This is a genomic window from Martinezella lusitana (assembly GCF_014207095.1).
In the GTDB taxonomy this organism is placed as follows: Bacteria; Pseudomonadota; Alphaproteobacteria; order Rhizobiales; family Rhizobiaceae; genus Rhizobium; species Rhizobium lusitanum_B.
In genome coordinates, this window is record NZ_JACHBG010000008.1 from 165,931 (window position 1) to 221,478 (window position 55,548).

At 60.5% G+C, this 55,548-nt stretch carries 57 protein-coding genes and 2 tRNA genes (1 of these 59 only partly in view); 36 read left to right on the top strand and 23 right to left on the bottom strand.

Going from position 1 to position 55,548, the window contains the following annotated elements; genetic code table 11:
* The 3 genes from GGD46_RS18670 to GGD46_RS18680 all read left to right on the top strand — a co-directional run.
* Nucleotides 1–1,006 carry the 3' portion of a methyl-accepting chemotaxis protein gene (locus GGD46_RS18670; RefSeq protein WP_184706584.1) on the top strand. It extends 1,004 nt beyond the left edge of the window, so the window shows 1,006 of its 2,010 coding nt (coding positions 1,005–2,010); the start codon falls outside the window, past its left edge; its stop codon occupies nt 1,004–1,006.
* A 170-nt stretch (nt 1,007–1,176) separates the two neighbouring features.
* Complete coding sequence (locus GGD46_RS18675) at nt 1,177–2,697, top strand: sensor histidine kinase (RefSeq protein ID WP_184706586.1); 1,521 nt, start codon at nt 1,177–1,179, stop codon at nt 2,695–2,697.
* Nucleotides 2,698–2,822: 125 nt separating this feature from the next.
* Nucleotides 2,823–2,899 (top strand) — tRNA-Arg (locus GGD46_RS18680).
* 108 nt (nt 2,900–3,007) lie between these two features.
* Here GGD46_RS18680 and GGD46_RS18685 read toward each other — a convergent pair.
* From GGD46_RS18685 to GGD46_RS18695, 3 genes are all read right to left on the bottom strand, one after another.
* A complete protein-coding gene (locus tag GGD46_RS18685) occupies nt 3,008–3,349 on the bottom strand; it encodes a YciI family protein (protein ID WP_184706588.1) in 342 nt (113 codons plus the stop codon).
* 135 nt (nt 3,350–3,484) lie between these two features.
* On the bottom strand, nt 3,485–5,041 hold the full coding sequence (locus GGD46_RS18690; RefSeq protein WP_184706590.1) for an MDR family MFS transporter: 1,557 nt from the start codon (nt 5,039–5,041) through the stop codon (nt 3,485–3,487).
* The gene (locus GGD46_RS18695; RefSeq protein WP_184706592.1) at nt 5,038–5,487 is read right to left on the bottom strand and encodes a MarR family winged helix-turn-helix transcriptional regulator; all 450 of its coding nucleotides are present in this window, start codon (nt 5,485–5,487) and stop codon (nt 5,038–5,040) included. The genes GGD46_RS18690 and GGD46_RS18695 overlap by 4 nt, the downstream gene beginning before the upstream one ends.
* 138 nt (nt 5,488–5,625) lie before the next feature.
* Between GGD46_RS18695 and GGD46_RS18700 the strand changes: the two genes are divergently transcribed.
* Nucleotides 5,626–6,102, top strand: a complete 477-nt coding sequence (locus tag GGD46_RS18700; RefSeq protein ID WP_313206312.1) for a BA14K family protein — start codon at nt 5,626–5,628, stop codon at nt 6,100–6,102.
* A gap of 55 nt (nt 6,103–6,157) precedes the next feature.
* Here the strand turns inward: GGD46_RS18700 and GGD46_RS18705 are convergent, their stop codons facing one another.
* Complete coding sequence (locus tag GGD46_RS18705) at nt 6,158–6,955, bottom strand: SDR family NAD(P)-dependent oxidoreductase (protein WP_184706594.1); 798 nt, start codon at nt 6,953–6,955, stop codon at nt 6,158–6,160.
* Nucleotides 6,956–7,182: 227 nt separating this feature from the next.
* Between GGD46_RS18705 and GGD46_RS18710 the strand changes: the two genes are divergently transcribed.
* The 6 genes from GGD46_RS18710 (at nt 7,183) to GGD46_RS18735 (ending at nt 13,156) form a co-directional block, all read left to right on the top strand.
* Complete coding sequence (locus GGD46_RS18710; RefSeq protein ID WP_184706596.1) at nt 7,183–7,881, top strand: class I SAM-dependent methyltransferase; 699 nt, start codon at nt 7,183–7,185, stop codon at nt 7,879–7,881.
* 11 nt (nt 7,882–7,892) lie between these two features.
* Complete coding sequence (locus GGD46_RS18715; RefSeq protein ID WP_184706598.1) at nt 7,893–8,546, top strand: TetR/AcrR family transcriptional regulator; 654 nt, start codon at nt 7,893–7,895, stop codon at nt 8,544–8,546.
* A gap of 232 nt (nt 8,547–8,778) precedes the next feature.
* The gene (locus GGD46_RS18720) at nt 8,779–9,660 is read left to right on the top strand and encodes an aldo/keto reductase (protein ID WP_184706600.1); all 882 of its coding nucleotides are present in this window, start codon (nt 8,779–8,781) and stop codon (nt 9,658–9,660) included.
* 520 nt (nt 9,661–10,180) lie between these two features.
* On the top strand, nt 10,181–11,485 hold the full coding sequence (locus GGD46_RS18725) for an alpha/beta hydrolase (protein WP_246806378.1): 1,305 nt from the start codon (nt 10,181–10,183) through the stop codon (nt 11,483–11,485).
* A gap of 117 nt (nt 11,486–11,602) precedes the next feature.
* On the top strand, nt 11,603–12,007 hold the full coding sequence (locus tag GGD46_RS18730) for a hypothetical protein (RefSeq protein ID WP_184706602.1): 405 nt from the start codon (nt 11,603–11,605) through the stop codon (nt 12,005–12,007).
* 111 nt (nt 12,008–12,118) lie between these two features.
* Entirely contained in the window at nt 12,119–13,156 is a 1,038-nt protein-coding gene (locus GGD46_RS18735; protein ID WP_184706604.1) for a 4-hydroxyproline epimerase, read from the top strand.
* 208 nt (nt 13,157–13,364) lie between these two features.
* Here GGD46_RS18735 and GGD46_RS18740 read toward each other — a convergent pair whose 3' ends face one another.
* Nucleotides 13,365–13,799 (bottom strand): RbsD/FucU family protein, encoded by a 435-nt coding sequence (locus tag GGD46_RS18740; protein WP_184706606.1) that lies wholly within the window; start codon nt 13,797–13,799, stop codon nt 13,365–13,367.
* On the bottom strand, nt 13,783–15,030 hold the full coding sequence (locus GGD46_RS18745; protein WP_184706608.1) for an ROK family transcriptional regulator: 1,248 nt from the start codon (nt 15,028–15,030) through the stop codon (nt 13,783–13,785). Before GGD46_RS18745 ends, GGD46_RS18740 begins: the two co-directional genes overlap by 17 nt.
* 246 nt (nt 15,031–15,276) lie before the next feature.
* Here GGD46_RS18745 and GGD46_RS18750 point away from each other — a divergent pair, with 246 nt between their 5' ends.
* The 6 genes from GGD46_RS18750 to GGD46_RS18775 all read left to right on the top strand — a co-directional run bounded on the left by GGD46_RS18750 (nt 15,277) and on the right by GGD46_RS18775 (nt 21,485).
* A complete protein-coding gene (locus GGD46_RS18750) occupies nt 15,277–16,302 on the top strand; it encodes a sugar ABC transporter substrate-binding protein (RefSeq protein WP_184706610.1) in 1,026 nt (341 codons plus the stop codon).
* A gap of 172 nt (nt 16,303–16,474) precedes the next feature.
* Entirely contained in the window at nt 16,475–17,539 is a 1,065-nt protein-coding gene (locus GGD46_RS18755) for an ABC transporter permease (RefSeq protein ID WP_184706612.1), read from the top strand.
* Complete coding sequence (locus tag GGD46_RS18760) at nt 17,515–18,324, top strand: ATP-binding cassette domain-containing protein (protein WP_184706613.1); 810 nt, start codon at nt 17,515–17,517, stop codon at nt 18,322–18,324. Before GGD46_RS18755 ends, GGD46_RS18760 begins: the two co-directional genes overlap by 25 nt.
* The gene (locus tag GGD46_RS18765) at nt 18,321–18,953 is read left to right on the top strand and encodes a nucleoside triphosphate hydrolase (protein WP_184706615.1); all 633 of its coding nucleotides are present in this window, start codon (nt 18,321–18,323) and stop codon (nt 18,951–18,953) included. The genes GGD46_RS18760 and GGD46_RS18765 overlap by 4 nt, the downstream gene beginning before the upstream one ends.
* A 142-nt stretch (nt 18,954–19,095) precedes the next feature.
* Nucleotides 19,096–20,136 (top strand): dihydroorotase, encoded by a 1,041-nt coding sequence (gene pyrC / locus GGD46_RS18770; RefSeq protein WP_184706617.1) that lies wholly within the window; start codon nt 19,096–19,098, stop codon nt 20,134–20,136.
* Between the two features lie 197 nt (nt 20,137–20,333).
* Entirely contained in the window at nt 20,334–21,485 is a 1,152-nt protein-coding gene (locus tag GGD46_RS18775) for a GGDEF domain-containing protein (RefSeq protein ID WP_184706709.1), read from the top strand.
* 46 nt (nt 21,486–21,531) lie between these two features.
* Here the strand turns inward: GGD46_RS18775 and GGD46_RS18780 are convergent, their stop codons facing one another.
* Together GGD46_RS18780 and GGD46_RS18785 are read right to left on the bottom strand one after the other, a co-directional pair.
* The gene (locus GGD46_RS18780) at nt 21,532–22,011 is read right to left on the bottom strand and encodes a DUF1772 domain-containing protein (protein WP_184706619.1); all 480 of its coding nucleotides are present in this window, start codon (nt 22,009–22,011) and stop codon (nt 21,532–21,534) included.
* A complete protein-coding gene (locus GGD46_RS18785; protein ID WP_184706711.1) occupies nt 22,008–22,838 on the bottom strand; it encodes an NmrA family NAD(P)-binding protein in 831 nt (276 codons plus the stop codon). Before GGD46_RS18785 ends, GGD46_RS18780 begins: the two co-directional genes overlap by 4 nt.
* A gap of 105 nt (nt 22,839–22,943) precedes the next feature.
* Between GGD46_RS18785 and GGD46_RS18790 the strand changes: the two genes are divergently transcribed.
* The 3 genes from GGD46_RS18790 (at nt 22,944) to GGD46_RS18800 (ending at nt 25,412) form a co-directional block, all read left to right on the top strand.
* Nucleotides 22,944–23,594: a TetR family transcriptional regulator gene (locus GGD46_RS18790; RefSeq protein WP_184706621.1), complete on the top strand. Its 651-nt coding sequence runs from the start codon at nt 22,944–22,946 to the stop codon at nt 23,592–23,594.
* A gap of 115 nt (nt 23,595–23,709) precedes the next feature.
* Complete coding sequence (locus tag GGD46_RS18795; protein ID WP_184706622.1) at nt 23,710–24,408, top strand: orotate phosphoribosyltransferase; 699 nt, start codon at nt 23,710–23,712, stop codon at nt 24,406–24,408.
* A 77-nt stretch (nt 24,409–24,485) separates the two neighbouring features.
* The gene (locus GGD46_RS18800; RefSeq protein ID WP_184706624.1) at nt 24,486–25,412 is read left to right on the top strand and encodes a carbohydrate kinase family protein; all 927 of its coding nucleotides are present in this window, start codon (nt 24,486–24,488) and stop codon (nt 25,410–25,412) included.
* 79 nt (nt 25,413–25,491) lie between these two features.
* Here the strand turns inward: GGD46_RS18800 and pgi are convergent, their stop codons facing one another.
* On the bottom strand, nt 25,492–27,117 hold the full coding sequence (gene pgi, locus GGD46_RS18805) for a glucose-6-phosphate isomerase (protein ID WP_184706626.1): 1,626 nt from the start codon (nt 27,115–27,117) through the stop codon (nt 25,492–25,494).
* Nucleotides 27,118–27,291: 174 nt separating this feature from the next.
* A complete protein-coding gene (locus tag GGD46_RS18810; RefSeq protein WP_184706628.1) occupies nt 27,292–28,989 on the bottom strand; it encodes a long-chain fatty acid--CoA ligase in 1,698 nt (565 codons plus the stop codon).
* Between the two features lie 348 nt (nt 28,990–29,337).
* Here GGD46_RS18810 and GGD46_RS18815 point away from each other — a divergent pair, with 348 nt between their 5' ends.
* A complete protein-coding gene (locus GGD46_RS18815) occupies nt 29,338–29,730 on the top strand; it encodes a PRC-barrel domain-containing protein (protein ID WP_184706630.1) in 393 nt (130 codons plus the stop codon).
* 60 nt (nt 29,731–29,790) lie between these two features.
* On the opposite strand, the gene GGD46_RS18820 is transcribed toward GGD46_RS18815, so the two are convergent.
* Nucleotides 29,791–30,186 (bottom strand): VOC family protein, encoded by a 396-nt coding sequence (locus GGD46_RS18820; protein WP_184706632.1) that lies wholly within the window; start codon nt 30,184–30,186, stop codon nt 29,791–29,793.
* Between the two features lie 168 nt (nt 30,187–30,354).
* On the opposite strand from GGD46_RS18820, the gene GGD46_RS18825 reads away from it, so the two are divergent.
* The gene (locus GGD46_RS18825) at nt 30,355–30,738 is read left to right on the top strand and encodes a YciI family protein (protein WP_184706634.1); all 384 of its coding nucleotides are present in this window, start codon (nt 30,355–30,357) and stop codon (nt 30,736–30,738) included.
* Nucleotides 30,739–30,787: 49 nt separating this feature from the next.
* On the opposite strand, the gene GGD46_RS18830 is transcribed toward GGD46_RS18825, so the two are convergent.
* The 4 genes from GGD46_RS18830 to GGD46_RS18845 all read right to left on the bottom strand — a co-directional run bounded on the left by GGD46_RS18830 (nt 30,788) and on the right by GGD46_RS18845 (nt 34,676).
* Complete coding sequence (locus GGD46_RS18830) at nt 30,788–31,537, bottom strand: ABC transporter permease (RefSeq protein WP_184706636.1); 750 nt, start codon at nt 31,535–31,537, stop codon at nt 30,788–30,790.
* Entirely contained in the window at nt 31,534–32,481 is a 948-nt protein-coding gene (locus GGD46_RS18835) for an ABC transporter ATP-binding protein (RefSeq protein ID WP_184706638.1), read from the bottom strand. Before GGD46_RS18835 ends, GGD46_RS18830 begins: the two co-directional genes overlap by 4 nt.
* Nucleotides 32,478–33,644, bottom strand: coding sequence for an ABC transporter permease (locus GGD46_RS18840; protein ID WP_184706640.1), 1,167 nt, complete (start codon nt 33,642–33,644; stop codon nt 32,478–32,480). The genes GGD46_RS18835 and GGD46_RS18840 overlap by 4 nt, the downstream gene beginning before the upstream one ends.
* Before the next feature lie 123 nt (nt 33,645–33,767).
* Nucleotides 33,768–34,676, bottom strand: a complete 909-nt coding sequence (locus GGD46_RS18845) for an ABC transporter substrate-binding protein (protein ID WP_184706643.1) — start codon at nt 34,674–34,676, stop codon at nt 33,768–33,770.
* 171 nt (nt 34,677–34,847) lie between these two features.
* Between GGD46_RS18845 and GGD46_RS18850 the strand changes: the two genes are divergently transcribed.
* The 3 genes from GGD46_RS18850 (at nt 34,848) to GGD46_RS18860 (ending at nt 36,949) form a co-directional block, all read left to right on the top strand.
* On the top strand, nt 34,848–35,150 hold the full coding sequence (locus GGD46_RS18850) for a hypothetical protein (RefSeq protein WP_184706645.1): 303 nt from the start codon (nt 34,848–34,850) through the stop codon (nt 35,148–35,150).
* The gene (locus GGD46_RS18855; RefSeq protein WP_184706647.1) at nt 35,126–36,352 is read left to right on the top strand and encodes a LysR family transcriptional regulator; all 1,227 of its coding nucleotides are present in this window, start codon (nt 35,126–35,128) and stop codon (nt 36,350–36,352) included. The genes GGD46_RS18850 and GGD46_RS18855 overlap by 25 nt, the downstream gene beginning before the upstream one ends.
* Before the next feature lie 216 nt (nt 36,353–36,568).
* Nucleotides 36,569–36,949: a hypothetical protein gene (locus GGD46_RS18860; RefSeq protein WP_184706649.1), complete on the top strand. Its 381-nt coding sequence runs from the start codon at nt 36,569–36,571 to the stop codon at nt 36,947–36,949.
* Between the two features lie 82 nt (nt 36,950–37,031).
* Here GGD46_RS18860 and GGD46_RS18865 read toward each other — a convergent pair whose 3' ends face one another.
* The gene (locus GGD46_RS18865; RefSeq protein WP_184706651.1) at nt 37,032–37,331 is read right to left on the bottom strand and encodes a putative quinol monooxygenase; all 300 of its coding nucleotides are present in this window, start codon (nt 37,329–37,331) and stop codon (nt 37,032–37,034) included.
* Here GGD46_RS18865 and GGD46_RS18870 point away from each other — a divergent pair.
* Nucleotides 37,323–37,661, top strand: coding sequence for a hypothetical protein (locus GGD46_RS18870; protein WP_184706653.1), 339 nt, complete (start codon nt 37,323–37,325; stop codon nt 37,659–37,661). The genes GGD46_RS18865 and GGD46_RS18870 overlap by 9 nt on opposite strands.
* A 143-nt stretch (nt 37,662–37,804) precedes the next feature.
* On the opposite strand, the gene GGD46_RS18875 is transcribed toward GGD46_RS18870, so the two are convergent.
* The 4 genes from GGD46_RS18875 to GGD46_RS18890 form a co-directional block, all read right to left on the bottom strand.
* Nucleotides 37,805–38,086, bottom strand: a complete 282-nt coding sequence (locus GGD46_RS18875) for a hypothetical protein (protein WP_184706655.1) — start codon at nt 38,084–38,086, stop codon at nt 37,805–37,807.
* 86 nt (nt 38,087–38,172) lie between these two features.
* Nucleotides 38,173–38,496, bottom strand: a complete 324-nt coding sequence (locus GGD46_RS18880) for a GCG_CRPN prefix-to-repeats domain-containing protein (RefSeq protein ID WP_184706712.1) — start codon at nt 38,494–38,496, stop codon at nt 38,173–38,175.
* Nucleotides 38,497–38,837: 341 nt separating this feature from the next.
* Nucleotides 38,838–38,913: transfer RNA gene (locus tag GGD46_RS18885), tRNA-Thr, on the bottom strand.
* 137 nt (nt 38,914–39,050) lie between these two features.
* The gene (locus tag GGD46_RS18890) at nt 39,051–40,010 is read right to left on the bottom strand and encodes an NAD(P)H-dependent flavin oxidoreductase (RefSeq protein ID WP_184706657.1); all 960 of its coding nucleotides are present in this window, start codon (nt 40,008–40,010) and stop codon (nt 39,051–39,053) included.
* Between the two features lie 313 nt (nt 40,011–40,323).
* On the opposite strand from GGD46_RS18890, the gene GGD46_RS18895 reads away from it, so the two are divergent.
* On the top strand, nt 40,324–41,574 hold the full coding sequence (locus GGD46_RS18895) for a hypothetical protein (RefSeq protein ID WP_184706659.1): 1,251 nt from the start codon (nt 40,324–40,326) through the stop codon (nt 41,572–41,574).
* A 68-nt stretch (nt 41,575–41,642) separates the two neighbouring features.
* Here GGD46_RS18895 and ppk2 read toward each other — a convergent pair whose 3' ends face one another.
* On the bottom strand, nt 41,643–42,524 hold the full coding sequence (gene ppk2, locus GGD46_RS18900) for a polyphosphate kinase 2 (protein ID WP_184706661.1): 882 nt from the start codon (nt 42,522–42,524) through the stop codon (nt 41,643–41,645).
* A 277-nt stretch (nt 42,525–42,801) separates the two neighbouring features.
* Here ppk2 and phoR point away from each other — a divergent pair, with 277 nt between their 5' ends.
* The 7 genes from phoR to phoB all read left to right on the top strand — a co-directional run bounded on the left by phoR (nt 42,802) and on the right by phoB (nt 50,427).
* On the top strand, nt 42,802–44,022 hold the full coding sequence (gene phoR / locus GGD46_RS18905) for a phosphate regulon sensor histidine kinase PhoR (RefSeq protein ID WP_246806379.1): 1,221 nt from the start codon (nt 42,802–42,804) through the stop codon (nt 44,020–44,022).
* A 185-nt stretch (nt 44,023–44,207) separates the two neighbouring features.
* The gene (locus GGD46_RS18910) at nt 44,208–45,242 is read left to right on the top strand and encodes a substrate-binding domain-containing protein (protein WP_184706665.1); all 1,035 of its coding nucleotides are present in this window, start codon (nt 44,208–44,210) and stop codon (nt 45,240–45,242) included.
* A 62-nt stretch (nt 45,243–45,304) separates the two neighbouring features.
* A complete protein-coding gene (gene pstC / locus GGD46_RS18915) occupies nt 45,305–46,786 on the top strand; it encodes a phosphate ABC transporter permease subunit PstC (protein ID WP_184706667.1) in 1,482 nt (493 codons plus the stop codon).
* Entirely contained in the window at nt 46,783–48,117 is a 1,335-nt protein-coding gene (pstA, locus tag GGD46_RS18920; protein WP_184706669.1) for a phosphate ABC transporter permease PstA, read from the top strand. Before pstC ends, pstA begins: the two co-directional genes overlap by 4 nt.
* Nucleotides 48,118–48,131: 14 nt before the next feature.
* Entirely contained in the window at nt 48,132–48,947 is an 816-nt protein-coding gene (pstB, locus tag GGD46_RS18925) for a phosphate ABC transporter ATP-binding protein PstB (protein ID WP_184706671.1), read from the top strand.
* Between the two features lie 51 nt (nt 48,948–48,998).
* Entirely contained in the window at nt 48,999–49,712 is a 714-nt protein-coding gene (gene phoU / locus GGD46_RS18930) for a phosphate signaling complex protein PhoU (protein ID WP_184706673.1), read from the top strand.
* A 31-nt stretch (nt 49,713–49,743) separates the two neighbouring features.
* Nucleotides 49,744–50,427, top strand: a complete 684-nt coding sequence (gene phoB / locus GGD46_RS18935) for a phosphate regulon transcriptional regulator PhoB (RefSeq protein WP_004128368.1) — start codon at nt 49,744–49,746, stop codon at nt 50,425–50,427.
* A gap of 92 nt (nt 50,428–50,519) precedes the next feature.
* Here the strand turns inward: phoB and GGD46_RS18940 are convergent, their stop codons facing one another.
* The gene (locus GGD46_RS18940; RefSeq protein WP_184706675.1) at nt 50,520–51,044 is read right to left on the bottom strand and encodes a GcrA family cell cycle regulator; all 525 of its coding nucleotides are present in this window, start codon (nt 51,042–51,044) and stop codon (nt 50,520–50,522) included.
* A gap of 425 nt (nt 51,045–51,469) precedes the next feature.
* On the opposite strand from GGD46_RS18940, the gene GGD46_RS18945 reads away from it, so the two are divergent.
* The 3 genes from GGD46_RS18945 to GGD46_RS18955 all read left to right on the top strand — a co-directional run bounded on the left by GGD46_RS18945 (nt 51,470) and on the right by GGD46_RS18955 (nt 54,793).
* Entirely contained in the window at nt 51,470–52,669 is a 1,200-nt protein-coding gene (locus GGD46_RS18945; RefSeq protein ID WP_184706677.1) for an aspartate aminotransferase family protein, read from the top strand.
* Nucleotides 52,670–52,838: 169 nt separating this feature from the next.
* Complete coding sequence (gene argF / locus GGD46_RS18950; protein ID WP_184706679.1) at nt 52,839–53,756, top strand: ornithine carbamoyltransferase; 918 nt, start codon at nt 52,839–52,841, stop codon at nt 53,754–53,756.
* Nucleotides 53,757–53,803: 47 nt separating this feature from the next.
* The gene (locus GGD46_RS18955; protein WP_184706681.1) at nt 53,804–54,793 is read left to right on the top strand and encodes an Hsp33 family molecular chaperone; all 990 of its coding nucleotides are present in this window, start codon (nt 53,804–53,806) and stop codon (nt 54,791–54,793) included.
* Nucleotides 54,794–54,875: 82 nt separating this feature from the next.
* On the opposite strand, the gene apaG is transcribed toward GGD46_RS18955, so the two are convergent.
* Complete coding sequence (gene apaG, locus GGD46_RS18960) at nt 54,876–55,268, bottom strand: Co2+/Mg2+ efflux protein ApaG (protein WP_092843006.1); 393 nt, start codon at nt 55,266–55,268, stop codon at nt 54,876–54,878.
* Nucleotides 55,269–55,548: the final 280 nt, after the last annotated feature.

The following is a 55,548-nucleotide window of genomic DNA, read 5'->3' on the forward strand; positions in this document are numbered from 1 at the left end:
CGATCTGACCCAATCGATGAAGGGTGAATTCCAGGGCGCCTTTGCGGAGCTGCAGCAGAACGTCAATGCGACGCTTGCTACGTTGAAGAGCACGATGCGCGAAGTGCGCGAGACCACCGGCTCGATCAACTCCAACACCAACGAGCTGCGTCACGCCAGCGACGACCTCTCCAAGCGCACCGAACAGCAAGCGGCAGCGCTTGAGGAAACCTCGACCGCGCTCGATCAGATCACTTCCGTCGTTCAGAATTCGACCGAGCGGGCACGCGAGGCGAGCGTCATGGTGGGCGAGGCTAAGGACGATGCCGCCCGTTCCGGCACGGTCGTTCGCAACGCGATCGACGCCATGGGCCGCATCGAGCAGGCATCCGGCGAAATCAGCCAGATCATCGGCGTCATCGACGACATCGCCTTCCAGACCAATCTGCTGGCGCTCAACGCTGGTGTTGAGGCTGCGCGCGCCGGCGAGGCGGGCAAGGGCTTTGCCGTCGTCGCTCAGGAAGTGCGCGAGCTTGCCCAACGCTCTGCCACGGCCGCCAAGGATATCAAGGCGCTGATCGGCAAATCCGGTGGCGAGGTGCAGGCCGGCGTCAAGCTGGTGCAGGCGACCGGCGAGGCGCTCTCGACCATCGAGGCGCGCGTGCTGAAGATCAACGATCACATTCACTCCATCGCGACGGCTGCACGCGAGCAGGCGACCGGCCTGTCGGAAGTCAACAATGCCGTGAACCAGATGGACGAAGTCACGCAGCGCAATGCCGCCATGGTCGAAGAGACCTCTGCTGCGACCCATCGCCTGGCAGGCGAGGCTGATGGCCTCGTACGGCTGGTCTCCCGCTTCAAGGTCGATGGAGGCAATGTTGCAGCTCCGATGGCGGCCCGCGCCGAAACGCATCGTCCGGCACCATCGCCGGCGCGCCGGATGATCGACAAGGTCGCAACGGCCTTCGGCGGCGGCGCTGGCCGCGCCACGGCCGCCGCCGCGCAGAATTGGGAAGAATTCTGATCTCGTTGCGATAGATGAGAGACGCGGTTGCGCCGGGCGCAGCCGCACTTGCCGTTGGCGCTATAGGGTCCCTCGATCGCGACTCGATTGGAAAAAAACCCACAATCGCCTATTATGCCATTTCGACAAGTCGCCATCAGGTCGCTTTGCGGCGAAGCGGGACATTTGAAATGGACAGTGAGCAGGGCGGAAACGTCGCAAGGGAGGGCAAGGCCGACAAGGTCGGTCTAGCCAGGCTTTGCAGGCCGACCGGCATCTTTGGCGGCCTCTCGGGCAAGCTCCTCATTCTCACGGTCGTTTTCATGTCTTTGGCCGAGGTGCTCATCTTCGTGCCCTCCGTCGCCAATATGCGGCTGCGCTGGTTGGAAGACCGGCTGAGCACGGCTGCTGCTGCTGCCATCGCCATCGACGGCCTGCAGACCGCAGAATTGCCGCGCGCGCTGCAGAAGGAAACATTGATGGCCACCGGCACGCGGGCCATCGTTCTGCGCAAGGACGGCACCTCGCGTCTGCTGGCGACAGCGGAAATGCCGGCCTCGGTCGACGACATGTACGATCTGAGCGATGTATCGCAGCTGACGGCCATCAAGGATGCGCTTCACACGCTCATCTTCGGTGGTAACCGCATCATTCGCGTCTTCGGACCCGTTGGCGGCGATGCCGGCACCGGCATCGAAGTGGTGCTGAAGGACACGCGCCTGCGCAACGCCATGCTTGCCTATTCGCGCAGCGTCTTCCTCGTTTCCATCCTGATTTCGCTCTTCACCGCTACGCTGATCTTCTTTGCGATCAACCGCATCATGATCCGCCCCATCCGCCGTCTCACTGACAGCATGCAGGCCTATTCCGACGACCCCGAAGATCCCGGCCGTATCCTCGTGCCCGATCGGGGACGCGATGAGCTCGCGGTGGCCGGCCGCCATCTCGCCGCCATGCAGACGCAGCTGCAGAAAACGCTGAAGCAGCAGAAGAACCTCGCCGCCCTCGGCCTCGCCGTTTCGAAGATCAATCACGACATGCGCAATATCCTCTCAGCCGCACAGCTGATGTCGGACAGGCTTGTCGATGTCGACGACCCTATGGTGAAGCGATTCGCACCCAAGCTGCTGCGCACCATCGATCGCGCCGTCGGCTATACGACAGAGGTGCTGTCCTACGGCCAGACGTCCGAATCGGCGCCGCGCCGGCGCAAGCTTCACCTCGTGGAGCTGATTGCCGAGGTTCGGGACATTCTGGCGATCGACCCGGAAAGCGGCGTCGAGTTCCTCGAGCAGCTCAACTCCGATCTTGAAGTCGATGCCGATAGCGAACAGCTGTTCCGCGTCATCCATAATCTCTGCCGCAACGCCCATCAGGCGCTGATTGCCTTCAGCGATGCGGAAGCGGGGAGCGTCAAGCGCATCACTGTGTCGGCGCATCGGATAGGAAGCGTCGTCAGCATCACCGTCGACGACACCGGCCCGGGCATGCCGCAGAAGGCGCGAGAGAATCTTTTCACCGCATTTCGCGGTTCCGCTCGTTCCGGAGGCACCGGCCTTGGCCTAGCAATCGCCCGCGAGCTGGTTCTTGCCCATGGCGGCACCATTGCGTTGGTGGAAAAACCTGTGGCGGGAACGCAATTCCGCATCGAGATTCCCGACCGCCCGGTATCTCTCGACGATTACCGCAGCAAAAGCTTGCAAGAAAACTGATTTTTTTCAAACACTTGTCACTATCTTGAACGAAAATCGCGATCTTTTTCACAAATCCGCTTGCATTCCCTCAAGGGACCCTTTAGAGAACCGCCCACACCGAACGGTTTCTTCCGTTTCGGCACGCACCCGTAGCTCAGCTGGATAGAGCACCAGACTACGAATCTGGGGGTCAGGAGTTCGAATCTCTTCGGGTGCGCCATTTTTTCTTTTAAATTTGTGATGATGGTGAACGTTAGGCGTGGTTGCGCATAACGAGCAGCGAGCCATGGTTAGGCAGGCGTGCTATTGGCGCGACCTTCCTCGGCAATCAGTGAAACTGGCGGACTTCTACCGGCGCGCGGCAGGCAGCTGCGGCCTTGCGTCCCCAGGCCAGAGCTTCGTCCTTGTCAGCGCATTCCAGCACCCAGAAGCCGCCCACATGTTCCTTGGTCTTGAGATACGGTCCATTCGTCACCAGCACATCGCCATTGGGCTGAGGGCATAGCGACGTCGCGGCGCTTGCCGGGTGCATGCCACCGACGAAAATCCTGATGCCGGCAGCCTTCATCTCGTCATTGAGTCTGTCGATATCGCTGTGCATCGCTTCGTCCTCCATCACGGATGGATTGTAATCGTCCGGATGGTGGATTGAGACCAGATACTGGGTCATGACGTCTCCTATCGAGGTTTCCGAGCAGGCCGATTGCCGGCCTTCACCATATGACGAATGCCGGAGCCGTGATCCGACAAGCTGTCGGTCAGATTTTCACGCGCGGGCAAAAGCTATACCGCCACGGGAGTCGGTTCAGCTGGGTCGCGGTGCGTCTTGCCGATGATCCGTCGCCAACGGCAATTCCGGCAGGAAGAGCAGCACAATCAGCGCCAGCGCCACAATCGCCGTTCCCGTCGCGAAGGTCATAGCAATGGCGTGGCGGTAAAGTGCGATAGCGGCGGCATGCGCCTCCGGAGAGGCGGTGGCGAGCTCCCTCATGCCGGCTTCGGTGAGTGACGACATATGCACGCCATCCAGCAGTCCGCCGGCGTTCTGGACGCGATAGGCCAGGATGGCTCCCGAGCCGGTAACGCCGATGAGGCCGCCAAGCGAGCGAAAGAAAGCCAGTGTCGCCGTGCCGACGCCGCGATGCGAAAACGGCAGCGCGTTCTGCACCGCAATCGTCATTGTGGGCATAACGAGCCCAAGCCCCAGACCGAGAGCGAAGACGGCGGGCTCGATGATCCAGAAACCCTGGCTGCTGGCGGCGGCCCAGGAAAGGATCGCGAAGGCAACCGTCGCAAGGCTGAGGCCGCAGATCTGTGCGGGCTTGTATCGCCCGAAACGATGCAGCAGTACGCGGCCGTTGACCATCGAGGAGATAACGACGCCGATCATCAGCGGCCCTGTCAGCAGGCCGGAATGCGAAGCGCTGACGCCCATGACCATCTGGAAGAACAACGGAAAGAACAGGCTTGCGCCGAGCATGCCCATGAAGGTCAGCGCGAGCACGATGCAGGCGACGATGAACAACCGGTTGCGGAAGAGATCCGGCGGCAGCACCGGTTCGGGTTCGCGCCGGACATGAAGGATGAAGAGGCCGCAAAGCACCAGCGCGACGGCGAACAGTCCGAAAATCTCCGGCGAATTCCAGGCCCATTCATTGCCACCGAGTGCCAGCACCAGCAGGAAGCTCGTCGTGCAACCCGTCAGCAGCGCGGCGCCGAGATAATCGATGCGGCGGCTCCGAGACTGGTGCGGCCGCTTGAGCGCGCGGCCGATCATGACGAGGGCGACGGCGCCAATCGGCAGGTTGACGTAGAAGATCCAGTGCCAGGACAGAAGATCGGTGATGATGCCGCCGGCGATCGGGCCGACAACGCTACAGACCGCGAAGACGGCCGCAATCGAGCCCTGGTTGCGCCCGCGTCTGGCGGGCGGCACGATATCGCCGATGATGATCTGCGCAAGCGGCATCAATCCGCCTGCGCCAATGCCCTGGATCGCCCGGAAGATGATCAGCTGCATCAGCGTCTGCGCCATGCCGCTGAGGACGGAGCCGAGCAGAAAGATCAGGATCGCCGTATAGATCATCGGCTTGCGGCCGTATTGGTCGCTGAGCTTGCCGTAGAGCGGCATGGTGCTGGTGGAGGCGAGCACATAGGCGCTGACGACCCAGGAGAGATGGGTGAGGCCGCCAAGGTCGCTGACGATGCGGGGCAGGGCGGTCGCGACGATGCTCTGGTCTATAGCGCCGAGGCCAAGCACGATCATCAGGCCGAGAATGACCGCGCGGATCTCGCGGCGGTCGGGTGGATCTCCCGCTGCGGGCGTCGCCGGCGGCGCTGCTTGCAGACGCTCTCCGCTCATTGGCCGATCTCCTCAAGCGGTGCGATCGCTGCCCGAATGGCAGCGCGCTGGTCGGCTGACAGTTTGACCAGTTCGGATGCGAGCCAGTCCGTTCGTCTTTGCTTCAGACTTTTTATGAGCTCCTGACCCTTCTCGGTTGCGATCAGGCCGTTGCGCCGGCGATCGCTGGGGTCGGGCGCCGAGCGTATGATGAGACCGTCACGCTCCATCGCCTTCACATGCCCTGATATTGTCGGGCCGCGCAGCTTTTCCATCCGGGCAAGTTCGGCAACACCGATGCCCGGCTGTCGCATGACGGCAACGAGCAGCAAGGCATGCAGCGGCGACAAGCCTGGATCGTCGCTTTCGCGGCGCAATTGCCGGTAAAGGCGGTGCAGGGCAGGGCGCAGTGCTTCGGCAAGCGCATGGGCTTCTTCCAGCCCGCGATGGTGGTCAGTGTCGATCATGGGCTTCTTGCCTCAATTAATAGGTAGGCTTCCTATCTATATTCCTGCTATGCATACTTGCACAAGCGATAATATTATGAAACATTTTCAATCATTACGCGCCGTTCAACAGTAGTACGACTCGAGAGGAGAAGAGCTGTGAAACGACTTCTGACAACGGTAACTGTGACCGCATTGAGCGCCTTGCTGGCGATATCGTCTTTCGATCCGGCCGTTGCGGGACCGATCCAGCCGATGGTCCAACCGCTGGTTGCGCAAGGCGGCGGTCAGCCTGCTGGTGTCATCGATGTGCAGTATCGCCATCAAAACAGGCATCTTCGGCCACACCATCGCCCCCATTATCGTCCGCACCACCGCCCGCATCATCGGCCGGGCTACTGGCACGGCTATCGCGGCTATAATCATGCCCGGCCCGGCTATCGCCGTTACAATGACGGCTGGTGGTATCCGATGGCTGCCTTTACTGCAGGTGCAATCATTGGCGGGGCGGTTGCGCAGCCGCCGCGCGGCAGTGCGCATGTTCGCTGGTGCGCCAGCCGCTACAAGACCTATCGCGCTTCCGACAACACCTATCAGCCGACCAACGGTCCTCGCCGCCAGTGCGTGAGCCCGTAAGCTGCGTCTGAACTGAGTGCGTGGCCCTCTTCGTATTCGCGGCGGGGGCCTTGTTTTATGCCGCCGAGGGTAGCGGCAGCTTCAATCCGGTCAACTGTTCCGAGATATCCCAAAGTCTGCGCCAAACGACCTGGTCGCGAGCGTGTGGGGCAATCCATGCCTGGATCGGCGGCCCCTTCAGCTCGTAGAAGCCCTTCGGCCCATACATGACGCCGCCTTCCGCCTGCGGCGAGGTGGCAGCAAAGAGCGTCGGCAGTGCGCCTGCCGCGGCTGATTGCGAGAAGAGAGGCCCCACCAATTGTCCGAAGCGCTCGAGAAGCCCGGGGCGGTTGCGGCCCATGCGCGGTCCTGCGCTCTGCAGGCCGGTGACGGCATAGCCAGGATGGGCGGCAGTGCTTTTCAATCTCCAGCCCTCGGCGCTCGCGATGCGGTCGAGTTCCAGACCGAACAGCAGCCGCATCGTCCAGGCGAAATGGCCGACATAATTTGCCCCCATCTGCATCTCGAAGCCGTCTTCGGTCTCGTGCCGATCAGGAATTGCCATGACGCCGGCATTGTTGATCAGGAGGTCGATGCGCGGCACGGCGGCGGCGATGCGCCCAGCCGTGCGTGCGACGGAATCGAGGCTGGCGAGATCGAGAGGCTCAAACGCAATGTCTGCATTGAGTGTTGCGGCCCGGATAGACGCCATCGCTTCGGCTCCCTTTCTTTCGTTGCGCGAGGCGATGATCACCTTCGCGCCTGCCCCGGCCAGGGCCTTGGCTGCCTCATAGCCGATGCCGCTATTGGCTCCGGTAATGACGGCTATTCGACCTGTCTGCGGCGGAATGTCTTTCACTGTCCAATCTGGCATGGCGAACTCCTGTCGAGAGATTTGGCATCGCCCATTGTAGTTGGTAATTTATTGCACTAAATGCAAGTTTGTAATTAGTGAAAATATGCAATGGAAAAATCACGCGGTAGCCCTTGCATATCAACGCTTTTCGGCCGCCTAATGGCGTGGCACGCCTTTGAAATGCCACGCTGCTCGGTCCTCATCGCATACTCATTCGAATCGCAGCCGGAGATTGGATTCGCGGAATGACCACAAAGACATCATGTGCCGATTTCGTGCGGTTTTTCCGCTCCTGGGTCAGCGATCCCATGCGGGTCGCGGCAGTTGCGCCTTCGGGCGAACGGCTGGCGAAGCTGATGACGCAGGAGATCGATCCGTTGGGCGGTCCCGTGCTCGAACTTGGCCCCGGCACGGGTGTTTTCACCCACGCCTTGCTCGCCCGCGGTATTCCGGAAAATGCCCTTACGCTGGTCGAGTTCGGCGAGGAGTTTGCGGTTCGTTTGCGCGGCCGCTTTCCGGAGGCGCGGGTCGTGCGGATGGACGCGGCGCAGCTCGGCGATTGCGGCCTCTTCGATGACGCCCCTTTCGGCGCCGTCGTCAGTGGCTTGCCGCTCTTGTCCATGCCGCCTTCGAAGGTTGCGGCCATTGTCGGCGGTGCCTTCGAATCGATGAAGCCGGGCGGGGCCTTCTATCAGTTCACTTATGGTCCTCGCTGTCCTATTCCGCGGACGATTCTGGAAAGTCTCGGCTTGAAGGGCACCCGCATCGGCGGCACCGTTCGCAACATTCCGCCCGCCGGCGTCTACAGGATATCGCGGCAGAATCCGATGGAGCTCTCGATTAGCGGCTCCAAATATCGTAGCACCGAGGGGAATGTCGGCGTCGGGGCATTTGCGCAGGAAGCCGGCAAGGCCGATACGGGACGGCCCGAAGCCAATGCATAGCGGGGAAACGAATGGCGGATCTGCCTGGCAGCGATAGCGCGGTGAGGGAAGGCCGGCGCGAACGGAAGCGCCGCCAGACCCGCGAGCGCATCGAAACCACGGCATTGAAACTCTTCCTCGCACGCGGCTTTGACGGCACCACCATCGAAGATATCACCGAGGCCGCTGACGTCTCCAAGCGCAGCTTCTTCGACTATTTCCCGAGCAAGGAAGATGTCGTCGCCGCCTGGCAGGATGGCTTTTCGGACGCATTGATCGCAGCCGTCGCTGCCCAACCGGCAGAGGCGTCGCTCGCTGAAGTCATCGAGGCGGCCATCAATGCGGCTCTGCACGCCGCCATTTCCGATCCGCAGCACCTTGCCATTGCGGTCTTGATCCACAACACGCCGGCGCTTCGTGCGCGCGATCAGCTGAAATATTCAAAGCTTGAGAGAAAGCTCGTGGATGCTCTGCAAGCCCGCAGTCGCGGTGGTGACGAGGAGCGGTTTCGGTTGAGCGTGCTTGCCGCTGCCGTCGTCAGCATGCTTCGCATCGGCGGCGAGCGTTGGAATGGCGGGCGGCAAGAGATTTCGCTGGAGCGGTTCGCGCCTGAGATGTTTCGCGAACTTTGGACCACGCTTGCCGATCTTGGCGTACTGGCACGGCAGCATCTGCCCGCCGATTGATCCCCGGAAAAGCCTCTGATCGACCGCTCGTTGCGGCTGCATCGATGGAGGCATGCCGAAAAGATCAGGTCATCAAGCGGCCGTGCATTGCATATGCCGGATAGCAGACCCATCTAGTCTGTGGTCGCGACCTCAATCCCCCCTTCGCGAACAGCTCGATTTTCTCGACAAATCCCGGCCGCTTCGACGCCGGGAACTCCATCTATATTCAGATCAGTAAAGGGACAGAACCATGTCAGATTTCGACGCAGCCAAGTCCGGTCAATTCAAGATCGGCGGCGACCTTCCCGTCCATCGTCTCGGCTTCGGCGCCATGCGCATCACCGGTGCCGGCATATGGGGGGAGCCGGACGATCATGACGAAGCCGTCCGAACCCTGAAGCGCCTGCCGCAGCTCGGCATCAACTTCATCGACACGGCCGATTCCTATGGTCCGGACGTTTCCGAGCGCCTGATCAAGGAAGCGCTTCACCCCTATGGCAAGGATCTCGTCGTCGCCACCAAAGGTGGCCTGACGCGAACCGGTCCGAATGTCTGGGTGCCGTTGGGTCGTCCTGAATATCTTATCCAGCAGGCGCATAAGAGCTTGCGCAATCTCGGTGTCGACCGGATCGACCTCTGGCAGCTTCATCGTATCGATTCCAAGGTGCCTGCCGCCGAGCAGTTCGATGCCGTGAAGTCACTGCTCGACGATGGCATCATCCGCCATGCGGGCTTGAGCGAAGTCTCCGTCGCCGAGATTGAGGCCGCTTCCAAGCACTTCAAGGTGGTCACCGTGCAGAACCGCTACAATCTGGTCGATCGCACCAGTGAAGATGTGCTCGACTACTGCGAAAAGCACGGCATCGGCTTCATTCCGTGGTTCCCGCTTGCTGCGGGCGATCTCGCCAAGGAAGGTTCGCTTCTCGACACCATTGCCAAGAGACATGGCGCCGCACCGAGCCAGATCGCACTTGCCTGGGTGCTGAAGCGCAGCCCGGTCATGCTCCCGATCCCCGGAACGGGCAAAGTCAAGCATCTCGAAGAAAACACGGCAGCCGTCAACATCGTGCTTTCGGATGAGGAGTTCGCGGCGTTGGATGCCGAAGGAAAGAAAGCCTTCAAGGCGGCGTAGAGCGCGTCGCTCCGGCAGACGGAGCTAAAGCAACAAACTGGAGGATGTGAATCTCCGATCTTCAGTCCGTAGCGGCTTTAAAATAGGCGACGGCAAGCCCGGCTTGCCGTTGCTATGCGGAATTTTCCGTATAGGTGGGTAAAAGCAATGCGTTGGGCGCAATGCTGCATTGCGAAAGATAGTCTGTTCACGACTCTCCGGGCGTTATATTTACCCCTTCGAAGGCAGCGCATCTCCTCCTCCCAGCGCGCCTTCATTGATTGGCAACACTCCTCCTCCCAGTTGCCAATCCGGATCAAAGAGCCTGACGCATCCTCCTCCCGCGTCGGGCTCTTTTTTTATCCAGCACCTCCCACTTTCTTCCTGTATCGCATGCTTTCCGTTCGGCCGTGGCGTTGCGCCTTTGCAATGCTGGTGCGAATTAGCATTGTTTCATCTGGCCCGGGATCGGTCTCTTTGCTTGCGCCACGGACGCTGATGCGTAGAGTGGCGCGGTAGTAAGGCGTTAAAGAAAGGTTGCATGATGCAGCGTATGGCGAGTTCGGGCCGACGGAGAAGAGCCTTTTTCCGAGCTGTCGCCATTGCCGTGACGCTGTCGCTGGCGGCCTGCGGCCGTCCCGTCGGGGTCATGCGGCCAGTCAGTGAAAACGTGCCCGGAACCTCGAAGGTCGATCTGCTGGTCGCTACAACACGCTTGCCGGACAAGGATCCGGCGATCCTGTTTTCGGGCGAACGCGGTCAGGGGCTGAAGATCGACGCCGTCAGCATCTCTATTCCGCCGGAAGCCAACCGTAAGGTCGGCCAGGTGCAATGGCCGAGCCGCTTGCCCGGCAACCCCTTGAAGAACTTTGTCACCCTTGCGGTCAAGCCGCTCGCGACCGAAGCGGACGGCCGCGGCTGGCTGCATGCGGAATTGCCGAAGAACAAGCGCGTGCTGATCTTCGTACATGGCTTCAACAATCGGTATGAGGATGCTGTCTACCGCTTTGCGCAGATCGTGCACGATTCCCACGCCGAGGTCGCACCAATCGTCTTCACATGGCCGTCGCGGGCGAGCATCTTCGACTACGCCTATGACAAGGAAAGTACGAACTATTCCCGTGACTCGCTCGAAGAGCTGCTCCGCCGGGTCGCCGCCGATCCCGCTGTCGGCGATATCACGGTCATGGCCCACTCGATGGGGAGTTGGCTCGCCGTCGAATCTATCCGCCAGATGGCGATCCGCAACGGCAGCGTTACGCCGAAGATCAAGAACGTTATCCTGGCTTCGCCCGATCTCGATGTCGACGTCTTCGGGCGGCAGTTCGCAGCGCTCGGTAAGGACAAGCCGCATTTCACCCTGTTCGTCTCGCGTGACGACCGGGCCCTTTCCCTGTCGCGTCGCATCTCCGGCAATGTCGACCGTCTCGGCCAGATCGATCCGGCGGCCGAGCCCTATCGCAGCGAGTTGGAGAAGCAGGGCATCACGGTGCTCGATCTCACCAAGCTCAAGACAGGCGATGGTCTGAACCACGGCAAGTTTGCCGAGAGCCCGGAAGTGGTGAAGCTCATCGGTGCCCGGCTGATTGCCGGCCAGACGATCACCGATTCCGATGTCGGCATCGGCGATGCCGTCGGTGCGGTTGCGCTTGGCGCCGCGCAGACCGTCGGCAGCGTTGCCGGCGCGGCCGTCAGCGCCCCGATCGCTATCTTCGATCCTCGCACGCGTGAGAATTACGGAGAGCAGTGGCGCCGTGTCGGTGCCTCGGCGGGCAATACGGTCGGCTCTCTCGGCGATAGCGTCGAAGCGACGGGCAACAATGTCGGCGAGACATTGCGGCAATAGAGTTCCGATCGCGCATCGGATTCGTTCTCCAAAAGCCGATAGCCAGTTCGCTCAAACTGATATATCACAGAGTCGCGCCATATCGGACATGGCGACACTTTGCGGGCGGGCTTCGGCATGGGCGAAAACAAGCGTACGGTTCTGATCGTCGGCAGCAATACCGCATCGGGCCGGCATCGCGTTGCCGCCGCGAGGAGTCGAGTATGTTGTGCAAAAATGCGGATCGGTCTTGCGACGTCCACGTGCGCAAAATCGAAGACCCGACGGGAGTTTGCATTGCCCGATCTGAATGAAAGCAAAAGAAAACCCCGCCTATCAAAAGGCGAGAAGATAAAGCGGCTTGTATATTTCTGCTTATTCTTTGCGGCGTGCTTCACTCTCGCTGCCTTCTTCGACACGCCGTGGATAACCAATGTTCTAGGCTGTTTGGTAGTTGGCGTCGGCGCTGGTGAGATTAACGGGATAAGTGTCCTGACGCTGCTTTCGCGCAATCGCGATGAAAACGATGAGAATGAACATTAGAATGAGAAGCAAGTCTCAGAGATAGCGACGCGCTTCAGACCCGCAACACAAGGCATTTGTCTTGCTGGTCGATGGCAACATTACGCGACAGGTTTGATTGGAGTAGATGAGATGAGATGGAAGCGCACGATCCAGTTGCTGGATGTCCATTGCGAAGGCGAAATCGGTAAGGTTGCCATCGGCGGCGTGCCGAAGATCCCCGGCAACACCATCGCCGAGCAGCTGCATTGGCTGAACACCGACCCGAAGGGTCAGGAACTGCGTCGCTTCCTCGTGCTGGAGCCACGCGGCGCGCCGATTGGCTCCGTCAACCTGCTGCTGCCGGCCAAGCATCCCGACGCCGATGCCGGTTTCATCATCCTGCAGCCCGACCAGGCGCATGCAAGCTCCGGCTCGAATTCCATCTGCGTGACTACGGCACTGCTCGAATCCGGTATCGTCGAGATGAAGGAGCCGGAAACGGTCGTCACGCTCGATACGGCAGCTGGCCTCGTTCGTGCCACGGCGACGTGCCGCGACGGCCGTTGCGAGAAGGTGCGGTTGACCATGGTGCCGTCCTTCGTTCATGAGCTCGATGTCGAGCTCGACACGCCGCAATGGGGCAGGATCAAGCTCGACCTTTGCTATGGCGGCATCTTCTATGGTCTGGTCGATGTCGGCCAGATTGGCCTGAAGATCGAAAAGGCCAATGCGGCTGCCCTCGTTCAGGCGGGCATGGTCATCAAGGATGCGATCAACCGGGCGATGACGGTGGTTCATCCGGAAATTCCGGCGATCTCGGGCGTTGCCTATGTGATGTTCCGCGACATCGATCCCGATGGCGCCATCCGCACCTGCACGACCATGTGGCCCGGCCGTGCAGACCGCTCACCCTGCGGCACCGGCAATTCCGCCAATCTGGCGACACTGCATGCCCGCGGCAAGGCCAAGGTCGGCGATGTCTTCAAGTCCCGCTCGATCATCGATTCCGAATTCGAGGTCGGCCTGCAGGCGGAGACCGAAGTTGCCGGCAAGGCGGCCATCATCCCAACGATCACCGGCCGCGGCTTCACCTTCGGTCTCAGTCAGGTGGCGCTTGATCCTTTCGACCCGATGGCGGAAGGCTTTGCCATGACGGATGTCTGGGGGCCTTCGGCAGGCGATATTTGAGGGGATAGGGCCATTGGCTCCTATCGTCTGGGGAGTTCTGCCCCTCACCCTAACCCTCTCCCCGCACGCGGGGAGAGGGGACTAACTCCGCATTCTCGCCTAAGCAATAGGCTGGAAAGAAGGCCGCAGGTGCGCCCATCCCCTTCGCCCCGCAAGCGGGGAGAAGGTGGCCGAAGGCCGGATGAGGGGCTTTTCGGTGCGGTCCCGTCTACACCTCCGGATAAATCACGCCCTTGCGCAGAATGATGTTGCCATAGAGCCGCGGCTCGCTGGTCTGGATCAGCGCATGCGCCTGCTTCACCCGCTCGTAGAATTCCGCCGGTAGCAGCGGCACGACCCGGATGTCGGGCACATGTCGGGCGCAACACTCGATCATCTCTGCGTGAACGGGATCGACCGCGTCGCGGTCCTGGCGGACCGTCGCCCGGAAAATTGCCTGCGGCACGAAGTCGTCGATCGGCAGCACGCTGAGTACCGCATCGAGCACACGGATCACGCCATGGCCGTCGAGGCGGATGAGGCGACGTGCGTGTTCAAGACCGGGATAATTGCCGTCCACGAGGGCGATTTCGTCGCCATGGCCCATGGCGCGCAGGGTCGCCAGCAAATCCGGGCTCAATAGCGGGTCAATGCCCTTCAGCATGCTCTATCTCCTTGAAAAGAACGTTCTGGTCGATCAGGTAGCGCGCGAAGATCGGCAGACTGGCGCCGCCGATGGCGCGGGCCTGTGGCCCCACAGCACCCTCGACAATTTCGGGCATGACGACACCCTGCAGATCGAGTTCGGCCGCCGCCTTGATGGTCGCCCGCACCACGCGCTCGCGCACCCAGTCGGGGAAACCGCCATCGATGACGGCAGCGCTGAAATCGATGACCGAGGCGGCCGCGACAATCGCCTGAGCCAGGGCCTTTGCCGTGTCCTGGATCCAGATTTCCAACGGCTCGCCGAAATCGACCCAATTATCCGCCGAGTACCACAGGGGGCGCGGATCGAAGCCGTGATCCCTCAACAGATTCTCCAGCACGAAGATCGAGGCAATCTCCAGAAGCTGGCGGTTCTCGCCGTTGCGGCCGCGCACGGGCAGGGGGCCGAGCGCCCCGGCCGTTCCCGTCCGACCGACAAAGATTGACGAATTGAGGACGATGCCGCCGCCGATAAACGAGCCGATGAAGAAATAAACGAAATCGGGGTAGTGCGAGCCGACGCCGAAGACGAGTTCTGCGCCGCAGGCGCTGGTGGCGTCGTTCTGCAGGAAGACAGGATGGGCAACGCGCGCGGCGATTTCGGCCCGCAGGTCAAATCCGCGCCAGACATCCATGGCTCCCGGCGGGGCGCCCACCTGCTCGGCCCAGTTCCATAGCTCGAACGGCGCTGCGACCCCCATGCCGGCGATCTTGCCGCGTTGCTCTTCGCTGAGCCTGCTCTCCAGCTCTTTGATGCCGGCAATGATGAAGGCGATGATGTCCTGCGGCAGCGGGTAGGGATAGGTCTGATGCAGCTGCATCCGGATGCCGCCGACGAAATCCATCAGCACCAGATCGGCGCTGCGCCGCCCGATCTTCACACCGAAAGAGAGAACGGCGTCGGGATTGAGCCGCATCGGAATGGATGGCTGGCCGACGCGTCCGCGCACCGGAGCATCGCGGGACAGCAGCCCATCCTTCTCCAGCGCCCGCATGATGACGGAGACCGTCTGCGCTGACAGCCCGCTGCGTCGAGCGATATCGGCCTTCGACAAGGCGCCGTGACGGCGCACGAGCGACAGCACGAGCCGCTCGTTATGGGCGCGCACGCCAAGCTGGTTCGCGCCCCCGCTGGGGTCGAGAATCGCTGGCGTTGTGGGTGTGTCCTCCGGGTCGTGCACGAGAGACATGGGCCTGCTCCTTCCATCATGGCCATGCCTGATATTTTTCCAGAATGCCATATCGAATTAATAATTCAATCCGATTTATTTATTGACAGCCGGAAATCTTTAGGCTCAGATATAGGGGTCGAGGATGCGAACATGGCCTTGGAGGAGGTCCAACGGAAACAATCTGACAGGCATTTCGCATCTCTACGCCGGGCTTCGGCCCGTGACTGCCGGGGGATCCGGCTTTTCAAACATCGGGAGGATTGAATGAAGAAATCTGTTATTTCCGCAGCGATCGCCGCTCTGGCGCTCGGCGTTGCCTTCGCAGCCCCTGCCAAGGCCGCCGGCGTATCCGCCTGCCTCATCACCAAGACCGATACCAATCCCTTCTTCGTCAAGATGAAGGAAGGCGCGACCGCCAAGGCCAAGGAACTCGGCGTGACGCTGAAGTCCTATGCCGGCAAGATCGATGGCGACAGCGAAAGCCAGGTTGCGGCGATCGAGAGCTGCATTGCTGACGGTGCCAAGGGCATCCTGATCACTGCATCCGACACCAAGGGCATCGTTCCCTCGGTCAAGAAGGCGCGCGACGCCGGCCTGCTGGTCATCGCGCTCGACACACCGCTGGAGCCGGCCAATGCGGCTGACGCGACCTTCGCAACCGACAACCTGCTCGCCGGTAAGCTCGTCGGCCAGTGGGCCAAGGAAACGCTGGGCGACAAGGTCAAGGACGCCAAGGTCGGCTTCCTGGATCTGACGCCGTCACAGCCGTCCGTCGACGTTCTGCGCGACCAGGGCTTCATGATCGGCTTCGGCATCGACCCGAAGGATCCGAACAAGATCGGTGACGAAACCGATAAGCGCATCGTCGGCCATGACGTCACCAACGGCAATGAAGAAGGCGGCCGCAAGGCCATGGAAAACCTTCTGCAGAAGGACTCCGGCATCAACGTCATCCACACGATCAACGAACCGGCAGCAAGCGGCGCCTATCAGGCTCTGAAGGCCGTCGGCCTCGAAAAGCAGGTGCTCATCGTCTCCATCGACGGTGGTTGCCCGGGTGTAAAGTCGGTCAAGGATGGCACCATCGGTGCAACCGCTCAGCAATATCCGCTGATGATGGCCGCTCTCGGCGTCGAGGCGATCAAGAAGTTCGCGGACTCGGGTGAAAAGCCGAAGCCGACCGAAGGCAAGACGTTCTTCGACACCGGCGTCTCCCTGGTGACGGACAAGCCGGTTCCCGGCCTGAAGTCCATCGACACCAAGGAAGGCCTCGCAAAGTGCTGGGGCTAAGCCCTTCACGCTTGTGATATAGTCCCTTGGGGAGCCGCGTCATGCGCCTGCTGGCGCGGCTCTTCACAAAGGGAGCAGACAATCGCAACAGTCATGTCGGTCGGGTTCATATCCTGGCTGGCTCCAACAGCCGGCGGTTTCCGCGCGTCCGGCGCGGTGGCGGAGGAACAAAATGTCCGGAGCACAAGAATTCGAACGTGTTCTCGATGGCAGCGACAAGAAGGTCGCGTCGTTCGAGGACAATAGGGTCTCTCTTCTGAAGCGAGTGCAGCATTTTCTGCACTCGACGCCAGCGGCGGTGCCGTTGATCGTCCTGGTGATGGCGATTGTGATCTTCGGCATCGCCATCGGCGGGAAGTTCTTCTCCGCCTACACGCTCACGCTCATCCTGCAGCAGATCGCCATCGTCGGTATTCTCGGCGCGGCCCAAACGCTGGTCATCCTGACTGCCGGCATCGATCTCTCCATCGGCGTCATCATGGTCATCTCCTCGGTTGTCATGGGCAATGTCGCCGTGACCTACGGCCTGCCGACGCCCATCGCCGTGGTGGCCGGCCTGATCGTCGGTGGCATCTGCGGATTGCTCAATGGCTTCCTCGTCGCCAACATGAAGCTGCCGCCGTTCATCGTGACGCTCGGCACGTGGAATATCGTCATGGCGACGAACTTCATCTATTCCGCCAATGAAACCATCCGCGACACTGACGTCGATGAGAAGGCGCCTCTGCTGCATCTTTTCGCCACCAGCTTCCGTGTCGGCGGCGCGGTGCTCACCCTTGGCGTCATCGCCATGGTACTCCTGGTCATCGGCCTCTGGTACGTTCTCAATCACACCGCCTGGGGCAGGCATGTCTATGCCGTCGGCGACGATCCGGAAGCAGCGAAACTCGCCGGCATCCAGACCAAGAAGGTGCTCCTTGCGGTCTACGGCGTTTCGGGATTGATTGCCGCTCTTGCCGCCTGGGTCTCGATCGGCCGCAACGGCTCGGTGTCGCCGTCCTCCGCCGTGACCGATTTCAATCTTCAGGCAATCACTGCAACCGTCATCGGCGGCATCTCGCTTTTCGGTGGCCGCGGTTCGATCCTCGGTACGTTGTTCGGCGCCATGATCGTCGGTGTTGTGTCGATGGGCCTCAACATGCTTGGAGCCGACCCGCAGTGGAAGGTGCTTCTGACCGGCGTTCTCATCATCGGCGCCGTCGCGATCGATCAATGGATCAGAAAGGTATCGGCATGACCACGACCGTCGAACCCATCCTCACTGCCCGCGGTCTCGTCAAGCGTTATGGCCGTGTGACCGCCCTCGATAATGCCGATTTCGACCTCTATCCCGGCGAGATCCTCGCCGTGATCGGCGACAACGGTGCCGGGAAATCCTCGCTGATCAAGGCGATTTCCGGTGCGGTCATTCCGGACGAGGGCGAAATCAAGCTCGAGGGCAAGGCTGTTCACTTCCGCTCTCCGATGGAAGCACGCGAAGCCGGCATCGAGACGGTCTATCAGAACCTCGCTTTGTCGCCGGCGCTCTCCATCGCCGACAATATGTTCCTCGGCCGCGAAGTGCGTAAACCCGGCATTCTCGGCTCGGTATTCCGCATGCTCGACCGGCCGGCAATGGAAAAGCGCGCGCGCGACAAGCTTTCCGAACTCGGCCTGATGACGATCCAGAATATCAATCAGGCGGTGGAAACGCTCTCCGGTGGTCAACGTCAGGGCGTGGCCGTGGCACGCGCCGCAGCCTTTGGTTCCAAGGTCGTCATCATGGACGAGCCGACGGCCGCCCTCGGCGTCAAGGAAAGCCGTAAGGTTCTCGAACTCATCCTCGATGTTCGCGCTCGCGGCTTGCCGATCGTGCTGATCTCGCACAATATGCCGCACGTTTTCGAGGTGGCGGACCGCATTCATATCCATCGCCTTGGACGACGCCTGACCGTCATCAATCCCAAGGATTACACCATGTCCGATGCCGTCGCCTTCATGACCGGCGCCAAGGCGCCGCCGGTGGAGAACGTCGCCGCATGAGTATTTCTCTCGAGAACATCGCCGGCGAGATCATTGCTCGCGCCGGCGACACCAGGCGGTTTCTGGTGGCGATCGCCGGACCGCCCGGCGCCGGCAAGTCGACACTGGCGGAGAATGTCGCAAAGGCGCTGCAGGCCAGGGGTGAAAGCGCCGAGGTCCTGCCGATGGACGGCTTTCATATGGACAATGCCGTCCTCATCGAAAAAGGCCTTTTGAAGCGGAAGGGTGTGCCCGAGAGTTTCGACGTGCGCGCCTTCCTCGACATCGTCAAGGCCGTGCGCGCTGCCGATCAGGAAGTGCTGGTGCCGGTCTTCGACCGCTCGCGCGAGCTTGCCATCGCATCCGCTCGTATCGTCTCGCCCGAGCATCGCTTCATCGTGATCGAGGGCAATTACCTGCTGTTCAGCCAGGGGAAATGGGCGGAGCTTGAGGGCGTTTTCGATTATTCGATCATGCTTGCGCCGCCGATCGAAGTGCTGGAAGAGCGGCTCTGGGCGCGCTGGCGGGGCTATGACCTCGACGAAGAAGCCGCCGGCGCCAAAGTCTATGGCAACGATCTGCCGAACGGCCGGCTGATTCTCGAAAATCGCCGCCAGGCGGACGTCACCATCGATATCGTTCAGGACTGACCTCACGATCATTTAACTGCCGTCGCGGATTGTTTTGCGATGCTGGTTGGTGCTATCGAAGCGCGATATCATCAAGCATGATCCCGAAGGCCATGAAATCGCCCTCGGATGAGTTCGTGCTCACATTCCAGAGGTCGCGCCCATGCAAAAGCTCACCATCCGCCGTCCTGACGACTGGCATCTGCACCTGCGGGATGGCGCCATGATGGAAGGCGTGATCGGCGACACATCGAGGCATTTTGCCCGCGCCATCATCATGCCCAATCTCGTGCCGCCCGTGGTGACGACAGCGGACGCGACAGCCTATCGTGAACGCATCATGAAGGCATTGCCGGCGGGCGATCGCTTCCAGCCGTTGATGACGCTCTACCTCACCGAGCGCACAAACCCCGACGATGTCGAGGAAGGCAAGAAGAGCGGCCTGATCACCGCCGTCAAGCTCTATCCAGCCGGCGCGACGACCAATTCCCACGGCGGCGTGCGCGATCTGAACAAGGCAATGCCGGTGCTGGAGCGCATGGCGAAAATCGGGTTGCCGCTCTGCGTTCATGGCGAGGTGACGACGCCCGACGTGGATATTTTCGATCGCGAGGCAGTCTTCATCGAAACCGTTCTCGATCCGCTGCGTCAGCGCCTGCCTGAGCTGAAGGTGACGATGGAGCATGTGACCACGTCGGACGGCGTGGACTACATCAGGTCGGCAAAGGCCAATCTGGCAGGCTCGATCACGACGCACCACCTGATCATCAACCGCAACGCCATCCTCGTCGGCGGCATTCGCCCGCACTATTATTGCCTGCCGGTCGCAAAGCGCGAGAGCCATCGCCTGGCGCTGCGCGCAGCAGCAACCAGCGGCGACGCCAGGTTCTTCCTCGGCACGGATTCCGCGCCGCATGTCGATCCGCTAAAGGAGTGTGCCTGCGGTTGCGCCGGCATCTACACCTCGATCAACACCATGAGCTGCCTGGCGCATGTCTTCGAGGAGGAGGGCGCGCTGGACAAGCTCGAGGCTTTCGCATCCCTGAACGGGCCGGCCTGGTACGGGCTGCCTGTCAACGACGATAACATCACTTTGGTGCGTCGCGCCGAGGCTGTGACGTTCCCGGCGAAGATCGAGACCGGAGCCGGTCTGGTGACCGTTTTTGACCCCATGTTCCCGCTGCATTGGGATGTTGAAATCTAATTTAGTACTTACTTATATAAATAATTCTGAGTGATGCGCAGTATTGGCGGTAAAATATTCGTGTTTTGCCGCCAAATGGCACGTATATTTTGTTGAAATCTATTTTCTTTATTAATTGCTGTAACCAATTTGATACCTGTTGAGGACTAGCGTGGCATCGATCCCTACGGTCATGATGAAACCGTTGAAAGAGCATGATGCTGGTTGATTATAACTCACTCCTTCTCGCTCTTGGCGTTTCCGCATCCTGCCTTGCGGTTACGTTGGTGGGAAGCTGGTTTTCTCGCCGGCCCGATACCTTTCTTCTGACATGCTCTGCCGGCCTGGTGCCGCTGGTGGGCGGCATTTTCATTTACGGCCACTATGTCGACAAGCCTCGCCCCATCTTTGCCATCCTGACGTTTGTCCTGTTTTTCATCGGCTTCTCGACGATATGGGTAGCCGGCTATCAGTTTCGCACGCGCCGTCTGTCCGCGCGGCGGTTTTTTCTCGGATGCCTGATCGGTATAGCTGCGTCGGTTGGACCGATGCTCGCCGGCTATGATGGGTTGGCCTTCATCGGCGACAACCTCGTGATCGCCGCATTGCTGCTCCTGACTGCGCGCGAGTACTGGCTAAGCCGGCGTGAGGCGCCGACGCCGCTTTACGGCATTACCGCGCTCTATACGTTGACCGCAATCTCCTTCTGCCTTTGTGCGGCGGTGCTCATTGCCGATGGCAAGTTTGTGCTCGGCCGCGCGCCAGACAATTGGGCGGAGGATTTCAGCCTTGCAGTATGCATCGCGGGGATGACCGGCATCGGTGCGCTCTCGCTCGCCTTGCATCAATGGCGTCAGGCGGCATTGCATCGCCAGGAGGCGATTACCGATTCCCTGACGGGATTGCTGAATCGCCGCGCGCTTTTCGATCTTCACGGGCGACGTACGTTCGGCCCATCCATGGCCGTCATCGTCTTCGACATCGATCGTTTCAAGACGATCAACGACCAGTATGGCCATGCTGCCGGCGATCTCGTGCTCAAGCTTTTCGGCCAGGAATTGTCCGTGGGGCTGCGCTCTTCCGATACCGTTGCCCGGCTCGGCGGCGAAGAATTCGCCCTGGTGCTCGACAATACGTTGCCCGGCCGGGCCGAGCAGGTTGCCGAGCGGGTGAGGGACGCTTTTGCCGCGCGATCGATCGAGGTCGACGACAAGATCGTGACCTGCACCGTCAGTGCAGGCGTTGCCACCGGTACCGTCAAGGGGATCGGTTTCGACGACGTTCTTCGCGCCGCCGACAAGGCGCTCTATGAGGCAAAAAGAAACGGCCGCAACCGTGTCGAGGTCGCGGCCTATCTGCACGCCGTCTAGCCGATAAAATCGCTCGGACTGGCTGGCGACTATTGTCTCCAGATGTTCAGAACAGGGCTTTTACGAAAGCGCAGGCGGCCAAAAGAGAAGCGACCGTGCGGACATGGTTCCACTGCGTCCAGTCGCTGAGATAGGTCGCCCACAGCTGCGCGGCTTCGGCGGTATGTCCGTCTGCCTTGGCGAGGGCGTCATTGAGCGGCACGTTGAACACGATGGTCGACAGGAAGCTTGCGACGATGTAGAGCACAGCGCCCGTCAGCATCATGACGCTGGCGGTGCCCCGCCAGTTGAGAAAGGCCATGACGGCGATGAAAAGCGACAGCGCCGCGGCCAGCAGGAACACTGCAATGAAGGGCGAGCGGACGATCGTGACGTTGATCGATTGCATCGCGGCGATCCCCTGGTCGACGGGGAGGCGTGCGAAGGACTGCATGACGAAGGTCGAGAAGGCGAAGTAGACGCCGGCGAGAAGGCCGCTGCTAAGTGCTGCGATGATGAGGGCGATATTCGTGATCGGAAAGGTCATGACTGGGCACTCCAGATGCCGGTAGCGGCGGTTTCGTGGGCATAAGTGGAAAAGTCTTTTGCTGGCCTGCCGAGGATCTGGCTGACGCCATCCATGACAGGTGAGTTGCGGCCATCGAGTACCTGTGTGAAAAGCTCACGCAGGAGATCGGTGACCTCTTGCGGCAGGCCGTAGGCAGTCATTTCGGCGATGAAGGCATCGATGGGAACAGTTTCGTAGCCGATATATCTGCCCGATGCCAAGGCGGTTTCGGCAACCGCCTGGCGAAATGTGAGGGCGCGCGGCCCGGTCATCTCGTACATCTGGTTGCGGTGGCGCGGATCGACAAGACACTCCACGGCAGCGTCGGCAAGATCATCGGCATCGACGAAAGGCTCCGCGACATTGTCGGCCGGCAAGGCCAGCTTTCCCTGGAGAAGCCCGTCAACGAAAGCGCCTTCGCTGAAATTCTGGTTGAACCAGCTGGCGCGCAACACCGTGTAGTCTATTCCGGCCGCTTTTAATCTCTCTTCACTACGGATCGCGCCATCTTCGCCACGGCCCGAGAGCAGAACGATGTGCTTCACGCCGGCTTCGATCGCCGTCTTCGCAAATGCCGCGATCGCATCCGCCGCCCAGGCGACGGCAAGGTCTGGCTGGAATGTGACGTAGGCGGCGGAAGCGCCTTCCAGAGCCTGATGCCAAGTGCTGCGATCCTGCCAATCGAAGGAAGGCGTCGTCGAACGCGAGGCGGCCCGAACCTTGATGCCGCGCTTTTCCAGTCGCTCGGCGACGCGACCGCCGGTCTTTCCCCGCCCACCGATAATGGCAACAGTCGAGTTCTGCATCTGCATTTCAAACTCCTTCTGGGTAAAATGTGATAAATTCTCTCATTTGCGAAATGTGATAAACTCTCTTATATTGCTTGTCAACAGCCACAGGCAGGGAATGACATGACGCAAGAACCGATCGCGAGACGCAGGCGCAGCAAGGAGGAGGCAGGCACACCGAGGCGCATACCCAGCCAGCAACGCGGTCGCGAGCGAGTGGATCTCATCCTTTCGGTGGCATCCGAGCTCATTGCGAAAAATGGCAGCGATGCGCTGCGCATGGGCGAGATCGTCGAGAAGGCCGGCGTATCCTTCGGCTCGCTCTATCAATATTTCCCGGACAAGACGGCGATCATCCGCGTGCTGGCCGAACGCTACAATGATCAGGGGCGGCAATGCGTCGAGGATGAGCTGGCCGCGATCACAAGCCGGGATCAGCTCCAGGCTGCGCTCGGACGCATCGTCGATGGCTACTACGCCATGTTTCTGGATGAGCCTGTCATGCGCGACATCTGGCATGCCACCCATGCCGATAAGCTGCTGCAACAAATCGATGCCGAGGATATGGAGTGGCATTCCCAGGCCTTCCTGACGGTTCTCGAACGTCTCTGGCCGGAGCGCGATCATTCCGAACTGGCAAGAACTGCCCGGCTGACGATGCAGCTGGTCGCCGCCGCCGTCCGCTATGCGATCTCGATCGAAAGGGAGGAGGGCGACAAGGTGATCGCGCTGTTCAAGACCATGCTCCCCGCCGATCTCGGTATTGATCGATAAGGGTACGGGTCGCCTCTCGCGCGCGGATGTTGGCAAAAGCGTCTATTCGTCTGGAAACCCGGGCCGCTTGCTGCTATTGCCGCTGGAACATTAGCGCTGCGAAGGAGGCCCCCGCATGACCCAGATGACATTTACCGATCGCGCCGTCATGGCTGAGTTGGTGGCAAAGATGCTTTGGGAGATCAAGGCGGTCCATTTCAGCGCCGACAAGCCCTATAAATTCGCCTCCGGCATGGCGAGCCCGGTCTATATCGATTGCCGCAAACTGATCTCCTATCCGCGCATCCGCTCGACGGTCATGGACTTTGCCGCCAGCACCATCGTTCGCAATGTCGGCTTCGAGCAGTTCGACTGCGTGGCCGGCGGCGAGACGGCGGGCATCCCCTTTGCCGCTTTCCTGGCCGAGCGCTTGAACCTGCCGATGATCTATGTGCGCAAGCAGCCGAAGGGCCACGGCCGCAATGCTCAGATCGAAGGCGATATGAAGGACGGCGCGCGCGTGCTCGTCATCGAGGATCTGACGACGGCCGGCGGCAGCATGTTCACCTTCGTCGATGCCATTCGCGCAGCCGGCGGCATCGTCGACCATGGCATGGCGCTGTTCTACTACGGCATCTTCCCCGAGGCTGTGGAACGCTTTGCCAATAAAAAGGTCCGCCTTCAGCATCTCGCTACCTGGCGCGATGTGCTTGCCGTCGCCAAGGAACAAAAGTTGTTCGACGACAAAACGCTCGGCGAAGTCGAGGCTTTCCTCAATGCGCCGCTCGCCTGGTCGGGCCGCAACGGCGGTATTTCGGAGCTGCCCACAAACTGACGCTTTGCTTTTGCAGTGAATCTATCTAATCGATTTATGTGACTGGATAAGACAGACGCGCTCTTTGGGAGGCCGGAATGATTTTGTGCTGTGGCGAAGCTTTGATCGACATGCTGCCGCGGGATACGACGCTGGGCGAAAAGGGCTTTGCGCCCTATGCCGGCGGCGCCATCTTCAACACCGCGATAGCGCTCGGGCGTCTCGGCATCCCCACGGGCTTCTTCACCGGCATCGCCGATGACATGATGGGCGAGATCCTGCGCGAGACTCTGTCGGCCTCCAAGGTCGATTTCAGCTATTGCGCCATCACGCCGCGGCCGAGCACGATTGCCTTCGTCAAGCTCGTCAACGGCCAAGCGACCTATGCCTTCTACGATGAAGGTACGGCTGGCCGCATGATCACCGAGGCGGATCTTCCGACGCTCGGCGACGATTGCGAAGCCCTGCATTTCGGCGCGATCAGCCTGATCCCCGATCCCTGCGGCGCGACCTATGAGGCGCTGATGAAGCGCGAGCATCAGAGCCGCGTCATCTCGCTCGACCCGAACATCCGTCCCGGCTTCATCAAGGACAAGGCCGCCCATATGGGCCGCATCAACCGGATGGCAGCCATGTCCGACATTCTCAAGTTCTCGGATGAGGATCTGGAATGGTTCGGCATTGCAGGCAATCACGATGAACTCGCCGCTCATTGGCTGAACCGGGGCGCCAAGCTCGTCGTCGTCACCAAGGGTGCGGAAGGCGCGACCGGCTACACAAAGTCGTTGAAGGTTCCGGTTCCGAGCGAGCGCGTCACCGTCGTCGATACGGTCGGGGCTGGCGATACCTTCGATGCCGGCATCCTGGCATCGCTGAAGATGAACAATCTGCTGACCAAGGCACAGGTGGCTTCACTCAACGAGAAAGCATTGCGGGATGCACTGGCTCTGGGCGCCAAGGCTGCGGCAGTCACGGTGTCGCGCGCTGGTGCCAACCCGCCCTGGGCGCACGAGATCGGGCTCTAAGCAGCTCGACTTTCAAACCTTCCAATAAAAGAGCCCGCCTGATGCTTCAGGCGGGCTCTTCTGTTTCCGATGAAGATATTTACTTCGCGCGGCTTGCCAGCGCAGCCACCAGCCCCTGCGTCGAGGAATCGTGGCCGGCAGCGCTTTCCTTGCCTTCGATGACCGGGAGCAGGCCCGTTGCCAGTTCCTTGCCGAGCTCGACGCCCCACTGGTCGAAGGAATTGATGCGGAAGAGCACGCCTTCGACGAAGACGCGGTGCTCGTAGAGAGCGATCAGGCGGCCGAGCGCATAGGGCGTCAGCTTGTCATAGACGAAGGTGATCGACGGACGGTTGCCGGTGAAGACGCGGTGCGGTGCGATGAAATCGGCCTTTTTGTCGTCCATGCCCTTAGAGGTGAGCTGTGCCTTGGCTTCCTCAAAGGTGCGGCCCTTCATCAGCGCTTCCGACTGCGCCAGGCAGTTGGCCATCAGAAGCTGGTGCTGGTGACGCAGGTTCGGCTCGAAGCCGTTGGCGGCGATCATGAATTCTGCCGGGATGACGCTCGTGCCCTGGTGGATGAGCTGGTAGAAGGCGTGCTGGCCGTTGGTGCCGGGCTCGCCCCAGACGACTGGGCCGGAATTGCCTTCAACCGGCGTGCCATCGATGGTGACGCCCTTGCCGTTCGATTCCATATCGAGCTGCTGCAGATAGGCCGGGAAGCGCGACAGGCGCTGGTCATAGGGTAGGATTGCGCGCGTCGGATAGCCGAGCACATTGCGATGATAGAAGCCGATGGTGCCAAGCAGCATCGGCAGGTTTTCCTTGAATGGTGCCTTGCGAAAATGGTTGTCCATCGCATGCGCGCCGTCCAGGAACTTGCCGAAATTTTCCGGGCCGATCGCGATCATCAGCGGCAGGCCGATGGCCGACCAGATCGAGTAGCGGCCGCCGACCCAATCCCAGAAGCCGAAGACGCGCTCGCTGTCGATGCCGAAGGTGGCAACCTTGTCGAGCGCCGTCGAGACGGCGGCGAAATGATGCTGCACGGCAGCTTCGCCGAGCGCGTCGGCGATGAACTTGCGCGCGGTCTGAGCGTTCGTCATCGTTTCGATGGTCGTGAAGGTCTTCGAAGCGACGATGAACAGCGTTGTTTCAGGCTTAACGAGCTTCAGGATATCGGCGATATGCGCGCCGTCGATGTTGGAGACGAAATGCGAGCGCGGACCGTCATGGAAGGGAGCAAGCGCCAGGGTCGCCATGACCGGGCCGAGATCGGAGCCGCCGATGCCGATATTGATGACGTCGGTGATTGCCTTGCCCGTGGAGCCCTTCAGCGCGCCGGAGCGGATGCCGTCGGCAAACTTGCCCATGGCGGCGAGAACGCCGTTGACGTCAGGCATCACGTCCTTGCCGTCGACCAGCACCGGCGTGTTGGAGCGGTTGCGCAACGCGGTGTGCAGCACGGCGCGGTTTTCGGTGAAGTTGATGGCGACACCCGAGAACATTTCCTCGCGCTTGGCCGCGACGCCACCTTCGGCTGCTAGTTTCTCGAGAAGGGCGAGAATATCGTCGTTCACCGCCGTCTTGGAGTAATCCATCAGCAGGTCGTCGAAGGAGGCGCTGAAGTGGGAGAAGCGTTTGGGATCGGCGGCGAAGGCGGCGCGGATATCCGTGACCTTCGTTGCCGACGCAGTGCTCTTCAGTTGATCGACGAGGGCGTTCATGGGAGGCTCCTTGCGGTTCGCGTAGCCGGCTGTCAGACATGGCTGGACGCTTTGAGTTTGGTCGCGGAAACTATTCCCTATGTAGGGCGTAAATCAAGTTCACCTATCGTCCAAAAAGAAAAAAGGCCGCTCGCGGATTAAGACGAGCGGCCCCTTGAATGGCATGGAATTATGTCAGCCGCGCAACTCCTTGCGCAGGATCTTGCCGACATTCGATTTCGGCAGTTCAGTGCGGAATTCGATGAAGCGCGGGCGCTTGTAGTTGGTGAGGTTTTCCGCGCAATGAGCCTTCACATCCGCTTCCGTTAGGGCGGGATCCTTCTTGACGATGAAGAGCTTAACCGCTTCGCCGGAATGCGGATCGGGTACGCCGATCGCAGCCGCCTCCAGAACCCCCGGATGCACGGCGGCGACTTCCTCGATCTCGTTGGGATAGACGTTGAAGCCCGACACCAGGATCATGTCCTTCTTGCGGTCGACGATCTTGGTATAGCCGCGCTCGTCCATGAAGCCCATGTCGCCGCTGCGGAAGAAGCCATCCGGTGTCATCACGCGCGCCGTCTCTGCCGGCTGCTTCCAGTAGCCTGCCATGACCTGCGGGCCGCGGATGCAGATTTCTCCGACCTCGCCGAGCGGCAACGAATTACCGTTCTCGTCGCGAATGTCGAAATCCGTGCCTGACAGCGGCAGGCCGATCGTACCGGTAAATTCCGGGCTGTCGAAACGATTGGCGCTTGCGACCGGTGACGTCTCGGAAAGGCCGTAGCCTTCGGTGATCCAGGCGCCCGTCAACTTCTGCCAGCGCTCGGCGACCGGCCGTTGCACCGCCATGCCGCCGGCGAGCGTCGCCGTATTGGACAAATCGAGCTTGGCGAATTCGGGATTGTTCATCAGGGCGTTGAACAGGGTGTTCAGGCCGGGGAACATGTCGAACTTGTATTTGCCAAGTTCCTTGATGAAGGCCGGTATATCGCGCGGGTTGGCGATCAGCACATTGTGGCCGCCGAGCGACATGCCCATCAGCGAGTTCACGGTCAGCGCAAAGATGTGATAGAGCGGCAGGGCGCAGACGAAGGTCAGCTGCTCGGGGCGCGGCTTGTTGATGTAGGCCGATTCCAACCAGAGCAGCAGTTGCTGCTGGTTGGCGAGCAGATTGGAATGGGTGAGGATCGCACCCTTTGCAACACCCGTTGTCCCGCCCGTATATTGCAGGAAGGCGATGTCGCTGCCCGTCAGCTCGGATGGCTTCAGCGGCAGGCGCGCGCCCTCGGCGATCACGGCCTTGAAGTTGCGATGGCCGGGTATGGACCAGGCCGGCACCAGCTTCTTCACCTTTCGGACGATGAAGTTGACGATGTGACCCTTGAGGCCAAGCATGTCGCCAAGCGAGGTGACGACGACATGGCGAACATCCGTATGCGCCAGAACCTGCTCCACCGTATGAGCGAAGTTTTCCAGGACGAAGATCGCCTTGGCGCCGCAATCGCGCAGCTGGTGCTCGAGTTCGCGTGGCGTATAGAGCGGGTTCACGTTGACGACGACAAGGCCGGCGCGAATGATGCCATAGGTGGTAACGGGATTTTGCAGCACATTCGGCATCATCACGGCGACGCGGTCGCCCTTCTTGAGGCCGAGGCTTTGCAGCCATGCGGCGATCTTGCGCGTTTGCGTATCGAGATCGCGATAGGTGATCGGTTTGCCCATGCTGGTGAAGGCGGGGCGACCGCCGTAGCGGGCGCAGCTCTCCTCCAGCAATTCGACGAGTGATGCATGCTCCAGCGGCGGCAGTTCTGCCGGTACGATATCCGGATAGGACGCCAGCCAAATCTTCTTGACCTGCGGTCTATCCGAAGGAGCGGAGATTGAATTCATGCGCACTTCCTCCTTTACGCACCATCACCACGCCCCGCCATGTTCAACGGCGGTTAGGTAGAGTGTCATCGCGCGACTGAAAAGTCTCCCGCTTTTCATGGCGCTGCAGCTCTCGCTCTCAACTAAATCACTCGAGCGCTTCGAAAGCTACAATAACCTTGACGTAAACGTCAATATTTCTTGTGCGCTCACGTTTTTTTACGGTTTTGAAAAAAATGCTGGAACTTTTACCATAACGGAGCGTTAATGTTCCCGTGGGCGTAAACCCATCGGAGCATCGTGCTGCCTCAAAGAGCAGATCGGACGCTCCAAAGTTTATGTGAAGCGTATCCAAAAGGAGGTGCGCACATGCATAAAGAGAGTGCCGATATCCATGGCCGTGACCTTTACATCAAGGACATGTCGATGCTGGTTGCTTGCGACCGCGTCGAAGGCTCCCGGGTATTCGGCTCCGACGGCAAGCAGATTGGTCATATTGAACGCCTGATGCTTGAGAAGAGCGATGGACGCATTGCTTTTGTCATTCTGAGCTTCGGCGGCTTTTTTGGCATCGGTCAGGATCACTACCGGCTGCCTTGGGAAAAGCTGCGCTATGATGCCCGCATAGACGGCTATCGGGTCAGCATGACCAAGAACGACATCGAAAAGGCGCGCCGCTTCGCCAGCAAGGATGAACACGACCACAAGGATCATGGCCACAAGAGCCACGATTATTTTGGCGTGCCCCCCTATTGGATGTGAGTGCGTTGACGGAGCTGACAAGTTAAGCCCCGCCGAAGCGGGGCTGTGTTTTGTCTAGCTCTATAAAAACCGACCATGCCGTTGCACGACCTCGATCTTGTAACCGTCGGGGTCGGTGACGAAGAAAAGCAACGCAAAGAGTTTCCCATCGCGATTGAGCTCGACGATCTTGCCGGGATTTAGCCCGAGCTTCGTCATGCGCTCATGCTCGTCCTTCAATTCGTCGACGGAGACGGCAAGGTGGCCGTAGGCGTCACCCAGCGCGTAGGGTTCTGTGCGACCCTGGTTGACGGTCAGCTCCAGCTCGAAGCCGGTCTCGGCATTGCTGAGATAGATCAGGGTAAAGGTTTCGAATGCGACGCGGTCGGCAATCTTCAGACCGAAGGCCTTGCCGTAGAAATCGACGGAGCGCGCTTCATCGAGCACGCGGATCATCGAGTGAATTATCTTGGCCATCAGGATCTCCATCGGTTGCATCAATTTTCCACCAGAAGCCAATGCCACCGGCGCCCGTTGAAGGCAAGCGCGGGGAAAACCGCTGCGCCTGGTGATCGGGGGTTTCTGGATGCCGTTCCGTCTGCTTTACTCCGCAGCGCTCAGACATAGGCTCAATGGGGAGACGCCATGTACTACGCTATTCTGGCCTATCACGAAGAAGGCATCGTTGAATCATGGAGCGAGGAGGAAGATGCCGCGCTCATGACGGACTTGCTTGAGGTCAATGATCGTCTGGTCGCTCAAAAATCGCTCGGTCCCGCCGCGCGGCTCGGCTCGACGCAAAACGCCGTCACCTTGCGTGGCAAAGGCCCGGGAATTGTCATTGATGGCCCGTTTGCCGAAACCAAGGAAGAGTTGCTCGGTTTCTACGTGGTCGACTTCCCGTCGATAGAGCGGGCGGTCGAGGCCGCACGTGAATTGCGCCGTGCCAATCCGACCGCTGTCTATGAGATCAGACCGATCTCGCTCTACGTGCCCGGCGCGTCCTTGCCATCAGGCGAAGGCAACTGACCGGTTTTGAATGAACTGAGGGCAGTGCCGCGGGATGACGCCTTCGATCCTAATGGGATTGAAGGCCGATCTTGCTTGTCACGGACCGCTCGATCATCTCCATTGCGTCATAGATCAATACAGCCATCAGGCCAACGATCAGGCCGCCCTGAAGGATGAAGGCGGTATTGTCGTTGACCAGGCCGGCAATGATGACTTCGCCGAGCGACTTGGCGGCCACGGTCGAGCCGATGGTCGCGGTGCCGATATTGATCACGGTGGCGATCTTCAGACCCTCGATAATCAGGGGCAGCGCAAGCGGCAGCTCGACGCGAAACAGGCGCTGCCAGCCATTCATACCCATGCCGTCGGCGGCGTCGAGCACGGAGGCCGGCACCTGCTGCAGTCCGGCAACCGTATTCTCGAAGATCGGCAGCAATGCATAGAGGAAGAGTGCGATCAGGGTCGGTACCGCGCCAAAGCCCGTGGTGGAGATGGCAAGCGCCAGCACGGCGACAGGCGGAAAGGTCTGGCCGGCATTGGCGATTGCCCGCGACAGCGGCAGAAAGTCGGCGCCGATGGGCCGCGTCACGAAGATCCCGCCGAGTACGGCCAGAATGCCGCTTGCGGCGATCGAGGCAAAAATCAGTTCCAGATGGCTGAGCGCCAGGCTCGGCAGGCTATTCTGTGTGTAGATCGGCGACGCCCCGAACTTGGTGAGCGGCGCCAGAACCGGCGTCAACCATTCCGGGCGGAACAGCATGACAAGCAGCAACGCCAGCGCAAAAAGGCGGAAGAGGTTGGCGAAGAGAAGCTTCATGCTTTGCGGCCCAGCTCGATGAGATGCTGGATCGAGATCGAGCCAACGGGCATCTTACGTTCGTCTTCGACCGTCGCTTCGTCGGCGCCCTGCCAGATCAGCTCGGCCAGCGCATCGCGCAGATTGAGCGTCTGCGGCAGGCGGTAGCCGAGACCGGGCCTTGGCGGCTGCATGCTCTCCTTGAGCGGCAGCAGCGACATCAGTTTCAATGCGCGGTCGGAGGTGCCGGTCAGCTGCTGGACGAAGGGATCGGCAGGCTCCGTCAGGATCTTCTCGGGTTCAGAGCATTGCAGCAGCTTGCCGCCGCTCATGACTGCGATCCTGTCACCTAAGTGGAAAGCCTCGTCCATGTCGTGGGTGACGAGGATGACGGTCGTGCCGAACTGCTTCTGGATGGCAAGCAGGTCGTCCTGCGCCTTGCCGCGGATGACGGGGTCGAGCGCGCCGAAGGGTTCGTCCATCAGCAGCACTTCGGGTTCGGCTGCGAGGGCGCGCGCTACGCCGACGCGCTGCTGCTGGCCACCGGAAAGCTGGCTTGGATATTTGCCGGCAAAGGTGCCGGGATCGAGATGGAAGAGGTTGAGGAGTTCTTCGACGCGCCTGTCGATGCGCGACTTCTCCCAGCCGACCAGTTCGGGCACGGTGGCGATGTTCTGCGCGACCGTGCGGTGAGGAAACAATCCGTGCCCTTGGATGGCATAGCCGATGCGGCGACGAAGCTCCGTCGCGGGCACGTCCATGATGTCCTCGCCGCCGACGGAAATATGCCCTTCGGTGATCGGCACCAGCCGGTTGATCATGCGCATCAACGTTGACTTGCCGGAGCCAGAGGTGCCGACGATGACGGTAATTGTACCCTTCTCCATGCTCATGGTCACGTCGTCGACGACGGTTGCGCTGCCATAACGCTTGGTGACGCCCTTGAGTTCGATCATGTTGGTCATGCGCGTTGTCCTCGAATGCTGTCGATGACCGCATCGAGGATGACGGCCGATGAGAAGGCGAGAAAGACCGTCGGCACGGCGCCGAGCAGGACGAGGTCATTGGCCGTCTGGCCGATGCCCTGGAAGATGAAGAGGCCGAAGCCGCCGCCGCCGATCAGCGCCGCCACCGTGACGAGGCCGATTGCCTGCACCAGCACGATGCGGATGCCGGTGAGGATGACCGGAAAGGCAAGCGGCAGGTCGATGCCGGTCAGGATCTGCCGGCGCGTCAGGCCCATGCCGGCGGCGGAATCGCGCACGGAGGGATCGACGCCGGCAAGACCGACGACGGTATTGGCGACGATCGGTAACAGCGAATAGATGACGAGCGCCACCAGCGCCGGCGCGACGCCGATCCCCTTAGTGCCGATCTCTGCGGCCAGGGGCACATTGGTGGCGATATAACCGAGCGGCAGCATGAGGATGCCAAACAATGCCAGGCTTGGAATGGTCTGCACGAGGCTCAGCGCTCGCAATACCACGGCACGGATGCGCGGCTGCCAATAGCAGAAGATACCGAGCGGCAGGGCAAGCACGATGGCGATGGCGACGGAGCCGAGAGACAGGAATACGTGGCCGACCGCTTCATGCCAGAACTTGTCGGCATTATTGGCGTATTCCTTCATGATCGAGAGATTGTCGAGCAGGCCCGAGCGCAGCACCGCGGCAAGCAGGGCGGCGTAGACCGCAAGCGCCGCCACGCGCAGCCAGGGCGTCAATCGCAGCTTCACCAGCGCGTCCGAGATCACCAGCCCTACGACGGCGAGCAAAACCCAGAAAGAACCGCCGGGCGTAATACGCGCCACGGTGCTGCCTGCTGGCGTCGCAGCGGTCGAAACGAAGCCGAGCGTGACAATGAGCATGGCGATCGCAAGCGTCGCGATGCCAAGGCGGACGACCTGGCTTTGCAGGAAAAGAGCAGCCAGGGCTGTCACGGCCAGAAGTGCGAGCAGGGTCAGGGCCATCGGCTGGCCAAGAAGCTGTGTGAGCAATTGCGGCTTACCGGCCGCGATGCGGTTTGCCTTGACGATGATGAATGGCATCCAGGCTACTGCGATCAAGCCGCCTGCCACCAATACCACTCCGAGACGATCCACTCTGCGGACCGCTAGCGCATCTTCCATCAGGCAAGCTCCGTCAACGCATGAGCCCAAAATTCAAGGCGGGTTCGGACAAGATCATGCCCATAGAAAAGTCTCCCGCGGCTCCACTCTATCAAAATGGAGCCGCAAGAGCAGCGGCAAGGCTTACTTCAGGAAGCCCTTGTCCTTGAGGTAGGATTCGGCAACAGCCTTAGCCGGCTCGCCATCGACCTGGATGCGGCCGTTCAGCTTGCGCAGCACGTCGGCGGTCAGGCCCTTGAAGATCGGAGCGAGAACCTCTTCAATCTTCGGATTGGCCTTCAGCACGGCCTCGCGGATGATCGGCGTCGGCGCATAGACCGGCTGCACGCCCTTGTCGTCTTCGAGAACGGTCAGTTCAGCAGCTTCGATTGCGCCGTCGGTGCCGTAGACCATCGCGGTGTTGACGCCGTTGGTCTGGTCGGCAGCAGCCTTGATCGTCGCTGCGGTGTCGCCGCCCGAGAGCACGACTTCCTGCTCCGGCTTCAGCTTGAAGGCGTAGGTGGTCTCGAAAGCGGGCAGGGCGGCCGGCGAATTGACGAATTCGGAGGAGGCCGCAAGCTTGACCGAACCGCCACCGGCGACCCACTTGCCGAAGTCGGACATGGTCTTCAGCTTGGCAGGGCCGGCGACATCGCTGCGCACGCCGAGAGCCCAGGTGTTGTTGGCCGGCGAAGGCGTGAGCCAGACGATCTTGTTGGCGTCATAATCCAGCTTCTTGGCAAGGTCGTAGCCCTGCTGAAGGTTCTTCCAGGCCGCATCGTCTGCCTTGTTGAAGAAGAAGCCGGCATTGCCGGTATATTCGGCATAGATGTCGATCTCGCCTGATGTGATCGCCTTGCGCACGACCGGCGTCGTGCCGAGTGCGATGCGATCCTGTGCTTTGATGCCATTGGCATTGAGTGCGGCGAGGATGATGTTGCCGAGCAGCGTACCTTCGGTATCGATCTTGGAGGAGACGACGACATCAGCGGCGCTGGCGCCGCTAGCGAGGAAGGCCGTCAGCGTGGCGGCAAGTGCAAGCTTCTTGAGCATGATGTTTCCCTTTGTACCCCGTTAAACCTTTGTCTTGCTTATCCGCGTCGCCTCAAGGCCACTGTGCGGACGCGCAAGCTTCGAGTGGGCCGGCGGCCCACTGGCGAATTCGTGGCTGCTTCGAGCACGTAGCGCTCATCGCGGAAAAGTCGATGTCGCTCCGGATTCCCGTTGCAGTCGCGCGATTATGACGAGCGTACTCGACATTCGCGCGAAATTGGATTTCTTTTTTCGGGGGCAAGTGCGTTTGTTTTTGTTCCCCTTACCCGTTTTGGCGCTGTTCCGATCTCATTTTTGCGGCTGGATCAGTTAGGCGACGAAGTGACGATAGCCATCGCCCTTCCGCTTAGGGATATCTTTTTTCAAGAACACATCATATCGTCGGGATATCGCAGGCGCCGCCATGGCTTGGAGGGCGGTGCCGCATTTGGCTTGGAAGGAAAAAGAGCATGTATCTCGGCGCATTGGTCATAGCCGACATGGTGTTCTCCGTCGGCTCGGTCAGGGAGACGGCACGCCGGCTCTCTTTTTCCGCCTCGACGGTCTCGAGCGCACTTCGCCGGCTGGAAACGGAGCTCGCTCTGAAGCTCGTCGAACGCGCATCCGGCGAACTGGCGACGCTGCTTGCCAGCTCGAAAGTACAAAAAGGGCTGCAGCCGGTTCTAGCCGGCATTCGCCAGCTCTCTGTCCTGATGAAAGAGCCGCCGGCGCCGGAGGATTATGCGCAGTGGGCGGCACGCCTGTCGCTGAAGATCGCCACCATAGAGCGCTTCCTCGAAGTCGCCGACCAGGGCAGCATTAATCGCGCCGCCCGCCGCCTGCGGCTCGGACAGCCGCAGCTTTCCCTGCAGATCGCCAATCTGGAGGAGTTGTTTGGCTTCCGCCTGTTCGAACGGCAGGCGCAGGGGTCCGTGCTGACGGAGGCGGGCCAGGAGGTGCACACCATTCTGGCCGGGATCGCGCAGGCATGGGACGAGATGAAGGCGGCTGCGGACGAGCGCTTTCAGCGGACCGCGCGTGCCGTGCGCATCGGCTCCATCATCCCGACCGGTGCCGAAAGCTGGGTTGCCCGCTCGCTGGCAAGCCTCGTGTCGCGATGGAATATCGGCGGCAACCGCAACATGCTGTCGCTGATGCTGATGACCGCAGACGATCTGCGCGAAGCGCTCCGCTCCGGCCGCATCGATGTCGCCATCGTCGATTCCGTCTTCGGCCTTGACGCTTTCGACCATCTGGAACTGGTGGCGACGGACATGGTGGCGATAGCCCCGCCCGACAGCACGGAAGAGACGCTTGTAGCGCTCGTGGAAAATCATCCGCTTTGCGTGCCAAGCCCCCGCACCGGTATCGGCAATGCTGCAACCGCCTTCGGCTACGACAGCCGCGACAGGCGCCGGTTTCGCGGCCGCGACATCACCTCGGCGGATTCGCTGCCTGTCATCGTCGACCTGGTAGCCAATCACGGCTACGTCTCGTTTCTTGGCCGTGTCAGCGCCTTGCCGATTGCCGATAAGGTGAGGATCGTCGATCCGGAGGAAGTCCTGCCCTTGTCCTATCATCTCGCTCATAATGGCCGCAAAGCCTCGGTCGAGGCCTGCCGATTGATTCAGCAGGCGGTTGGCGAATTGGTGGGCGATATGGGCACGACGCGAAAATGCCCGCCGTCCCGCAGTTGACGGAATTATCGCGCCATATTCGCGCTAAGGCGGGTTAGGTTCGTCCGGGCGTACACAGCCGGGGGCTCGTTCGGCACCCGAGGAGGCCGTGCCGCGAAACCGCTTGCAATGCAGTGGTTATCGGAACTTTTGAGGGTGTAATCGCGTTTATCTTGTGGTCCGGGCGACACGAATGATCCGAGTCGCGTCTGCGTCCGGCATTCAAGGAGGCTGGATATGAAAATTCTGGCAACAGCGCTCATAGCGCTAGGCATGCTCGCGCTGCCTGCAACCCATGCCGAAGCGCGTCGTCACTACCATCATTGGCATCATCACCACCATCACCACATGATGGTCTACCGGCACTACTATTATCATCGCTACTACTATCGTCCCTATTACCGCCCTTCTCCCTATTACTACCGGCCCTATTATGGCTACGACGAGCCCTATTATGGCGGCTACCAGCCATTCTACTCGTTCGGTTTCTTTGGCGGATTTGGTGGACACCACCATCATCATGGCTGGGACGGCGATCACGGATACTATCATGGCGGGTGGCGCGGTGGCCACGGATACTGGCGGTATCCGAACGAGCCGCATTTGTCGCACAACTGACGACCACGCCGATAGCAAAACGGCGCCCCTCGGCGCCGTTCTCTGAGGCCGTTACCGCCCGGACAGCCGGGCAGTAACAGGCTTATGCCGGGTTCAGCACATGAACCGCGCGCTCGGTCATCAGGTGCTTCACCTTCTCGCCATAGGCTGCCATGTGTGCAGAGGCAGCATGCGCCTTGAGCGCATCCATGCTTGCCCACTTCTCGACCACGACGAATGTGTCAGGCCCAAATGCCGGATCGGCTCCTTCGACATCCACGACAGCAGTATATTCGATGCAGCCATCTTCGGCGTGAACGGCCGGAACATTGGCCAGAAAAGCTTCGAGCACTTCGGCACGCTTGCCGGGCAGCGCGGTCAGAATGGCGAGAACGTGGATCATGACGATATCCTTGGAACCATAAGTAATTCGGATGAAATAGCTGTCGCCGCCGAATCCGCGGCGACGGGTGTCAATCATTATCACGGAATGGCGATATCGAAACGGCCATCACAGGTGGTGCCATTGATGAGCAGGCAAGCCCTTGAAGCGCGGCGAAGGCATATCGGCGCGGCTTTTGGCGATTTTACCGGCAAGATCCTCGAAGAGAATGCGCCGCGCGAGCTATACCTGATCGATGCTTGGGATACGCCCCGTTCTCAAGACGGCATGCAGCAGATAAAGACGAAGTACCGAGGCGCACTGGAAAATGATCGGCTGCGGATCGTGTAGGGCTATTTATCCGCCCGGTCAGCGGAATTTCTCAACGGCTTCTTTGACTGGGTCTATATCGATACCAACCATGGTTTCGAGACGACCTGGGAAGAGTTGGTGATCAGCAACAGCAAGGTGAGGCCGCAAGGGCGAATTGCCGGTCATGACTTTCGCAGCGGCAATGCGGTGGATGCCGTCCCCATGGTGTAGTCGAAGCCTGCACGAAATTCTGCAAGGCCTTCCATTGGCAATTCGAATACCTCGCCCTGGAATCCCACGCGCATTTCTCGCTTTCCCTGAAGCGGCTGTAAGCGCGCCTCATCCGGAAATGCTGCGGGGACGTCTATTATCGGGCGGCTAGCCAAGCGGCCTGAAACACAGTCGAGTTCGTTGTCGATCCAACACCATTTCGTGGCAAAGGGCGTGTAGGGCAGCTTGGCCATTTCCTTGGGCTCCGGTCACAAGACCGTTTCTCGGCGACACTGATAGGAACCAATGCCGAGAAACAGGTCGTTGCCGAAAGCTTCAGTCAGTCGTCGTCGCCCTCATCGTCGTCGTTTTCATGATGATGATGATGGCGCCAGCCGGGTGGGGGGCCACGGTCGCGCCAGCCGGGAGGTCCGTACCAGCCATAGTAGCCGCGGCGATAGCCATACCCGGGCGACGGCTGCCAATAGTTCCGGCGACAATTGCCCCATCGCGTCAGGTGCCAGCCGGGACCGCAGGCATAGTCGACGAGGACAGGCTTCTGCTCGGTTGCTGCCATACCGGCTTCAAGCGCCGGCATTGCATTCGCTGTTCCGCCGAGAAAGCAACCAGCGAGCAGCGTCGATGTGATCAAGATCCTATTCATTTCGCTCTCCATCCAGCCCCTCTGATCGCATTAGATTCCGTGCCGCCTGAACGCCGGCTGAACCAAAAATGATCATTTCAAGGCGGTCGCCTCATGGGGCGAAAAGGCCAACATCAACCCGACCAATTCTCTTGTCTTATTCGAAGTCGGCTCGCGATTGTCGAAAGAGCCATCGTCGGGGCAGGAGTTTTAACCGCTGGTATGGCGGATCTGGAGATCCGAGAGCGAACTTTAGAAGGTGACGGGGATCATTTTTCGGCCTGCACCGAATTAACGAAGGCGGACAGGAACCATTGGGGGAGGCAAACCTGTTTTCTTTTCAGTTGCCTGACGGAGAAAAGTGGTGCCGCTTACGTGACTCGAACACGTGACCCCATCATTACGAATGATGTGCTCTACCGACTGAGCTAAAGCGGCATTCCGGAGGCATTCGGTTCGGCCTCGCGATTTGCATGGCGCTGATACAGTCTATGCGACCAGATTTCAAGCGTCCAAATTGCCATTTGACAAAAAAGCGAACGGGCTTGTGAAAAACAAGTCTGCCTTCTGTATGCTCAAAGGGCGAGTCGAGCCCGCGCCTGATGGTATTCCGCCTCCAGCCTGTCGACAAGCTTGGCGACGGGCTGGACGGCCTTCACGGCGCCGATGCCCTGGCCGGAGCCCCAGATGTCCTTCCAGGCCTTCACACCGGTCGTGGCTGCCTCGAAGTCCATCTTGGACGGGTCGGCTTCGGGCAGATTGTCGGGGTCCAAACCGGCGGCGAGGATGGAAGACTTCAGATAGTTGCCGTGTACGCCGGTGAAATAGTTGGAATAGACGATATCGCTCGCATTTCCCTCGACGATCGCCTGCTTGTAGCCATCGATGGCACGGGCCTCCTCCGTCGCGATGAAGGGCGAGCCGATATAGGCCAGGTCGGCGCCAGCGGCCTGGGCTGCCAGCACGGCGCCGCCTGTCGCAATGGCACCGGCAAGCAGCAGCGGCCCGTCGAACCATTCGCGGATTTCCTGCACGAGCGCGAAGGGCGAGAGACGGCCGGCATGACCGCCCGCACCGGCGGCGACCGCGATCAACCCGTCCGCGCCCTTGCGGATAGCCGAATTGGCATGGCGGTTGTTGATGATGTCATGCAGCACGATGCCGCCATAGGAATGCACGGCCGCATTCACCTCCGGCACTGCACCGAGCGAGGAAATGACGATCGGCACCTTGTATTTCACGCAGAGCATCAGATCGTGTTCCAGGCGCTTGTTTGACGCATGGACGATCTGATTGACCGCAAATGGAGCCGCCGGACGATCCGGATTTGCGGCATTGTAGGCGGCGAGATCCTCGGTGATCATGGCCAGCCATTCGTCGAGCTGGCTTTCCGGGCGCGCGTTCAATGCCGGGAAGGAGCCGACCACGCCGGCCTTGCATTGAGCCAGCGTCAGTGCCGGATGGGAAATGATGAAAAGCGGCGAGGCCACCACCGGGAGCCGCAGACGTTCGGTCAGGATCGAGGGGAGGGCCATGAACATCATCCCTTTTTTGACGTTTACGAAAACGTCAAAGGCATAGCAGATGTCCTGCGGGGTGGGAAGTGGCGCGGCACGGAATGCCCGCGGCCTGCAATCCAGGCGCCACGGCCCGCCGGATCGTCCAACCGGCCATCGCAAAACTGTCGCCTTTGGCATTTATCCCCGCCCGAGTGCTCGCCGCACTTGTCGAAGGCTTGCGTATTGACAAGCGTGGCGTTACCGAATCCGGTTAACGAATGCTGAAGACCATGGCCGCCTTGCCAGCAGAGTATGCGCGTATGTTGCGAGTGAGAGTAAAGGACCTGATGTGAGCGGATTAGAAACGGCTATCAGAAGCGCGTTGGATCGGTCCGATCGCGCCAATCCGGAAATCCGGGCTCGCATCTATCAGTCGGCACGACAGGCATTGGAGGCCGGTCTCCGTAAACAGGACATTACCGACGTCAACGTCGTCGCGGCCCAGCGCCAGCGGCTGGAGGCGACCATACGCGAGATTGAGACCGAGGAACGCCTCCGCCCCGCGCAAGCGACGCCCCCTTCGCCGGAGCTTGGTGCCCCACATGTTTCCCCCGCTGCTCCGCGCGCCGCGCCCAGGCAGGCAGCACAGCGATCCGAACCGGTCATGAGCGTGCGCGGCGAAACTCGAGACAACGATCCGCCTTTCTCGCGCAATGCCGGCCCGGCAGCGGCCCCCTCGGTCGAGCCTGCCGATCCGCAGGCCGATTTCGGCGATATGCGTGCGGGGCCTGCCGATCATCTCGGCGCCGACAGCGACGTGCGGCCAGCCGCCGCCGCACCGGCATCGGCACGGACGATGAATTTCAAGCCGGAGCGCGCCGCGGTTCGCCGCAAGCCGCGCAAGTTCTTCTCGCGCTTGCTGGTGTTTTGTATCCTGCTGACCTTTCTCGGTGTCGGTGCGTGGTGGATCAAGACCTCTGGCGTCTTCATGTCGGCAGCGCAGAGAGATACCAGCGTCCGCAATCCGCCGGCGCATGTGGACTCGCAGGATTTCAGCGGCAACAACAGCGAAGATGACACAGCCGACGAGGACGACAACAGCGGCCCTGCTAATCCTGGGCTGGCGGTCATCGACCCCCAAAACCGTTTCTCAGAAGAGTGGATCGAAGTTCTGAAGCCGACGGACGCGGCGAAGGTGAAGGCCGGAGCGCAGGCGAAGGCCGAGAATGTTTCGGAGAATGAGGGGCCGGCGGTGCGAATTACCTCCCTCAGCAGCGGGCCGGATGGCAGTGCCTCCGTGGAAATACCGACCAATGTGCTGCAGCAGGTGGTCGGCAAATCTTCGACGATCGCGTTGACCTTGCAGTCGACATCGGACGCGCCGACACAGATCACGGTGGAGTGCGATTTCGGCACGCTCGGTCGTTGCGGTCGCCATCGCTTCACCGCCAGCCGCCAGAAAACGGACGCGTTGTTCCAGCTTCGCTTCGATGGTGCGAAAGCGCCGACGGCTTCCGGTCGACTGATCATCAACAGCGATGTCGATGGCAAGGCGCGCGGCATCAACGTCTACGCTATCCGTGTCTTGCCCGGGCAATAAGTCCGGGTCGCGCGCGTTGCTTTCTGACGCAAGTGCGGCCGGAGAACGGCCGCGCGTATTCCCTGCGCCTATTTGAAGCCGGCCGAGCCCAGGCTTAGGATCTTGTCGTCGATTTCGCCGATGGCCTTCTCGTCCTTGCCGTCGTAGTCGAGCGTCAGCAGGATGTGACGGATAAGGTTCAGGCGCGCGCGCCGCTTGTCGTTGGCGCGCATGACGGTCCATGGCGCATAGTCCGTATGCGTATCCTTCAGCATGCGGTCCCGCTTTTCGCTATAGTCCTTCCATCTGGGAAGGGCGGCGATATCCATCGAGGAGAGCTTCCAGACGGCGCGGGGATCGTGGCATCGGTCATGGAAGCGCTTCAGCTGCATTTCCCGGCCGATATCGAGATAGAATTTGAAGAAGTAGATGCCGTCCTGGACGATCAGCTTTTCCATCTGTGGCGCCTGCTTCAGGAACTGCTCGTATTGTTTCGGCGTGCAGAAGCCCATGATCGGCTCCACACCAGCGCGGTTGTACCAGGAACGGTCGAACAGCACGAATTCGCCTGATGTCGGAAATTGCGCGACATAGCGCTGGAAATACCATTGCCCGGCCTCCCGGTCCGTCGGCTTGGTCAGTGCCACGACACGCGCCAGGCGAGGGTTCATATGTGCCGACGTCGCCGCGATCGAACCTCCCTTGCCGGCGGCGTCACGCCCTTCGAACAGAGCCATTACCCGCTTGCCCGTCGCCTGCAGCCAGAACTGCACCTTGATGAGCTCGATCTGCAGCGCCTTCAGCTCGTCGAGATATTCTTCTTCCTTGAGCTTCTTCTTGTAGGGATAATTGCCTGAGGTCAGCGCCTCGTCGTCGATCCAGCTCGGCAGCACGGGATCGTCGACGTCGAATAGCCGCTTGGTCCCGCGGATATCCAGCTCTACAGCGCGGCTTTTGACTTCCTCTCCCATATGTCCCGGCTCCTCGGTCGTTTACGCTTTGCTAATCCTGCCGCGGCAAGGCGGCAAAAAGCTCCTCGGGCAAATTGGCGCTTTTATTCAATAGTTTCAACCCCTTTGGCCTTGCGCCCTTTTGCCGGCTACATTTATTGTTGTCAGTTTCCGCCTTCTGTGGATACAGCCGAATACTTCTGTCATGAATCATGGATAAGACGCGTGATCCAGAATTCCATGGTGGCAGGTGAAGGGACGGGCGCAGTTGGAAGACGAATGGTCAATTGTCAGGAGGTTGGCGGTGCGGCTGCGGCAGGAGAGCGCCATCCTGATTCTTGCGACGCTAATTGCGGTGCTTGCGCTTGTTGAAGGTATCCATACCGGCGTCGTGTTCTGGATCTGGGCCATTGCGGTCATCGTCGCGTTGATCCGGCCACCGCTGGTGGAGCGGGTCGCCGTGCCCGCGCCGACCACGCCGGCGCCTGTCGATCCGGAAGCTCTGCTGCATACCGCTTTCGCGGGCCTTTCTGCGCTCGACGCGCCGGTCCTGATCATCGATCGCGAGGCATCGGTGCTGGTCCAGAATGCCGCAGTTGAAAAGGCCTTCGGCGCCTTCCCGATCGGAGCGCATATTTCGTCGAAGCTGCGCTCTCCCGGTCTGCTCGATATGGTCCGCGAGACAATCGCGACCAACACTCCGAACCAGATCGAACACTCCGAGCGGCTGCCTTCCGAGCGCGTCTATATCGTGCGCATCGCGCCGATCGATCTGCCTCAAGCCGAGGCCGGCACCTTTTTCCTGCTGTCGTTCAGGGATATTTCCGAGCTGCGCCATATCGATCGCATGCGCTCCGACTTCGTCGCCAATGCCAGCCACGAGCTACGCACGCCGCTGGCGTCGCTGAGAGGTTTCATCGAAACCATTCAGGGCCCAGCCAAGTCGGATCCGAAGGCGCAGCAGCGTTTTCTCGCCATCATGTTCGATCAGGCGACCCGCATGAGCCGGCTGGTCGACGATCTCCTGTCGCTCTCTCGGCTGGAGCTGAAGTCGCATATTGCGCCGGATCAGAAGGTCGATCTGGTGCCGCTGCTCGGCCATGTGCGGGACTCGCTGCTGCCGCTTGCAGGCGATCTCGACGTGACGATCAACCTGCAAGTCCCGGCCGGCAAGGTAGAGGTGCTGGGTGATCGCGACGAGCTGGTGCAGGTTTTCGAAAATCTGATCGAGAATGCCTGCAAGTATGGCCAGGAAGGCAAGTCCGTCGAGGTTTCGCTGATGAACGAGCCTGGACAGGCGGTCGCGGTGGTCATTTCCGACAAGGGGCCGGGCATACCGGCCGAGCACGTGCCCCGCCTGACCGAGCGCTTTTATCGCGTCAACGTTGAGGACAGCCGCTCGAAGAAAGGCACCGGTCTCGGGCTCGCCATCGTCAAGCATATTCTCACCCGGCACCGTGCAAGGTTGATCGTCAAGTCGGAAGTTGGAAAGGGAACGGACTTTACCGTCCGCTTCTGAAGTTGCTAGAGACAGGCGATTTTGGGTGAGAATTAGCCTATAAGTTTCAAAAGGATAGACTGTCATAATTGTTTCACTCGCCTGACATAAAAGGGCGGTGCTTTGGCCGGTAAGAAAGAAGCGCTGAAACTGGTGGGTGTACCGCCCACCGTCGTGCTCTTTTAGCCCGTCAGGGAGGATTCATTATGAACGCGTTGAAATTGTCTATTCTCGCGCTGGTCGCATCCGCCGCTTTTGCCGGCGCTGCCGTGGCCCGCGACCAGATTCAGATTTCCGGTTCCTCTACCGTATTCCCCTATGCCAAGATCGTTGCCGAAAACTTCGGCGAAACTCATACCAACTTCAAGACGCCGATCGTCGAATCCGGCGGCTCTGGCGCCGGCCTCAAGGAATTCTGCAAGGGCGTCGGCACCGACTCCATCGATATCGCCAATGCATCGCGTCCGATCAAGGATAGCGAGATCGGCGCCTGCAAGGCAGCTGGTGTCGCCGATATCCAGCAGGTCAAGATCGGCTACGACGGCATCGTCTTTGCGTTCGACAAGAGCAATCCGGACATCAAGTTCGTGCCCGCTGATCTCTACAAGGCGCTTGCAGCCGAAGTCGTCGTCGATGGCAAGCTGGTTGCCAACCCCTACAGGAAATGGTCCGAGATCAATAAGTCTCTGCCGGATTTCGAGATCGCTGCTTATATTCCGGGCGAAAAGCACGGCACGCGCGAGGTTTTCGAGGAGCGGGTTCTCTCCGCTGGATGCAAGGCCTCGGGTGCGCTCGACGTCATCAAGGCCGCGATCAAGGATGCCGATCAGCAGGCGAAGAAGTGCATTGCCGTGCGCAAGGATGGTCTGGCTGTCGACATCGACGGTGATTATCCCGAGACGCTGGCGCGCATCAACGCCAACAAGCACGGCGTCGGCGTTTTCGGCCTGTATTTCTATCAGAACAATGCGGACAAGCTGAAAGTCGCGACCGTCAGCGACGTCGTGCCATCGGGTCAGACGATCGCCGACGGCACCTATCCGGTCTCGCGTCCCTTGTTCTTCTACGTCAAGAAGGCGCATCTGGGCGTTATCCCGGGCCTCAAGGAATATGTCGATTTCTTCACCAGCGATCAGATGATCGGGCCGGATAGCCCGCTGGCCGAATACGGCCTCGTGCCCGCGCCGGATGCTGAGCGCGACCAGATCCGCAAGGATTTTGCGGACGGAAAGATCATGTAAGTGCGTAAGGACTGCACGTCGGCGCGAAATTCCATCGCGCCGACGCTGGCCGGGGAATTGGAATGAGTGTGTCATTGCTGCTGTTATGCGTGTCGGTCATCGGCGCCTTTGCCTTCGTGCTGGGGCGGGTGAGGGCTGCTGCATTGTCGGGCGGCAGGCCTTCTTCGATGCATTCCAGGCTCGGCTATCACGGTGCCTATGCCGCCATATGGGCTGTGCTGCCCGCTTTGGCGCTCGTCTGCGTCTGGTCGATCGCCAGCCCGGAAGTGATCGACCGCTTCGTGATCAAATCCTTCCCGGAAGAGGTGCAAGCTCTTCCGCGCGCGGAACTCAATCTCAGCTACGGCATGGTGCGCAGCATCGCCCATGGCATGCGCCTTCTCGATGGCCAGGAGCTTGCCGACGTCGCGGGCGGCACGGCGGATCTGCAATTGTTGCTGGCGCAGAAGGGCGTGCCGCTGGCGGTCCGCCCGACCGGCTACATGGTCGATGCGGCCAACAAATATAATGGCATGCGCGAAATCAGCCGGATCGTCATGAGCGTGTCGGCGATCCTGCTGTCGCTCTTGTGTGCGGCCTATGGCCTGCGCGTCATCGCTGCACGCTTTCGCGCGCGCAATCGTGTCGAGCAGGTCATTCTCGGGGCGCTCATCATCGCGTCTTCCATCGCCGTGCTGACGACGGTCGGGATCGTCGTCTCGATGTTGTCGGAAGCTGCGCGCTTCTTCAGCATGGTGCCCGCAGGCGAGTTCTTCTTCGGCACCGTTTGGGACCCGCGTTTCACGGGCGCAGGCACGCAGACATCGGGAACCTTCGGCTTGATCCCGTTGCTGGCGGGCACGATCTATATCGGTCTGGTCGCCATGCTCTTTGCCGTGCCGATCGGCTTGTTCGCGGCGATCTACATGGCCGAATACGCCTCGGCACGCGTGCGCTCCATCGCCAAGCCGATGCTCGAGGTGCTGGCCGGCATTCCGACGATCGTTTACGGCTTCTTCGCCCTCGTCACGGTCGGACCTTTCCTCAGGGATATTTCGGCAGAGATCAACGGCCTGGTGACCGGAAGCTTCACAAGCTTCATCGAGGCGCAGAGCGTTCTGACCGCCGGCTTCGTCATGGGCGTAATGTTGATCCCCTATGTCTCGTCGCTGTCGGATGACATCATCATGGCGGTTCCGCGCTCGCTGCGTGACGGTTCGCTCGGGCTTGGCGCAACGCGCTCCGAAACCGTCAAGCGCGTCCTGTTGCCGGCAGCGCTTCCCGGTATCGTCGGTGCACTCCTGATGACGGCTTCGCGCGCGGTCGGAGAAACGATGATCGTCGTGCTGGCGGCCGGCGTGGCGGCGCGCATGCAGTTCGATCCCTTCGAGCCGATGACGACGGTGACGGTAAAGATCGTCAACCAGCTGACCGGCGATCTGGAGTTCACCTCGCCGCAGACGCTCGTCGCCTTCGCGCTCGGCATCACTCTGTTCTGCGTGACGCTCTGCCTGAACGTCTATGCGCTCTACATCGTCCGCCGCTACAGGGAGCAGTACGAATGAGCGATATCGTGTCCTCCTCGTCACAGAAAACTCCGCGCGGGCTTGCACCCGACGCCCCGGTGCGTCGCGATATCGGCATTGCCAGGCGCTATGCCGCCGAGCGCCGCTTTCGCGCCTATGGAATTGCCGCCGTCATTTTTGGCGTCGTCTTCCTCGCTATCCTGGTGTCGACCGTGGTCCGCAACGGCTATACGGCTTTCGTCCAGACATCGCTCGTCTTGCCGATCGAGTTCTCCGAGAAAGTCGTCGATCCAACGGGCAAGCGTTCCAACGATCCCAAGGTGCTGATATCGGCCAATTATCCCGTACTTGTGCGTGACGCAGTGGTGAAGATGCTTGGTATTGATCCCGCCAATCGCGCGCTCGTTCGCGAGGCGACGGCCATGGTGTCGGACAGCGCCCGGATCGCACTGCGCGACAAGGTCGTTGCCAACCCCGCCATCATCGGCACGACCGCAAACATGGTGCTTCTTGCCAGCGCCAATATCGACTCCGCCAACAAGGGGCAGATCGATCTGACGGCCGACGAGAAGGACCGCAAGGTGTCGGATCGGCAGGTCGCATGGATGAAGCAGCTCCGCGATAGCGGCGCACTCTACAAGGCCTTCAACAGCGGCCTGTTCCTTTCAGGCAATTCGAGCCGGCCGGAAGCTGCAGGCCTCGGTGTTGCCCTGATCGGCTCGCTCTATCTGATGTTGACCGTGCTTGTGCTCGCCTTGCCCGTCGGCGTCGCCGCTTCGATCTATCTCGAGGAATTTGCACCGAAAAATCGGCTTACGGATCTGATAGAGGTCAACATCAACAACCTCGCAGCCGTGCCATCGATCGTATACGGCCTGCTCGGCCTCTCGGTCTTCATCAACATGATGGGGCTGCCGCGCTCGGCCTCGCTGGTCGGCGGTCTCGTGCTGAGCCTGATGACGCTGCCGATGATCATCATCGCCACGCGCTCGGCGCTGCGCGCGGTACCGCCATCGATCCGCAGTGCCGCACTTGGCCTCGGCGCGTCGCGCATGCAGATGGTCTTTCACCATGTCCTGCCGCTCGCCATGCCCGGTATTTTGACCGGCACGATCCTTGGGCTTGCCCACGCGCTCGGGGAGACGGCGCCGCTGCTTCTGATCGGCATGGTCGCCTTCGTCGCCAATTATCCCGCTTCGCCGCTCGATCCTTCGACGGCGCTGCCGGTGCAGATCTACATGTGGGCGAGCGAAGCGGAGCGTGCCTTCGTTGAGAGAACCTCCGGGGCCATCATCGTCCTGCTCTTCTTCCTCGTTGCAATGAATATCGGCGCAATCCTGCTGCGCCGTCGCTTCGAGCGGCGCTGGTAGGGGAGGAGCACGAAATGAACATGATGACGGAAGCCGGAAGCGAACGAGCATTGGCCAAGAAGATGATGACGATCCCCTACAAGATGATCGGCCAGGACGTTTCAGTCTACTACGGCGAAAAGCGCGCGCTTTTCGACGTCAATCTGAATATCCGCGCCAATACGGTCACGGCGTTGATCGGCCCGTCCGGCTGCGGCAAGTCCACCTTCCTGCGTTGCCTCAACCGCATGAACGACACGATCGAGACTTGCCGTATCACCGGCAAGATCACGCTCGACGATCAGGATGTCTACGACAACAGTATCGATGTGGTGGAGCTGCGCGCGCGCGTCGGCATGGTCTTCCAGAAGCCCAATCCGTTTCCGAAATCGATCTACGAGAACGTCGCCTACGGCCCGCGCATACACGGCCTGCATCGTTCGAAGGCCGATCTCGAGCACATCGTCGAAACCAGCCTGCAGAAGGCTGGTCTCTGGGGCGAAGTGAAGGATCGGCTCCACGACGCAGGCACGAGCCTGTCGGGCGGGCAGCAGCAGCGCCTGTGCATCGCGCGCGCTGTTGCCGTCAGCCCGGAGGTGATCCTGATGGACGAGCCCTGTTCGGCGCTCGATCCGATTGCGACGGCAAAAGTCGAGGATCTCATTCACGAGCTGCGGGAGAATTTTACGATTGTCATCGTGACGCATTCCATGCAGCAGGCTGCCCGCGTTTCACAGCGCACCGCAATGTTCCATCTCGGCCATCTGGTCGAGGAGAACGACACCGATAAGATGTTCACCAATCCCGACGATTTCCGCACGCAGGATTACATCATGGGCCGTTTTGGTTGATGATGTCAGGCGCGCGGCTCCCTTCACACAGTTCACCTTGAGGAAAGAAAAATGGTCTCCACTCACATTCTCTCTGCCTATGACGAAGACCTGAAGTTCCTGACGCGCCGTATTGCCGAAATGGGCGGTCTGGCCGAACAGATGGTCAGCGACAGCGTTCGCGCACTGGTCCACAGCGACGCCGCTCTCGCACAGAAGGTCATCTCCGACGACGTCGTTCTCGACCATGCCGAGCGCGAAGTCGGTGACAAGGCGATCGTCACCATCGCACGTCGTCAGCCGATGGCGGCCGATCTGCGCGAAATCATGGGCTCGATCCGCATCGCTTCCGATCTGGAGCGCGTCGGCGACCTTGGCAAGAACACGGCAAAGCGCGTCATCGCCGTGCAGGGCACCGGCGTTCCGCGGAAGCTTGCCCGCGGCATCGAACATCTTTCCGAACTGGCGCTCGGCCAGCTCAAGGAAGTCCTTGACGTCTACGCCACGCGGTCGCCGGACAAGGCTGTCTCGATCCGCGAACGCGACGAGGAAATCGACGCGATGTACACCTCGCTCTTCCGCGAGATGCTGACCTACATGATGGAAGATCCGCGCAACATCACCACCTGCACGCATCTTCTCTTCTGCGCCAAGAACATCGAGCGCATCGGCGACCATGCCACCAATATCGCCGAGACGATCTATTACATGGCGACAGGCGCACAGCCGGAAGGCGAACGTCCGAAGGACGACACTGCAAACACCGTTGGCGCGGTGACGGAATAATCTGGAAGCGAAGAAAGGAGACCAAAGGCGCATGGTTCCGAGAGTTGCTGTTGTAGAAGACGAGGAAGCGCTGAGCGTTCTGCTGCGCTATAATCTTGAGGCCGAAGGCTTCGAGGTCGACACGATCCTCAGAGGCGATGAAGCCGAGTTGCGTCTCCAGGAGCGCATCCCCGATCTTCTGATCCTCGACTGGATGCTCCCCGGCGTGTCTGGCATCGAGCTTTGCCGCCGGCTGCGTATGCGGCCGGAGACGGAGCGCCTGCCGATCATCATGTTGACGGCCCGCGGCGAGGAAAGCGAGCGCGTGCGCGGCCTTTCCACCGGCGCGGACGATTACGTCGTCAAGCCGTTCTCGACGCCGGAGTTGATGGCGCGCGTCAAGGCGATGCTACGGCGTGCCCGTCCGGAGGTTCTCTCTACGGTGCTGCGTTGCGGCGATATCGAGCTGGACCGCGAAACCCATCGCGTTCATCGCAAGAGCCGCGAAGTGCGGCTGGGTCCGACGGAATTCCGCCTGCTGGAATTCCTGATGTCCTCGCCGGGCCGCGTCTTCTCCCGCTCGCAGCTGCTGGACGGCGTCTGGGGGCACGATATCTATGTCGACGAACGCACCGTCGACGTTCATGTCGGCCGCCTGCGCAAGGCGCTAAACTTCTCCAATATGCAGGATGTCATCCGTACCGTTCGCGGCGCGGGCTATTCCATGGAGGCCTGAGCGGTCAGCCCCTCAGGCATCAACATAGCGGCGGAAACAGAAAACGGGCCTCGAGGGGCCCGTTTCGTTGTCTGAATTCTTGAATTCGCTGCTTAGCCGTTGTTGCGACGGCGATCATGCACCGGCTGGTAGGCCATGCGCTGATGATAGGTGCAGTACGGCGAGGAATCCGGGCTGTCATTGCCGCAGAAGTGGAAATCGTCCTTCAACGGATCACCGACGGGCCACTTGCAGGTGCGTTCCGTCAGTTCCGTCAGGCCGAGGCGGCGCGAAATCGGAACGACGACGTTGGCCGCGGGACGGTAGGTGATCTCGTTGACCGCATCGACCTCGATCTCTTCCTTCAGCATGGTTGCACCCTGCTGGCGGGCAACCGTACGGGTCGCGACGCGCGAGGTGTAAGCCGGAGCCCTTGGCGCCGAGGCAGTGCGCTTCGGCGTGCGAGCAGCCGTTGCCGTGCCACCCGCCTTCGCTCGGCCGGGAAGGTTCAGGCGATGCACCTTGCCGATGACGGCATTACGGCTCACGCCACCCAGTTGCGCCGCGATCTGGCTGGCGCTCAACCCTTCGGACCATAGCTTTTTCAGCTTCTCGACGCGTTCGTCTGTCCAATTCATGCCCTGTCTCCGCTGTCGCGTTTCCGGTGGCAGAATCCTTCACCATTGCCTCGCATGGGATCGAGGCACGAAACGCTTTAAAATTGTGGTGACTAGTTCCGCCGCATGCAGTCTAGCAATTGCTTTTTAACCTAGTGTGAGGCTGACTCCGTGACAAGAGTCGCGAGAATCTTGAGGAATCGATTTCGGGGTTTTCCCCAACTTGCTGCCCCGGCGTGGCATTTCTGCAATATGCCGTGCCGAACGCGATCCATTTGCGCGCAGACGCTTTCTCGCACTTGCTAAATCGCCAGTTTTGTTGACATCGCGGTGCAAAACATCAATAGTGCCCAGGCCGCCGCAAGGCGGCATTTTTGATTTTTTCGGACCCGTTTCATCAAGCGGAAGCGATTGGTCCTTAAAGTTGTGATCGAGGAGATATGGCCATGGCCGAGACCGCGCCGCTTTATGACACATACCTGCGTGCTCCGCTGCGGTTCGAGCGAGGCGAGGGCGTCTGGCTGGTGACGGAAAGTGGCGAACGCTACCTCGATTTCGCAGCTGGTGTGGCGGTCAATTCGCTTGGCCATGCCCATCCCCATCTTGTGGCCGAACTGAAGGCGCAGGTAGACAAGGTGTGGCACCTGTCGAACCTCTATGAAGTGCCCGGTCAGGAAAAGCTGTCGAAGCGGCTGACGGATGTCACCTTCGCCGACAAGGTGTTCTTCACGAATTCCGGTGCAGAAGCGCTGGAATGCGCCATCAAGACGGCGCGGCGCTATCACTTCGCCAAGGGGCATCCCGAGAAGTTTCATGTGATCACTTTCGAGGGCGCCTTCCACGGCCGCACCATCGCGACGATCGCAGCCGGTGGCCAGGAAAAGTACATCGAGGGTTTCGGCCCAAAGGCTCCGGGCTTCGATCAGGTGCCGTTCGGTGATCTCGACGCCGTCCGCGCAGCAGTTACCGATGCGACGGCGGCGATCCTGATCGAGCCGGTGCAGGGCGAGGGTGGTATTCGCCCAGCCACCAATGAGTTCATGCGCGGCCTGCGCCAGATCTGCGATGAGCATGGCTTGCTGTTGATCCTGGATGAAGTCCAGTGCGGCGTTGGCCGCACGGGCAAGCTCTTCGCTTACGAATGGGCCGGCATCAAGCCTGACATCATGGCTGTGGCCAAGGGGATCGGCGGCGGTTTCCCGCTCGGTGCGTGCCTTGCGACGGCTGAAGCCGCCTCCGGCATGAAGGCCGGCACGCACGGCTCGACCTATGGCGGCAATCCGCTTGCCATGGCCGTTGGCAATGCGGTGCTCGACATCGTGCTTGCCGATGGCTTCCTGCAGCATGTTTGCGATGTCGCGCTGGTCTTCCGCCAGGGTCTTGCCTCGCTGAAAGACCGCTTCCCTGATATCATCGAGGATGTACGCGGCGAAGGTTTGATGCTCGGCATCAAGGCGGCCATTCCGCAGGCGGATCTGCTGCAGGCTATCCGAGCCGAGCATCTGCTGGGTGTGCCCGCCGGCGACAACGTCATCCGCCTGCTGCCGCCGCTCGTCGTCACCGCCGAGGAAGCACGCGAAGGCCTTGCCCGCATCGAGCGTGCGGCCGAACGTGCGCGCGCTGCCCGCACCAGGAAATCGGCTTAAGTTTACCGCCCGCAGTCGGGGCGATTACTGCGCCGTGCGTCGAGACGACGCGCAAAGGACGCAGTAACATTTAGGAATCGCATAAGCTCTCCATAAATCGGTGCCGATTTAAGGGCTTATGCGTGCCCCACGCGGGCGTTATTGTTTTTTCTGGAGCACAGGTAAGGACATGGCTTCTCCGAAACACTTTCTCGATCTCTCAGCCGTTCCGGCTGCCGATCTGCGTCACATCATCGATGATGCGATCGTGCGAAAGAAGGCGCTGAAGGCGGGCGCGGCCGACAAGCCGCTTGCCGGCAAGATGCTGGCGATGATTTTCGAGAAGCCGTCCACCCGTACCCGCGTTTCCTTCGATGTCGGCATGCGCCAGCTCGGCGGCGAGACGCTGTTCCTTTCCGGTACCGAAATGCAGCTTGGCCGCGCCGAGACGATCGGCGATACCGCTAAGGTCCTGTCGCGCTACGTCGACGCGATCATGATCCGCACCACGGATCATGCGCGCATGCTCGAACTGGCGGAACATGCCACCGTTCCGGTTATCAATGCGCTGACGGACGACACGCACCCCTGCCAGATCATGGCCGACATCATGACCTTCGAGGAGCATCGCGGCCCGATCAAGGGCAAGACTGTCGCCTGGACCGGCGACGGCAATAACGTGCTGCATTCGTTGATCGAAGGTGCCGCACGCTTTGGCTATCGCATGAACATGGCGGTACCCCTTGGTTCCGAGCCAAAGGATCACTATCTGAACTGGGCCCGCAACGAGGGCGCCGAAATCCTGCTCTCGCATGATGCAGACCGTGCGGTCGCCGGCGTCGATTGCGTGGTAACCGATACCTGGGTGTCCATGAATCAGGAACACCGGGCCCGCGGTCACAACGTCTTCCAGCCCTATCAAGTCAACAAGGCTTTGATGGCACAGGCCGACAAAGACGCGTTGTTCATGCATTGCCTGCCCGCCCATCGCGGGGAGGAGGTGACGGACGAAGTGATCGATGGTCCGCAATCCGTTGTTTTCGATGAGGCGGAAAACCGCCTTCATGCGCAAAAGTCGATTCTTGCTTGGTGCCTGGGCGCGATCTGAGGATATGAAGCCGCGCCTGAGAGCGCGGGCGCAGTAGGAGTAAAGCAATGGCCGAAAATGCAGCCTCGCTGGGCCAATTCGATTTCGCCGGTGACGATCACGTCGTACCCTTTCAGGTGGAGGGCCTCGATGTGCGCGGCCGTGCCGTGCAGCTTGGTCCGTTGCTGGATGCGATCCTTGCCCGGCACGATTATCCGACCCCGGTGGCCCGCCTTCTGGCCGAGGCCATCGTTCTGACGGTTCTGCTCGGCACGTCGCTGAAGTTCGAAGGCAAGTTCACCGTGCAGACCAAGGGTGACGGTCCCGTCGACCTCTTGGTTGCCGATTTCTCGACGCCGGAAAATGTCCGTGCCTATGCCCGCTTCAACGAGGAAGCGCTGGCAAAGGCTGTAGCGGAAGGCCGGACGGAACCCGAGCAGCTGCTTGGCAAGGGCGTTCTCGCTTTCACGATCGACCAGGGCCGGTTCAGCCAGCCCTATCAGGGCATCGTCGCTCTCGACGGCGCGTCGCTCGAGGAGATCGCCGGCACCTATTTCCGCCAGTCGGAACAGATCCCGACGCGCGTTCGTCTCGGCGCGGCCGAGCTTTTCGATCGTGACGAGAACGGCAAGCCACGTCATCGCTGGCGGGCAGGGGGCCTGATCGCCCAGTTCTTGCCGGAAGCGCCCGAGCGCATGCGGCAGCCGGACCTGCATGGCGGCGATGGCGATACCGGTGCGCGCCACCATTCCGAGGACGATGCCTGGTCGGAAGCGCGCAGTCTGGTCGAGACCATCGATGCCGATGAGCTCACGGATCCGCAAGTCGGCACCGAGCGTCTGCTCTATCGCCTCTTCCACGAGCGCGGCGTGCGCGTCTACGAACCGAAAGCCGTCTACGACCGCTGTTCGTGCTCGCGTGACAAGCTGAAGGGCGTGTTGAAGGGCTTTTCGGCTGAAGAGATCCAGGCGAGCGAAGAGAATGGCGAAATCGCGGTGACCTGCGAGTTCTGCTCGACGACCTATCGGTTCGAAGTATCCGAGATAGAAGCGGCCTGAGGCCGCTTCAGAGCATCTCCGCGCAGAATGCGTAAAAATCAAATAGAGCGACCGTTGCACTTCCGAAAGGAAGCGCGGCGCTCTAATTCAGCGTCCGCAGCAGGTTGGGCGTGTCGAGCGAGAAGGCGGGGATCTTGACATGGAATTGCTCCCCGTCATCCGTCTCCATCTGATAATGGCCGAACATCATTCCTGACGGCGTGTCCAGCGGGCAGCCCGAGGAATATTCATAGGTGTCGCCGGGCTTCAGATGCGGTTGTTCGCCGACGACGCCGGGGCCTGTCACCTCGTCCACGATGCCGTTCATGTCGGTGATGTGCCAGTAGCGCGTCACCAGCTTGACCGCCATTTTCGAGTGGTTGGAGATGACGATGCGGTATCCCCAGACATAGCGATCATCATCCGGATCGGATTGCTCCTCCAGATAAAACGGTTCCACGACCACTTCTATGTCGCGTGTTAAGGCGCGATACATGCCTGTTACCTTGCCACTGCCCTGAACCGTCGAGCGCTTATTCAAGCCTCATCGCCGCCTCAGCATTTCCAAGTCTGCGGCATATTATCCGCTTTCTGTCACTCCCGCAAAGTGCAGGATATCTAGCGGTATCCTATAACCGATCCAATCCGTCAAGGAACGGCGTGATGAAATCTGGCGCCTCGAGGTCAGCCGCTCCTAATTTCAGCTATTATGACTGATAAAACAAGTTAGTAAGGCGTACTAAAAGTATCTCGCACCGCTTATCATTTGGGCTTGT

Coding starts and splice junctions, on each gene's coding strand:
- GGD46_RS18675 (WP_184706586.1), top strand. CDS start 1,177: ATGGACAGTGAGCAGGGCGGAAACGTCGCAAGGGAGGGCAAGGCCGAC.
- GGD46_RS18685 (WP_184706588.1), bottom strand. CDS start 3,349: ATGACCCAGTATCTGGTCTCAATCCACCATCCGGACGATTACAATCCA.
- GGD46_RS18690 (WP_184706590.1), bottom strand. CDS start 5,041: ATGAGCGGAGAGCGTCTGCAAGCAGCGCCGCCGGCGACGCCCGCAGCG.
- GGD46_RS18695 (WP_184706592.1), bottom strand. CDS start 5,487: ATGATCGACACTGACCACCATCGCGGGCTGGAAGAAGCCCATGCGCTT.
- GGD46_RS18705 (WP_184706594.1), bottom strand. CDS start 6,955: ATGCCAGATTGGACAGTGAAAGACATTCCGCCGCAGACAGGTCGAATA.
- GGD46_RS18710 (WP_184706596.1), top strand. CDS start 7,183: ATGACCACAAAGACATCATGTGCCGATTTCGTGCGGTTTTTCCGCTCC.
- GGD46_RS18715 (WP_184706598.1), top strand. CDS start 7,893: ATGGCGGATCTGCCTGGCAGCGATAGCGCGGTGAGGGAAGGCCGGCGC.
- GGD46_RS18720 (WP_184706600.1), top strand. CDS start 8,779: ATGTCAGATTTCGACGCAGCCAAGTCCGGTCAATTCAAGATCGGCGGC.
- GGD46_RS18725 (WP_246806378.1), top strand. CDS start 10,181: ATGATGCAGCGTATGGCGAGTTCGGGCCGACGGAGAAGAGCCTTTTTC.
- GGD46_RS18730 (WP_184706602.1), top strand. CDS start 11,603: ATGGGCGAAAACAAGCGTACGGTTCTGATCGTCGGCAGCAATACCGCA.
- GGD46_RS18735 (WP_184706604.1), top strand. CDS start 12,119: ATGAGATGGAAGCGCACGATCCAGTTGCTGGATGTCCATTGCGAAGGC.
- GGD46_RS18740 (WP_184706606.1), bottom strand. CDS start 13,799: ATGCTGAAGGGCATTGACCCGCTATTGAGCCCGGATTTGCTGGCGACC.
- GGD46_RS18745 (WP_184706608.1), bottom strand. CDS start 15,030: ATGTCTCTCGTGCACGACCCGGAGGACACACCCACAACGCCAGCGATT.
- GGD46_RS18750 (WP_184706610.1), top strand. CDS start 15,277: ATGAAGAAATCTGTTATTTCCGCAGCGATCGCCGCTCTGGCGCTCGGC.
- GGD46_RS18755 (WP_184706612.1), top strand. CDS start 16,475: ATGTCCGGAGCACAAGAATTCGAACGTGTTCTCGATGGCAGCGACAAG.
- GGD46_RS18760 (WP_184706613.1), top strand. CDS start 17,515: ATGGATCAGAAAGGTATCGGCATGACCACGACCGTCGAACCCATCCTC.
- GGD46_RS18765 (WP_184706615.1), top strand. CDS start 18,321: ATGAGTATTTCTCTCGAGAACATCGCCGGCGAGATCATTGCTCGCGCC.
- pyrC (WP_184706617.1), top strand. CDS start 19,096: ATGCAAAAGCTCACCATCCGCCGTCCTGACGACTGGCATCTGCACCTG.
- GGD46_RS18775 (WP_184706709.1), top strand. CDS start 20,334: ATGCTGGTTGATTATAACTCACTCCTTCTCGCTCTTGGCGTTTCCGCA.
- GGD46_RS18780 (WP_184706619.1), bottom strand. CDS start 22,011: ATGACCTTTCCGATCACGAATATCGCCCTCATCATCGCAGCACTTAGC.
- GGD46_RS18785 (WP_184706711.1), bottom strand. CDS start 22,838: ATGCAGAACTCGACTGTTGCCATTATCGGTGGGCGGGGAAAGACCGGC.
- GGD46_RS18790 (WP_184706621.1), top strand. CDS start 22,944: ATGACGCAAGAACCGATCGCGAGACGCAGGCGCAGCAAGGAGGAGGCA.
- GGD46_RS18795 (WP_184706622.1), top strand. CDS start 23,710: ATGACCCAGATGACATTTACCGATCGCGCCGTCATGGCTGAGTTGGTG.
- GGD46_RS18800 (WP_184706624.1), top strand. CDS start 24,486: ATGATTTTGTGCTGTGGCGAAGCTTTGATCGACATGCTGCCGCGGGAT.
- pgi (WP_184706626.1), bottom strand. CDS start 27,117: ATGAACGCCCTCGTCGATCAACTGAAGAGCACTGCGTCGGCAACGAAG.
- GGD46_RS18810 (WP_184706628.1), bottom strand. CDS start 28,989: ATGAATTCAATCTCCGCTCCTTCGGATAGACCGCAGGTCAAGAAGATT.
- GGD46_RS18815 (WP_184706630.1), top strand. CDS start 29,338: ATGCATAAAGAGAGTGCCGATATCCATGGCCGTGACCTTTACATCAAG.
- GGD46_RS18820 (WP_184706632.1), bottom strand. CDS start 30,186: ATGGCCAAGATAATTCACTCGATGATCCGCGTGCTCGATGAAGCGCGC.
- GGD46_RS18825 (WP_184706634.1), top strand. CDS start 30,355: ATGTACTACGCTATTCTGGCCTATCACGAAGAAGGCATCGTTGAATCA.
- GGD46_RS18830 (WP_184706636.1), bottom strand. CDS start 31,537: ATGAAGCTTCTCTTCGCCAACCTCTTCCGCCTTTTTGCGCTGGCGTTG.
- GGD46_RS18835 (WP_184706638.1), bottom strand. CDS start 32,481: ATGACCAACATGATCGAACTCAAGGGCGTCACCAAGCGTTATGGCAGC.
- GGD46_RS18840 (WP_184706640.1), bottom strand. CDS start 33,644: ATGGAAGATGCGCTAGCGGTCCGCAGAGTGGATCGTCTCGGAGTGGTA.
- GGD46_RS18845 (WP_184706643.1), bottom strand. CDS start 34,676: ATGCTCAAGAAGCTTGCACTTGCCGCCACGCTGACGGCCTTCCTCGCT.
- GGD46_RS18855 (WP_184706647.1), top strand. CDS start 35,126: ATGTATCTCGGCGCATTGGTCATAGCCGACATGGTGTTCTCCGTCGGC.
- GGD46_RS18860 (WP_184706649.1), top strand. CDS start 36,569: ATGAAAATTCTGGCAACAGCGCTCATAGCGCTAGGCATGCTCGCGCTG.
- GGD46_RS18865 (WP_184706651.1), bottom strand. CDS start 37,331: ATGATCCACGTTCTCGCCATTCTGACCGCGCTGCCCGGCAAGCGTGCC.
- GGD46_RS18875 (WP_184706655.1), bottom strand. CDS start 38,086: ATGGCCAAGCTGCCCTACACGCCCTTTGCCACGAAATGGTGTTGGATC.
- GGD46_RS18880 (WP_184706712.1), bottom strand. CDS start 38,496: ATGAATAGGATCTTGATCACATCGACGCTGCTCGCTGGTTGCTTTCTC.
- GGD46_RS18890 (WP_184706657.1), bottom strand. CDS start 40,010: ATGGCCCTCCCCTCGATCCTGACCGAACGTCTGCGGCTCCCGGTGGTG.
- ppk2 (WP_184706661.1), bottom strand. CDS start 42,524: ATGGGAGAGGAAGTCAAAAGCCGCGCTGTAGAGCTGGATATCCGCGGG.
- GGD46_RS18910 (WP_184706665.1), top strand. CDS start 44,208: ATGAACGCGTTGAAATTGTCTATTCTCGCGCTGGTCGCATCCGCCGCT.
- pstC (WP_184706667.1), top strand. CDS start 45,305: ATGAGTGTGTCATTGCTGCTGTTATGCGTGTCGGTCATCGGCGCCTTT.
- pstA (WP_184706669.1), top strand. CDS start 46,783: ATGAGCGATATCGTGTCCTCCTCGTCACAGAAAACTCCGCGCGGGCTT.
- pstB (WP_184706671.1), top strand. CDS start 48,132: ATGAACATGATGACGGAAGCCGGAAGCGAACGAGCATTGGCCAAGAAG.
- phoU (WP_184706673.1), top strand. CDS start 48,999: ATGGTCTCCACTCACATTCTCTCTGCCTATGACGAAGACCTGAAGTTC.
- phoB (WP_004128368.1), top strand. CDS start 49,744: ATGGTTCCGAGAGTTGCTGTTGTAGAAGACGAGGAAGCGCTGAGCGTT.
- GGD46_RS18940 (WP_184706675.1), bottom strand. CDS start 51,044: ATGAATTGGACAGACGAACGCGTCGAGAAGCTGAAAAAGCTATGGTCC.
- GGD46_RS18945 (WP_184706677.1), top strand. CDS start 51,470: ATGGCCGAGACCGCGCCGCTTTATGACACATACCTGCGTGCTCCGCTG.
- argF (WP_184706679.1), top strand. CDS start 52,839: ATGGCTTCTCCGAAACACTTTCTCGATCTCTCAGCCGTTCCGGCTGCC.
- GGD46_RS18955 (WP_184706681.1), top strand. CDS start 53,804: ATGGCCGAAAATGCAGCCTCGCTGGGCCAATTCGATTTCGCCGGTGAC.
- apaG (WP_092843006.1), bottom strand. CDS start 55,268: ATGTATCGCGCCTTAACACGCGACATAGAAGTGGTCGTGGAACCGTTT.